This window comes from Reyranella sp., assembly GCF_044224635.1.
Lineage (GTDB): Bacteria > Pseudomonadota > Alphaproteobacteria > Reyranellales > Reyranellaceae > Reyranella.
The window spans coordinates 112,974-170,644 of the sequence record NZ_JBGAKA010000010.1 but is presented as its reverse complement, the minus strand read 5'-3'; the positions used below and the strand labels follow the sequence as shown (position 1 = coordinate 170,644).

Below are 57,671 nucleotides of genomic sequence, written 5' to 3'. Positions count from 1 at the left end.
CCCAGCGACGGCGCCGATTCGGGCTTCAGCTCGGCCTTGTCGGTGTCGAAATAGAGGCCGTAGAGCGCCACCTTGCCGGTCGCCGCGATGTCCTTGGCCATCGCCGAGGCGTCGACCGTCACCATCTTCGACTCCATGGGCTTGGTCTCGACGACGTCGAGCAGCACGGCGGCGCGATCCTTGGTCTGTGGAAAGGCATCGCCGCGCTCGACCGCGACGTAGAGCGAGACGAAGACGTCGCCCTCCGGTCGCGACAGGGTTGCGGCGAGGTAACGCGGCTCGGCCGGCACGTTGAAGGCGACCTTGGACAGCTCGTTGTTCTGCAGCGCGCCGGTCGGCGGATAGAGCACGCGATAGATCTCGGTGCCGAACGATTCGCACTCCTCCTCGCCCGAGCACTTGAACAGCACGGTGAAGCCCTTGGCGGCGAGGTCGGCCTCGTAGTTGCGGAACACTTCCAGCGAGCTGCGCTGCGGCGGCGCCAGGTACAGAAGCCTGGTGTGCTTGCCCTCGACCGCACGGCTGGCATCGACGGTTGCATACCCATTGTCACCGAGCTTCAGCTTGCCGAGCAGCAGCTTGAAGGAGTCGAACGCCCTGATGTCGGAGCCGATCAGGCGCGAGCCCTCGTAGCGTTTGATCAGCGGAAAATCCCGTGCGCCGGGCACCTCCGGCTGCGCCTGGGCGCCGATCGGCAACAGCACGCCCCAGAGGGCCGCCAAGACGGCAAGGAAGCGTCGGACAGCGGAGCGAAGACCAGGCACGTTCTCGACTGGGAACATCCACCCCTCCAGGACATTGGCGGCACGGCGATGGTGCTCGCAACGTTCGGCAAAGAAAAGCGTCATAAGGGCGATCATGGCCGTGCAGATTTGCAGAGCTCGATGGGGAACCCGTGACCAGGCTCATTCCATATCGATTATTTCGGTACGAGCCCGTAGTCTCCCGCGGCCCGGGACGTCGAAAGAACAGGCGGACATGGACTTCATTCTGCTCATCTTCGGCATCATCGTCCTGTTCGTCGCCCTGTCCTTCGTGGTGGTCTATTCGCATGACCGTTTCCTGAAGCGCTCGCGTGCCAAACCATCCTTCGCCTTGCCTGTGGCGCCATCGGACACGGTGCTCGACCGCACGGTGGGCAGCCTCATGGCCCGCGGCGCGCGCAGCAACGGCCTCGCCATGGTGGAGGACAATTTCGATGCCTTCGCCATCCGCGCGCTGACGGCGCGCGCCGCCCGGCGCAGCCTGGACCTGATGTACTACATCTGGCGACGCGACATGACCGGCCGCCTGCTGGCGCACGAGATCATCGCCGCCGCCGATCGCGGCGTGCGCGTGCGCATCCTGATCGACGACATCAACACGCGCGGCAGCGACCACGTCTTCCTGGCGCTCGATGCCCATCGCAACATCGAGCTCAGGCTGTTCAATCCCAGTCGTATGCGCGAGGGCGCCATCGTGCGCACCCTGGAGCTGATGCTGCGCGCCTTCCGCGCCACGCGGCGCATGCACAACAAGGCGTGGATCGCCGACGGCCGGCTGGCGATCGTGGGCGGCCGCAACATCGGCGACGAGTATTTCGACGCCGCCAAGGCTGCCAACTTCCAGGATCTCGATCTGGTGCTGTTGGGCGACGTGGTCCGCCAATCGGAGCGCATTTTCGATTCGTTCTGGAACAGCGCCGCGACCCTGCCGATCCGCGCGCTCGCCATGCGGCGGCGGCGCAGCCTGCGCCGCCTGCGTCGCCAGACTGCCCGTTTGACGCGCAGCCCGACCGCCGCGCCGTTCCTCGAGCGCGCGCGCGAGCGGCTGTCGTTCGAGGCGATGCTGGGCGACGGAGAATTCGTCCATTGGACCGACCAGGCAACGGTCGTGTCCGATCCGCCGGAGAAGGCACACGGCGGCGGCGGCGTCAGATGGCTCACGACGACGCTCTATCCGCTGATCCGCAATGCAAGGAAATCGGTGCAGATCATCTCGCCTTACTTCGTCCCGAGCGATGTTGGCAGCGCCGCCCTCGTCGAGCTCGCCGGGCGCGGCGTCGATGTCGCGATCCTGACCAACTCGCTCGCCGCCACCGACGTCGCGATCGTCCACGGCGGCTATGCGCCCTGCCGATTGCCGTTGCTGCTGGGCGGCGTCAAGCTGTTCGAGCTGCAGCCGCGCGCCAGGCGGCCCGACCTGTCGCCCCTTGGCTCGAGCGGCGCCAGCCTCCACACCAAGGCCTTCAGCGTCGACGGTCGCGTGGGCTTCGTCGGCTCCTTCAACTTCGATCCGCGCTCGGCCGAGCTGAACACCGAGATGGGCGTGGTGTTCGAGGATCCGGGCCTGGTGGCCGAGTTGATGGCGGTGTTCGAGCGCGATACCGGGCCGCAGGCGAGCTATCGCTTGTCTGCCGAGCAGGACAGCAGCCTGCGCTGGCGCGGCGTGGTGCGCGGCCGCGACGTCACTTTCGATCGCGAGCCCGAGGCCGGCTTCTACCGAGTGCTGCTCGCGCGACTGGTCGGCCTGCTACCCGTCCAGTCCCAGCTCTGACCGTCACCTCCTTCCGGGTTCGATGACGGCCGACGTCACCGGAAGGCGCCGTCCACCGGCAGGGCCACTCCGGAGACGAAACGCGCGCCATCCGACAACAGGAAGGCGACGACGGCGGCGACGTCGTCGCCCTGTCCCGGGCGCCCGCCGGGGTAGCCGGCCAGCATGCGGGCGCGCTCCTCGGCCGGCAGCGCATCGAAGCGGTCGCGGATGCGGGTCCCCTGCTCGCCCAGGATCAGGCCGGGCATGAGGGCGTTCACCGTGATGCCGAATTCGGCCACATCCTTGGCGAGCTGATTGGTGAAGCCCAGCAGTGCCGACTTCGCGGTCGCATAGGGCAGGCGGCCGGTCACCGTGTTCAACGGTCCCTTCTCGCCATCGGCGATGATCGAGGAGAACAGCACGATGCGGCCCTCGCGGCGGCGGCGCATCAGGGGCACCGCGGCGCGCGCGGCGAGAAAGGCGCTGGTCAGGTTGAGATCGATGACGTGCGACCATTCTGCGAGCGAGAAATCCTCGATGTCGCGCGCCCGCTTGGGGCCGGCGCCGCCGGCGACATGGACCAGCGCGTAGACATTGCCGAAGCGGCGATCGGCTTCGGCGACCGCCGCGACGACCTGCGGCTCGTCCGTTGCGTCGGCCCGACATCCGGCCAGCCGCCCCTGCCCCGCCGTCTCGAGCTCTTCCAGCAGGCTGTCGAGCGTGCCCTGGTTGGTATCGACGACATAGACCGACAAGCCTGCGTCGAGCAGCCGGCGCACCGTCGCCTTCCCGATCCCCCCGGCGCCACCGGTGACGATCGCGGTCCTGGCCTCACTCATACCTCGTCCCTTCTGTGCAACGCAGGCAATTCGCATATGGCGAAAAAGCTGTCATCCCGACCGGAGCCGGGTCAGGCACTTGCGAAGCAAGTGCCGTTAGCGAGGCGTAGTGGAGGGACCTTTCCTATCTCAGCATCGGCAAGAAAGGTCCCTCGACTGCGCTGCCAATGGCGCTGTAAACAACGCCAAAGCGGGCAGCTTCGCTCGGGATGACGGTACTTTTTGCGCTATGCGAATGCCCTCCCCTGCACCGCTTGGCGGCCATCCAACCTTTGGCAGCCGCCGTCGCTGCACTATGCTCGACGCACACCGGTTGCGCCAACGAGAGCCGCATACCAGCGAGAACCTCATGCCACGAGAACCCCATGATCGTCGAACGCATCGAGCCGATTGCCTTGAGACTTCCGTTCCAGCGACAGGGCGGCGCCGATGCGCTCCACCTTGTGCTGTGCCGGGTCACCACGCGCTCGGGCGCGGTGGGCTACGGCGAATGCCTGTGCCTGCGCCCGGCCTTGCAGCGCAGCCTGATGGCGACGATCCGCGATGCGATCACGCCGATCTATCTCGGCAAGCCGGTGGCGGATCGCGAGCGCCTGAATCGCGACGTGCGCCTGCGTCTCACGGCATTCGGGCGCTCGGGCACCATCCTGAACGCCCTGGCCGCGGTCGACACCGCGCTGTGGGACATCGCGGGCAAGGAAGCCAAACAGCCACTCTCTGCCCTGCTGGGCGGCGCCCGGCGCGATCGCGTCCCGGTGATGGCGAGCCTCGACCGCTATAACGACGCGCGCACGGTGACAGCCCGGATCGAGCGTGCGCTGGCAAGCAACGTCGCCGCGGTGAAGGTGCACGAGTTCGACCTCGACATCATCGAAGGCGTGCGCAAGCAGATCGGACCGGCGATGCCGTTCGTCGCCGACTGCAACCATGTCCACACGCCGGCCGAGGTCAGGGCAAGCCTCGCACGCTGGCAGGCGCTCGGCCTGCAGTTTCTCGAGGACCCCGCCTGGCCGCCGGAAACCTGGCTCGACTCGCCGGCCCTGCCGCAGGTGACGATCGGGCTCGGCGCCGATCTCGGATCGGCCGAGCAGATGGCAGTGTACGGCCGGGCGCCGGCGGTGGGCGTGCTGCAGCCCGATGTCTGCATGATCGGCGGCGTCACCGAGAAGCGCCGCGCGATCGCCCTGATCGAACCGCTCGGCGTGTCGATCTCGCCGCACTCGCCCTTCATCGGGCCGGCCGGCCTGGCGACGCTGCATTTCCTGGCCACGATGAAGCAGCCGACCTGTTATGCCGTGGTCGAGGCCGAGCCGCACATGGACATGTACGGCAACGGCCTGACGCGCTGGCAACCTGATCTCGCCGTGCCGACCGCGCCGGGCCTGGGCTTCGATCCCGACCCGGACTATCTCAAGCGCCACACTATCGAGCTCTGAATCGGCGTCACGGCGACGGGCCATGCTCTTCTGGACCGCGGGCGTCTCGCCCGCTCATATCTGCATGAGCGACCGAGAGGCCCGCGGCCCGGAAAGAGCATGACCCCTCCGTCGGCGAAGACGCCGACACCTCAGGCTTTGGCCGCTTGCGGTCAAAATGCCGCCCCCAGCGTCTTCGCTGGGAGCGGAGATTCGAACTACGTCCGCTTGAGGCCCTCGACTTCCCGGGCCGCCCAGTCGAGCGTCTTTTCCATCGTCTCGCCCTTGAAGTAGCGCACGATCATCTGATTCTGGATCGATTGCGCCCACATCTGGGCGGCGATCAACGGCGGCGCCGGAGAGCAGACGACCCCGGCGACCTGGTCGCCGCCGCGGATCGGATAATGATGGAGCGAGCCCTTGGGCGGGCCTTCCTCGTCCCAGGTCTTGAAGTCGTTGAACTTCGGATAGGGCGGGATGTCGTAGCCCTGGCTCGCGGCGACCTGCTTCTCGGCATTCTGGCGCAGGGTCAGGAACTCGAGCAGGCTCTTGGCCGCCGGCTTGTTCTTGGAGAAGTTCCATACACCGTAGAAGCGCGGCAGGATCGGATTGAAGCGCCCTTTCGGTCCCTTGGGGAAGCCGTGCGTCCAGCACTTCTCGGCGACCTGCGGCGCATCGCGCTTGCCGACCGCCCAGGCGCTCGGCGGATTGAAGATCAGCGCCCCCTTGCCGGACAGCAGCCACTTGTTGTTCGAGGCGTCGTCCCACGCCGGCGCGTCCTGCGGGCAAAACGCTGCCAGCCGCTTGCCGTACTCCAGCACCTGGCGGACCGCATCCGTCTTGACGGTGACGTTGCCCTTGGCGTCCATCAATTGCGCGCCGAAGGCCAGGAACAGCGCGCCCACCCACTGGTTGGTGTCGGTGGTCGAGCCCAGCGGCAGCCCGAAACCGAAGCCCGCCTTCTGGCATTTCTCGGCGGCGGCAAGGAAGGCGTCCCAGGTCCAGCTCGCATCGTTGGGCGGCCCGCCCGACGGATAGAGCGCCTGCACGTCGACGCCGGCATGCTCCTTCATCAGGTCGAAGCGCGTGCAGCAGCCGAGCAGCAGCGTGCCGCGCGTCATCGGCACGCCGAGCCACTTGCCTTCGAACTTGCCGAGATACTCGACCGCCGGATCAATCGGCCCGTTCCTGGCGACCACGTTCTTGATCACGTCGTCCACCGGCTCGAGCGCAGCGTTGTGCTGCGCCGACTCCCAGTTGGTGAACTCCATGATGTCATGGCCGGACTTGGCCTGCGCTTCCGCCGCCAGGGTGAGCAGCAGCTTGTTGCCCTGGCTGGTGATGTAGTCGACCTTGACGTCGACCTTCTCCTTGTCGGCCCATTCCTTGATGATCGCGCTCTGAGCATCGTTGGCGCCAGGGACCCAGTGATCCCACAGCCCGATGGTGATGCTTCCGGCGGCATTGGCGCCGCGCACGAACGGCGCGGCTACGAGGCCCGCGGCGACACTTCCCGCCACGACCTGACGACGAGACAGACTCTTGATTCGCATGGCATTCGCCTCCCTGAGGAACGCTTGTGCACGCAACCAGACGCCACTGATTTTCAGGTATCGGGTACTTCGCGGTGGAACGGGGCGGCCGACAAAATGGCCGCAGCGTCTCCATCCGTCTCGAGTGCGGGCACTCTAGCCAGCGTATGGGGAGCGCACCAGACGGAATTCCGTTTCACCTTCTGTGCGATGCGCGGTGGCCGACGATCCGCTCCGGGGGGATGGCCGATCCATGGCTGGGGGCAAATGCCCTGCGGCAGAACGAGGGACCCAAGTAGCCCCTCTGCTCGGCTGCCGCTCTACCGATTGGCGCGGGCGACGGCGGCGTTGAGGAGGAGGTTGGCACCCGGCACGGAACGGCTGAGCTCGATCGCCTCGTTGACGTTGTGGCTTATGCCCTCGTGGCAGGGCGTGAAGATCATCGCGGTCGGCGCCATCGTCGCCACGGCATAGGCGTCGTGGCCGGCCTGGCTGCGCATCTCGCGATAGGGCAGGCCGAGCTCCCGGGCGGTCGACTTCAGGAGCTCGATGCACTCGGGCGCGAACAGCTCGGTGCCCCAGCTCCAGCCCTCGGCGACGTCGATGTCGACATTGGCCTTGTTCGCCGCCGCGGCGATCGCGGCATCGACGTCGCGCCGCATCGCCTGGAAGCGCGCGGCGTCGATGTGGCGGAAGTCGATCGTGAGCTTGACCTGCTCGGCATAGGTGCCGGGCAGGTTGGGAAAGCTCTCGATGCGCGTCGTCGTGGTGCGGCCTTCGTCGACCGCATAGGCGAGGCCGATGTCGTTGACCGCAGCGATGACGTAACCGGCGCCGACCAGGGCGTTGCGCCGCATCGCCATCGGCGTGCCGCCGGCATGCCCGGTGTCGCCGCTGATGGTGAGGCGCAGCGCCTGGGTCTTGTAGCCGCCGACCACGATGCCGACGTCGCAACCCTCGCGGTCGAGCACCGGCGCCTGCTCGATGTGCAGCTCGAGATAGGCGTCGAAGGCGCGCGCGCCGAGCGGCGCCGGACCGGCATAGCCGATCGCATCGAGCGCCTGGCTCACGGTGACGCCGGAATCGTCCATGGTCGACAGCACGGTGTCGAGCGGCAGCACCTTGGCGAAGGCCATCGAGCCCATCATCGGCGGGCTGAAGCGCGCGCCCTCCTCGTTGGTCCAGCAGATGACCTCGATGCCGCGCTTGGTGGCGAGGCCGCGGTCGTTCAGCGTGCGCACGACTTCCAGGCCACACAGCACGCCCAGGATGCCGTCGTAGCGGCCGCCGCAGATCTGCGTGTCGAGATGGCTGCCGATCGCCACCGGCGGCAGCGACGGATCGCTGCCGGCGCGGCGCGCGAAGATGTTGCCCAGGCGGTCGATCTCGACCATGCAGCCGGCCTCGCGCACCCAGCCGACGAACAGGTCGCGCATCTGTTTGTCCTCGGACGAGAGCGCGAGACGGCGCAGGCCGACATCGCGAAAGCGGCCGATCTCGGCCGAGCGCTCGAGACTGTCCCACAGCCGCTCGGCATTGATCTCCAGCACATTGGTGGCCACGGACATGCTCCTTTTGCTTGCGGCTCTCGGGCCGGGTCGTGCCATTCTATCAAGAAGCATGCCTGCTGCGAGGAAGAGGACTCCCATCGTGACCGCGCCGACGCTCAAATACCGGTTCCTGCTGATCAACGCCTTCAGCCTGGCGCCCGGCAACGACTTCCAGATGCGCTCCTTCACCGGGCCCAAGGAGACGCAGCTCTACAATTACCAAGACGTGAAGCCGTTCCTCGAGGGCATCGAGTGGGATCTCCATCCGGGGGCGCCGACCACGCACGGCAACTTCCCGGTGACGACCAGGGAAGCGTTCATGTCGGTCGGCAACAACCGCCTGCCGCTGGTACGTGAGGCCTGCCAGAGCGGCAAATACAATGCCATCGTGCTGCTGGGCGGCGGCGATCCGGGCTACCTGGAAGCGCGCGAGATCGGCCATCAGCATCGCATCCCGGTCACTGCATGCGCGCATTCCCAGATGCACACCGCTGGATTGCTGGGCAACAAATTCAGCATCGTCGACATCGCCGAGACGCACAACATGCAGATGTACCATCTGGTCCTGCAGTACCGGATGACCGAGCGCTGCGCGTCGATCCGCAACGTCAACTTTCCGCTTCCCGGCCCTGGCCACGCCAACGAGCGGCCGATCCAGGTCGAGCGCGACCGCACCGTGCAGAGCGGCACGTCGGACATGCTCGATGCGGCGGTTCAGGAATCGATCGCCGCCATCGAGGAGGACGGCGCCGAGGTGATCGTGCTGGGCTGCTCGGCCGCCTACTGGCTGCAGCCCTTCCTGCAGAAGCGCCTTCGCGAGATCGGCTGGGACGTGCCGGTGCTGGAGGGCTTCCGCTGCGCCCTCTCGGTCGCCAAGACCCTGGTCGATCTCGGCGTCGACGCCAGCGGCCTCGCCTACCCGCCGGAACATCCGGCAAAGTGGCGGCGGAAGAAGGTGTTTTGAGGGAGTTCACCATGATCGGTAAGCGTCGGTTGCTCGCGTCGGCGGCGGGCCTGGGCACCCTGACGGCCACGGCCGGGCGGGCGCAGACGGCCAAGTATCCGTCGGAGCCCATCAAGATCATCGTGCCGCGCGCGCCGGGCGGCGGATCTGACAACCTGGCGCGACTGCTGTCGCCCGGACTGGAGAAGAAGCTCGGCGTGCCGACAATCGTCGACAATCGGCCCGACGCCACGGCGGTGCTGGGCGCCACCCTGGTGGCCAAGGCCAAGCCCGATGGCCACACGATCTACCTTGCCGACAATTCCTTCTACCAGAACCCGGCAATCCTCGACTCGCTGCCTTACGACACGATCAAGGACTTCAGCGCCGTCACCATGATGGCGCGCGGGCCGGTCATCCTGATCGTGCATCCGTCGGTCCAGGCGACCAACGTCGGCGAGCTGATCGCCCTCGCCAAGAAGGTCAACCTGACCTACGCCTCGGGCGGCGTCGGCTCCTCGACCCATCTCGTTGGCGTGATGTTCAACCTGCGCGCCGGCACCAGCATCGTCCACGTGCCATTCAAGAGCTCGGGCCAGGCACTGCTTTCCCTGCTCGGCGGGCACGTGTCGATGCAATATGGCGGCCTCAGCTCGGCGACGCCCTACGTCAAGGACGGCAAGGTGCGCGCGATCGCCATCACAGGCGATCAGCGCGACCCGTCGGCACCCGATGTCCCGACCCTGCAGGAAGGCGGCCTGCGCGGCGCCGATGTCGAAAGCGTCTGGGGCCTGCATGCGCCGCCGGGAACGCCCATCGAGGTGCGCCGCGTGCTGCGCGACGCCGTCGCCGAGGTGATGCGCGAACCGGAAACGAGGAAGAAGCTCGCCGAGCGCGGCTACGGGATCATCGCCAACGCACCGGAAGAGCACCAGGCGCAGACCGCGGCGCTGGTCAACCAGTGGGTCGAGATCGGCAAGACCGTCAATCTCAAGGAATAGGAAATGACCAATCGCTTGGCGGACAAGGTCGCCCTGGTCACCGGTGCCGGCTCGGTCGGGCCAGGCTGGGGCAACGGGCGCGCCGCCGCCGTCCTGTTCGCGCGCGAAGGCGCCCGTGTCGTGGTGGTCGATCGTGATCGCGCGGCGGCAACGGAGACCGCACGCCTGATCGACGAAGCAAAGGGCGAGTCGCTGATCATCGAAGCCGATGCCACCGATCTCGCCTCCGTGACCGCCATGGCCGACACGGCGCTCAAGCGGTTCGGCCGGATCGACGTGCTGCTGAACAACGTCGGCGGCTCGATCACCGGCGGGCCGGTCGAGATGTCGGTCGAGGATTTCCGCCGGCAGCTCGACCTCAACCTGACCAGTGTCTTCATCACCTGCAAGGTCGTGCTGCCGACCATGGTCGGGGAGGGCGGCGGCGCGATCGTCAATGTCGGCTCGATCGGCGGGCTGCGCCATCTCGGCCACGATCATGTCGGCTACTCGGCCGGCAAATCGGCGCTGGTCCAGTTCACCCGCCAGATCGCCGTGCGTTATGCGCCAGACAACATCCGCTGCAACACGGTGATCCCCGGCATGATCGACACGCCGCTGCTCGAGCATCGAGTATCGCGCCAGAAGGGCCGCGCCGATCTCGCCACCCTGCGCGCCGAGGCGAGGACCCGCGTGCCGCTCGGCCGGCGCGGCGATGCCTGGGATGTCGCCTACGCCGCCCTCTTCCTCGCCAGCGACGAGGCCAAGTACATCACCGGCACCGAGATCCTGGTCGATGGCGGCCTCATGGCGCGCAGCGCGTGACTCATCTCCGATCCTCCCCAGCTCCGCTGAGGAGGTGTCCGCGTAATCGCGGACGGAGGGGTCATGAGCAGCGGAACTGAGGCTCATGACCCCTCCGCCCCGTATGACGGGGCACCTCCCCAGCGAAGCTGGGGAGGAGGCGGAACTAGCCACGCCGCTCGACGATCAGCGGCGCGACCTCGGTGTCCTGGGCGCGGAACCACAGGCGGACCTGGCGACGGTCGGAACGGCGGCCGTCGTCGGTCGTCGCCTCGAGCTGGCCGATGTGGACAGCCAAGCCGGTGAAGCGGAAGTCGCCCTTGGCGTCGGTCGTGGTGCGCACTTTTTCCTGGTAGTAGATGAAGTTGCGCTCGAAGAAGATCACGGTGGCGCCGGCCACCGGCTTTCCGGCCCGATCGAGCACCTGGCCCTCGAGGATGCCGTGGTCGTTGAAGGCGATATAGACGTTCCACGCCGCCACCAGCGCAACCAGCGCCAGCGGCACGGCGACGAAGCGATGGCGGAGCAGGCGCCAGCTCATCCCTTGGTCGCTCCCGAGGTCAGGCCGCGGATGAACTCCTTCTGCGCCATCAGGAAGATCGCCAGCCCGGGAATCAGGACCAGCACGACGAAGGCGTAGAGCGCGCCGGTCGTGTCCTCCATCACCGAGAGGAAGCGCGCCAGGCCGAGCGGCAGGGTCTGCATCTCGGGCGTGCGGGTGACGATCAGCGGCCACAGGAAGGCGTTCCACGACCAGATGAAGGTCAGGATGACGTTGGTGGCGATGGCCGACTTCGACAGCGGCAGCAGGATTCGCACGACGATGCGCCATTCGCTCAAGCCATCGACCCGGGCGGCATCGATCAGCGAACGCGGCACCGCCTCGAAGCTCGCCTTGAAGATGAAGATGCAGATGATCGTGGAGAGCAGCGGCAGGGCGATGCCGAGCCAGGTGTCGAGCACGCCGAGCCACGATGTGATCAGGTAGGCCGGGATGATGGTCGCCTGGAACGGGATCAGCATGCACGACAGCAGCAGCAGCACGATCCAGCGCCGGGCGGGAAAATCCTTGGTCAGCGCGTAGCCGGCGGCAACGTTGAACAGCAGGCTGCCGGCGATCGCCATGGCCGAGACGATGACGCTGTTCAGCAGGTAGCGTGGGAACGGGATCAGGTACCAGACGTCGACATAATTGAAGAGATGTGGGTCGGCCGGGATGATGCGCGGCGGATAGGCGTAGATGTTCTCGCCGGTCAGCGAGGTCTTCAGCACCCAGTAGAACGGGATCAGCATCAGGATCGACACGACGATCATGATGACGTGGCGCGGCCAGGCGGACGGCGGCTTCATCGCCTAGCGTTCCAGGCTGCCGGCATTGCCGCCGGACAGGCGGTTGGCCAGGACCGTGAGCACGATCAGCAGCAGGAACTGCACCACGGTGAGCGCCGCGGCGTAGTCGAAGCGCGTCTGGCCGAAGCCCGCCTTGTAGATGTAGGTGATCAGCAGCTCGGTGGCATGCCCGGGCCCGCCGTTGGTCATGACGTAGATCAGGTCGAAGCTGGTGAAGGAGTTCAGGATCCCGACCACGATGCAGAGGAAGATCGAGGGCCGCAGCAGCGGCAAGGTGATGCGGAAGAAGCGGGCGTAGGCCGGCACGCCGTCGACCCGGGCGGCCTCGTAGAGATGCTGCGGGATGCTCTGCAGCCCGGTCAACAGGATGATCATGTAGAAGCCCAGGATCTGCCAGAAATCGGCGAGGATCACCGAGGGCAGCGCCCAGTCGAAGCTCTGCAGGAATTTCACCGGCTGGTCGACGATGCCGGCCGAGCGCAGCACGTAGTTGATGAAACCGCCGCGCTCGTCGTAAAGCCAGCGCCAGATGATGCCGACCGCTACGGTCATCAGCGGGTAGGACAGGAAGACGATGGTGCGGTAGATCGCGGCGCCCTTGAGGTCGCTGTTGACCAGCAGCGAGATGGCGAGCGCGGCGGCGATGGCGAGCGGCGCGCAGCCGATGAAGATCAGGGTGTTGGCGAGCGCGTCCCAGAACACCTCGTCGTCGAGCACCATCTCCTCGTAGTTCTCGAGCCCGACCCACTGGGCCGGCTTGAGCGGCGACCAGGCATGGAACGACAGCCAGACGTTCCAGCCCAGGGGCAGGATGCGATAGAGGAAGAAGATCAGGAGCGACGGCAGCAGGAAGCAGGCGACGAGCGCCAGCTCGCGCGTCCGCTTGCGCTCGAACCAGGTCATGGTTTGTCCCACCTCCCCAGCTCCGCTGGGGAGGTGCCCCCGTAATCGGGGGCGGAGGGGTCATGAGCAGCGCGACTGAGGCTCATGACCCCTCCGCCCCGTATGACGGGGCACCTCCCCAGCGAAGCTGGGGAGGAGACTGAAAAACAGTCACGCGCGGCGCAGCTCGCGGCTGACGCGGCGCTCGGCGTCGGCGAGCGCCGTCTTGGCATCCTTGCGGCCCAGCATGGCGCTCTGGAACTCGGGCCAAAAGCCATCCTTGACCCGGCTGTCGTTGCCGAGCCGCCAGTTGCCGCACATGCGGTCGGTGTGCTCGAGCTGGGTCGAGAGCACCTGGAAGGCGAGCGGGTCGTCCTTCTGGATGCGCGACAGCTGCGCCTTGTCGACCGCCTTGTTTCCGGTCAGCAGGCTCGCGACACGGGCAAAGTCGCTCGCCACCTCGGCGTCGGTCAGGTACTTCACGAAGTCCCAGGCAAGATCGGGGTTCTTCGAGCCCTTGGAGACGCCGAGCCCGTGGCTGTTGGGCGTCGCCCAGTTGCCCGGCATCTGCGCCGCGCCCAGCGTGTCGCCGTTGATCCATGGCCCCTTGCCCTTGATCCAGAAATAGGCCGGCGCGTGGGCATGAAGCATGCCGACATTGCCCGTCGCGAACGCTTCGTTGGGCTCGACCCAGCGCCCGGTCCACGAGATCGGGTTGATGGCGCCGCTCTTGGTCGCCTCGGCCATCCGGGTCATCACCTCGGCCGCCTTGGGCGTGTTGAAGGTCGCCTTCTTGAGATCGGGCGTCAGCAGCTCCACGTCGTTCATGCGCATGAACGGCCAGTACAGCCAGTCGAAGTTGAGGGTCATCAGGCCGGTCTTCTCAGCGCTCTTGATCTTGTCGGCAGCCGCCAGGATGGCGTCGAAGCTCGCCGGCGGCTTGTCGAGACCGGCTTCCTTGAAGCGCGTCTTGTTCCAGAACAGCAGAGTCTTGGAAACGTAGTACGGCACCATGTAGTTGGCGCCCTCGTACACCCAGTTGGAAAGATAGGCCGGCTCGTAGCGGTCCTTGATCGCCGCCTCGGCGGCGAGTCGCGAGGTGAGATCGAGCAGCGCGCCCTGAGCGGCATACTCGAGACCGAGCGCGCCCTGGATGTCGATGATGTCGGGTGGCGTGCCGGCGGCAAGCTGCGTCTGGTAGTAGGCCGGAAGCTCGGGCCCCTTCTTGTCGATCCATTCGATCTCGACGCCGGGCCGGGTCGCCGTAAAGCCCTTCATCCAGCCCTTGAGCTGGGCCTCCAGGTGAACGAGGTTCCAGGTCAGGAAGGTGATCTTGCGCGACCCTTGCGCGATTGCCGGCGCGCCAAGCAGCGAGGCGGCGGAAAGGGCTGTGGTCGATTTCAGTAGCTGCCTGCGTTGCATGGCGTCCTCCTCCTGGTTCCTCGCCCGTTCGGTTCACTGACCCGTTCATTTCATTGGTTGATTGCGGGCAAGCGGCGTCCCGTCGCCCGATCGAAAACGTGCAGGTTGGCCGGCTCGGCGGCAAGCCTCACCGTTTCGCCGGCCCGCTTGACCTGACGCGGCGCCAGGCGGGCGATCACCGGCGTGCCGGCGACCTCGAGCGAGACCAGCGTGTCGGAGCCCAGCGGCTCGACCACGGTGGCCTGGCCTTCCAGCAGGGGCCGGCTTTCGGCCGCATGCCACAGGAGATGCTCGGGCCGCACGCCGATCAGCAGGTCCTGTGCCGCGCGATCCGTCCCGGGCAGGCTTTTCGCCGGCAGCGCCTCGGCGGGCAGGAGATTCATCGGCGGCGCGCCGATGAAGCCAGCGACGAAGACGGATGCCGGCGTCTCGTAGACGTCCTCCGGCGCGCCGATCTGCTCGATTCTGCCGTGGTTCATGATGACGATGCGGTCGGCGAGCGTCATCGCCTCGACCTGGTCGTGCGTGACGTAGATCGTCGTGGTTGCCACCCGTTCGCGCAGGCGCTTGATCTCGGTGCGCATCTGCACGCGCAGCTTGGCGTCGAGGTTGCTGAGCGGCTCGTCGAACAGGAACACCTTGGGATCTCGCACGATGGCGCGGCCCATGGCGACCCGCTGGCGCTGGCCGCCCGAGAGCTGGCGCGGCATGCGCTGGGTGAGTGCCTCGATGTCGAGGATACGCGCCGCCTCGTCGACCCGGCGCCGGATCTCCTGCCGGCCGAAGCCGCGATAGCGCAGCGAGAACGCCATGTTCTCGAACACCGTCATGTGCGGGTAGAGGGCGTAATCCTGGAACACCATGGCGACGTCGCGATCCTTGGGATCGAGCTCGTTGACGACCCGGCCGTCGATGGCGATCTCGCCCGCGGTGATGTCCTCGAGGCCGGCGATCATGCGCAGCAACGTGCTCTTGCCGCAGCCCGAAGGACCGACGAAGACGACGAACTCGTGGTCGGCGATGTCGAGATCGACGCCGTGCACCACTTCGGTCTGGCCGAACGACTTGCAAACGCCGCGAAGGTTGAGCCCGGCCACGTCTCTCCCTTCGGACCAGTCACCCCAGTGGTTGACCATACCACGCAGGCCACGATTGCGCTCATATTCTCCTCCCCAGCTTCGCTGGGGAGGTGTCGCCGTCATACGGCGACGGAGGGGTCATGGGCCATGATCCGAGATTCCTGCTTCGTGACCCATGACCCCTCCGTCCGCGACTACGCGGACACCTCCCCAGCGGAGCTGGGGAGGCGTATGAGGAAGCGGGGGAGGAATCACCATGCAAATCGGTCTGGCCGGATACGGCGCGTGGGGGCACATGCATGCGGCAGCGATCGGGCGCATCGACGGGCTGACGCTCGCCGGCGTGCTGTGCCACGGCGACCAATCGGCCGCGCTCGCCAGGCAGGAGCTGCCCGGCGTCGCGGTCCACCGCGATCTCGCGACGCTGCTCGCCGATCCGACGATCGAGCTTGTCGATATCGTCGTGCCCAATCATCTGCATGCCGCCATGGCGGTGGCAGCGCTCGACGCCGGCAAGCATGTGCTGCTGGAAAAGCCGATGGCCACCACCCTGGCCGATGCTGAGCGCGTGGTCGCGGCCGTCGACCGGTCGGGCCGCTATCTCGGCGTCGGGCTCGAGCTGCACGTCTCGAGGCAATGGGCCAAGGTGCGCGAGCTGATCGCCGACGGCGCGATTGGCCGGACGCACTACGCCAACCTGACGCTGTTCCGCCGCCCTTTCCGCGGCGGCTCGGGGAACTGGCGGCGCACCAGCAGCACCGTCGGATCGTGGATTCTCGAGGAGCCGATCCACTATATCGACCTTCTGCTGTGGTACTTCCGCGAGCGCGGCCTGCCCGTCGAAGTCGCGGCCGACGGCATCGCCTCGCCCGTCGGCGCCGGCATGTACGACGCCTTCACCGCGACCCTGCGCTTCGCCGACGGCGCCTATGCGGTGTTCTCGCAATGCCTCGGCGGCTTCGAGCATTCACTCGTGCTCGAGATCGCCGGCGATCAGGGGGCGCTGCGCACCTGGTGGTCCGGCGTCATCGATCGCACCCATACGCCCGACTTCGAGCTCAAGCTCCGGCGCGCCGGCGCCGAGACGGCGGAGATCATCGAGGTCAAGAAATCGGGCGAGGTGTTCGAGCTCGAGGAGCAGCTGCGCCGCCTGGTCGTCGACGTACCGGCGCGCACGCCGCTGGTCTCTGCCCGCGACGCCCTGCCGAGCCTGAAAATCTGCCTCGAGATCGAGCGCGCGCTCGCCGAGCGCCGGCCGATCAAGCTCGCGTGGCTGTAGCGATCGGGCAACCCGTCCATTCGGTGCGCGATATTCGGCGCGCAGCCTTCGTTGACGGCCCGGCGGCATTGTGGGGATCCTCGCGCCATGAACCTGCCCTTCGCCTACGTCACCGGCGCCTTCGAGCATCCGACGCGCCATGCCCCCGACAAGTCGATCGCCCAGCTGCATGCCGAATGCGCCCTCGGCGCCGTGGCCGATGCCGGGCTGAGCCTGGGCGACATCGACGGCTACTTCTGTGCCGGCGACACGCCGGGCGCCAGCCCGCTCTACATGGCGGACTATCTCAATCTGAAGCTCAGATGGCTCGACGGCACCGAGTCGGGCGGCTGTTCCTATCTCATGCATGTCGCCCACGCCGCCGCCGCCATTGCCGCGGGCCAGTGCAACGTGGCGCTGATCACCCTGTCGGGCCGGCCGCGCAGCGAGGGCCAGGCGACCGGCACGGCGCCGCGCGCCGGCAGCAGCAGCCAGGCCGACGAGCCGTTCGAGACTCCCTATCGGCCGACGATCGCGGGCATGTACGGCATGTTCGCCAAGCGCCACATGCACGAGTTCGGCACGACGGCCGAGCAGCTCGCCTGGGTCAAGGTGTCCGCCTCGCGCCACGCCCAGCACAATCCCAACGCCCTGCTGCGCAAGGTCGTGACGGTCGAGGACGTGCTTGCCTCTCCGGTCGTCTGCGACGGCATCCGCCGCCTCGATTGCTGCGTCATCACCGACGGCGGCGGCGCCGCCATCCTGACCCGGCCGGAGATCGCCCGGTCGCTGAAACGGCCGCTGGTCAGGGTGGCCGGGACGGGCCACACCATGCACACTCAGAACGGCGGCTATATCGATGCCGTCCGCACCGGCGCCGAGGCTTCCGGCGCGGCAGCGTTCGCCGAGGCTGGCGTGACGGCGCAGGACATCAAGTACGCGTCGGTCTACGACAATTTCACCATCATGGTCGTCATGCAGCTTGAGGATCTCGGCTTCTGCCCCAAGGGGCAGGGTGGCCGCTTCGTCGCCGAAGGCAACCTGATCTCGGGCGTCGGCCGCCTGCCGTGGAACACCGACGGCGGCGGCCTGTGCAACAATCACCCGGCCAATCGCGGCGGCATGACCAAGCTGATCGAGGCGGTCCGCCAGCTGCGCGGCGAGGCGCATCCCGCGGTGCAGGTGAGGAATTGCGATGTCGCGCTGGCGGCCGGCCCCGGACGGGTGGTCGGCAGCGGCCACGGTCACGCGACTGCCGTGCTGATCCGGGAGTGATGCCCATGACGACGAGACCCATCGCCACCTCCCCGATCAGCGACGAGACCTTCCGCAATCTCACTGCGGCGGCACCGGAGATTCGGCCGTTCTGGGAGGCCGCCCGGCGCGGCAAGCTGCTGCTCGCCCATTGCACAGCCTGCGATCGCCCGCACTGGTTTCCGCGCGTCGTCTGCCCGATGTGCAGCAGCCGCGACGTCGACTGGCGCGAGGCGTCCGGCCGCGGCACGGTCTACAGCGTCAGCGTGGCGCGCCGCGCCTCACCACCGTACGCCCTGGCCTATGTGACGCTCGACGAGGGCCCCACGATGCTGACCAACATCGTCGACTGCGACATCGATGGCGTGGCCATCGGGCAGCAGGTGAAGGTCGTATTCAAGGGACGGCCCGACGCCCTTCCCGCGCCGATGTTCACGCCCCTCTGAGGGCGCGACCCTGAGGGCGCGAGGTCGTCAAGGAGCGCTGGACAGTTTCATCATCACGATGCCCGCCACGATGAGGCCGGCGGCAAGCAGACGCAGCGGCGTTGCCGCTTCACCCAGGACGACGACGCCGACCGCGAAAGCGCCCACCGCACCGATTCCGGTCCAGATAGTGTAGGCCGTGCCGAGCGGCAGTGTCTTCATGGCAATCGACAACAGGGCGAAGCTGGCCACCATCGTGACGAGGGTGATCGCGGTCGGTCCAGGCAGGGTGAACCCCGCCGACTTCTTCATGGAAAACGCCCAGACGACCTCCAGCACTCCCGCGCACACAAGAAACATCCAGGCCATGGCTCAAGCTCCTCGAGGAGCCGGGTCGTCCCGGACGTTGATGTTTGGAAAGAGAGGTCGTCCTCTCATGCTATATCTAAGTGCCTTGGTTCCCGATTCAAGCAGGGCATCCGCGCTTGAACGCGATCTTCTGATGGTTACAGGGAACCATTGGGGCTGCCGCGCCTTATTTCTCCATGAGTTCGCGAGGGCTGGCGACGGACGCGCCTGTAACGGGGGTGTGCGAGGGAGCGAAGCTTGGCTTCGCGCCGGCCATTTATTACCTGCTGCCTGCGCTCGCGGGGACAATCGGCGATTGGACGCCTTATCTGGAGCACGCGCACCGGCTTGGCTTCGATCATCTGGGGCTCCCTCCCCTGTTTGCGGCCGACCGCGGCCTCACGACCGACTTCGAGGCGGCAAACCCGGTTCTGGGGGCGGGTGACAGCGCCGATGGCGCCGCCACGCGCATTGCCGAGCTGTGCGACCGACACGCTTGCAAGGTTGCCGTTGACATCGTCCTCGACAGGATCGCCAACCGGGGACCGGCCAGCGCTGCGACGTCAGCCTTCGCGTCGCACGCATCAGCTGCGACGCTCGATCCGCGGGTTGAGCCCGCGATCCGCCGCAGCCTGTTCGCCAATCTCGACGATCCCGAAAGTCGACGCGCCTTCGAGCAGATGTGGATCGACAGGCTCTCGCGTCTGGCGCACAGTGGGGTTGCAGCCTTTCGCCTGATGGGGCTGCAGAACGTGCCGCCGGCCGTCATCGCCGCAATCATCGCGGGGGTGCGCGCGGCCGCGCCCTGCCGCTTCCTCGGCTGGACGCCGGGGTTGCCGTGGCCGGTCCTGTCCGGTCTCGCCGGCACCGGTCTCGACAGCGTCTTTGCCTCCCTCCCCTGGTGGGACGGACGCGCCAGCTGGTTCGTCGCGGAGCACGAAATCCTTTGCCGCATCGCGCCGGTGATCGGCATGGCAGCGGCGCCCTCCGAGGAGGGCGCGGTCAGCCACGCCACGGGCCAATCGCGTCACAATCTCGAGGTCGCCGCCGCGACCAGCGCGGGATTGCTCGTCTCCGCGGAGGCCGACGAACAATCGGACGACGACCTTGCGTCGGCATTCGACCTGTTCAGGCGCCTGTGCCGGGACGAACCCGACCAATGCCTGCAGAGCCTGACCGGGCCGGGCGAGCCCGTCACGGTCTTGCGCCGCGGCCAGCATCTGGTGCTGATCAACCCCGATCCGGCTCGCGAGCATGGCTACCGCGATCAGACGCTGGCGCCGGCCGAGGTTCGCGTGCTCCGCACCCCGCGGTGTGCGCCGATCGTCGGGACGTTCGCCCCGACGCTGCGATCGGCGATCGCCTCGAGCCGTATCGTCATCGACAAGGTCAGCCCGCAGATCGACGCCGGCCAGTTCGTTCCCCGCCGCCTGCTCGATCATCCGGTCATCGTCGAGGCCGACATCTTCATGGACGGCCATGACGTGCTGGCTGCCGAACTGCAGTGGCGGGCAGCCGACCAGACGGAGTGGCAGGCGGCCCCGATGAGCCATCTCGGCAACGACCGCTGGCGCGCGCGTTTCACATCGGACCGCATTGGCCGCTGGGAGTTCGCCATCGAGGCCTGGCTCGACGAGCTCGCAAGCGTGCACCATGCCCTCACGCTCAAACGCGCGGCGGGCGTCGACACGGCGGTCGAGGAGGCCGAGGAAGCCCAGCTCACCGCCCATCCTGCCCGACGCAGCTTCGCCTGCCGCTCGGCCGTCCTGCCAGTCGACATCGAGCGACCGCAGGCGGCCTTCGCCAGCTGGTACGAGATGTTTCCCCGCTCGGCGACGCGCGATGCGCGACATCCCGGCACCCTCGCCGACGTGATCACCGAGCTGCCGCGCATCCGCGACATGGGCTTCGACGTGCTCTACTTCCCGCCGATCCATCCGATCGGCACCAGCCATCGCAAGGGCCGCAACAACAGCCTGACCGCCGGCCCCGACGATGTCGGCAGCCCCTACGCGATCGGCAGCCCGGACGGCGGCCATGACGCCTTGCATCCCGCGCTGGGAACGTTCGAGGATTTCCGCAAGCTCGTCGCCGCGGCGCGCGCCCACGGCCTCGAGATCGCCCTCGATTTCGCCATCCAGTGCTCGCCCGACCATCCCTGGCTGCGCCAGCAGCCCAACTGGTTCCGCCGCCGTCCGGACGGCACCATCAAGTACGCCGAGAACCCGCCCAAGAAATACGAGGACATCGTCAACGTCGATTTCCATGGCAAGGGCGCCACGCCGTTGTGGCAGGCATTGCGCGACGTCGTGCTGTTCTGGACCGGCGAAGGCGTGCGGCTGTTCCGGGTCGACAATCCGCACACCAAGCCCCTGCCGTTCTGGCACTGGATGATCGCCGAGGTGCGCAGCCGGCATCCCGACGTGGTGTTCCTGGCGGAAGCCTTCACGCGGCCCAAGATGATGTACCGGCTGGCCAAGGTGGGCTTCTCGCAATCCTACACCTACTTCACCTGGCGCAACACAAAGTACGAGCTCACCGAGTACATGACGGAGCTGACGACGACCGACGCCGTCGACTATTTCCGGCCGCACTTCTTCGTCAACACGCCCGACATCAACCCGATCTTCCTGCAGACCTCCGGCCGCGCCGGGTTCCTGATCCGCGCCGCTCTCGCCACCACCCTGTCCGGCCTGTGGGGCATGTATTCCGGCTTCGAGATCTGCGAGGCGGCACCCCTGCCGGGCCGCGAGGAGTATATCGATTCGGAGAAGTACGAGATCCGCGTGCGCAATTTCGCTCAGCCGGGCAACATCGTCTCCGAGATCGCCAGCCTCAACCGCATCCGGCGAGCCCATCCCGCGTTGCACAGCCATCTCGGTCTCGCCTTCTACAACGCCGACAACGAGCAGGTGCTCGTCTACGGCAAGGCTCTGCCCTCGCACGAAGACATGATCTTCGCCGTCGTCAGCCTCGATCCTCACCATCCGCAGGAGGTCGGCTTTGAAATTCCGCTGTGGGAATGGCGCCTGCCCGACAATGGCGCACTCGAAGCGGAGGACCTCATGACCGGCCGGCGATTCAGGCTCGCCGGCAAGCACCAGCATCTGCGGCTCGATCCGTCAGGGCTGCCCTTCGTCCTGTGGCGGATCTGGCCGCAATGAATGCGCCCACGCCCGAATTCGCCCGCACGCTTGCGCAGGCGTCCGATCCGCTCTGGTACAAGGACGCGGTCATCTACCAGCTGCACGTCAAGTCGTACCTCGATTCGAACAACGACGGCGTCGGCGACTTTCCCGGACTGATCTCCAGGCTCGACTACATCGCCGATCTCGGTGTCAACACGCTGTGGCTGCTGCCGTTCTATCCCTCTCCGCGGCGCGACGACGGCTACGACATCGCCGACTACCGGGCGATCCATCCCGAGTACGGCAAGATGTCCGACTTCCGCAAGTTCGTCGCCGAGGCCCATCGGCGCGGCCTGCGCATCATCACCGAGCTGGTCATCAACCACACGTCGGACCAGCATCCCTGGTTCCAGCGCGCGCGTCGCGCCAAGCCCGGCTCGTCGGCCCGCAACTTCTACGTCTGGGCGGACAACGACCAGGGCTACCAGGGCACGCGCGTCATCTTCGTCGACAGCGAGCGCTCGAACTGGACCTGGGATCCGGTGGCCAATGCCTTCTACTGGCACCGCTTCTATTCCCATCAACCCGATCTCAACTTCGACAACGAGCGCGTCGTCGAGGCGGTGCTGCGCGTCATGCGATTCTGGCTCGACATGGGCGTCGACGGCCTCCGGCTCGACGCCGTGCCCTATCTGGTCGAGCGCGAAGGCACCATCAACGAGAACCTGCCGGAGACGCATGCCGTGCTGAAGCGCATCCGGGCCGAGATGGACAAGTCGCACCCCGACCGCATGCTGCTCGCCGAGGCCAACCAGTGGCCGGAGGACACCAAGGACTATTTCGGCGCCGGCGACGAATGCCACATGGCGTTCCATTTCCCGCTGATGCCGCGCATGTACATGGCGCTGGCGCGCGAGGATCGCTTCCCGATCACCGACATCATGCGCCAGACGCCGCAGATTCCCGACAACTGCCAGTGGGCGATCTTCCTGCGCAACCACGACGAGCTGACGCTCGAGATGGTGACTGATTCGGAGCGCGACTACCTGTGGCAGACCTACGCCACCGACCGGCGCGCGCGCATCAATCTCGGCATCCGCCGCCGGCTGGCGCCACTGCTGGAGCGCGACCGCCGCCGCATCGAGCTGATGAACTGCCTGCTGATCTCGATGCCCGGGACCCCGGTGATCTACTACGGCGACGAGATCGGCATGGGCGACAACATCCGGCTGGGCGACCGCGACGGCGTGCGCACGCCGATGCAATGGTCGCCCGACCGCAATGGCGGCTTCTCCCATGCCGATCCGGCGACCCTCGCCCTGCCCGCGATCATGGACTCGCTCTATGGCTACGAGGCGGTGAACGTCGAAGCGCAGCTGCGCGACCGCCATTCGCTGCTCCACTGGATGCGGCGCATGCTGTCGGTGCGTCGCACGCACAGCGCCTTCGGCCGCGGCGGCCTGCGCTTCCTTTACCCGAAGAACCGCAAGGTGCTCGCCTATCTGCGCGAGCTCGACAACGAGAAGATCCTGTGCGTGGCCAACGTCTCGAGCACGCCGCAGGCGGTCGAGGTCGACCTGTCGGAGCACGCCGGTCGCGTGCCGATCGAGCTCAATGGCGGCTCGCTGTTCCCGCCGATCGGGCAGCTCACCTACCTGCTGACCCTGCCACCCTATGGTTTCTACTGGTTCATCCTGGCCGAGACGAACGACGAGCCGCACTGGCACACGCCGGCGCCCGAGCCGCTGCCCGACTACGTCACCATCGTGATGCGCGACCGCCTGCTCGAGGCGGTCAACCAGCCCGTCGCCACACAGCTCCTGGAACGCGAAGCGCTGCCGCCCTATCTCGCCAAGCGGCGATGGTTCTCGGCCAAGGGACAGTCGTTGTCCTCGGTGCGGATCGCCTACACCACGCGCCTGCCGGGAGACGGCCGCGAGATCGTGCTCGCCGAGATCGAGACCGTGACCGACGGCACGACCAGCCGCTGGCAGTTGCCGATGTCGATCACCTGGGAGGAGGAGCAGCAGGCCGCCTTGCCGGGGCAGCTTGCCCTCTCGCGCGCACGGCGCGGCCGGCGCATCGGCCTGCTGACCGATGCCTTCACCCTGCCGGAGTTCGGCCGGCAAATGCTGTGCGCCCTGGCCGACGGACAGTCGATCGAGACGTCCGAGGGGCAGATCGTCTTCGAGCCGACGGCGGCAACGACCGACTCGCTGCGCTGCAAGCCCGACGCCGCCGTGCTCTGGCTCACCGCCGAGCAGTCCAACAGCTCGATGATCGTCGACGACTCGGTGATGCTGAAGATCTTCCGGCGCGTCGCCCCCGGCGCCCATCCCGAGGCGGAAATGAGCCGCTACCTGACCGCCCACGGCTTCTCCAACTCGCCGTTGATGCTGGGCGAGGTGCGGCGCATCGACAAGGACGGCAACAGCCAGTCGCTCGCCGTGGCGCAGAGCTTCGTGCGCAATCAGGGCGACGGCTGGTCGTGGACGCTCGACCAGTTCAAGCGTGCGCTGGTCGACTTCGCCACCCACGGCGAGGCGCCGGAGGCCCACCGTGAGGGCGTCGAGGACTACATCTCCTTCGCCGGCATGGTCGGCATGCGGCTCGCCCAGATGCATGCCCTGCTGGCGCAGCCCAGCGAGGACAAAGCCTTCGAGCCGGCCGAGGCGACGGCCGAGGACGTGGCCGAGTGGATCGCCCAGGCCGAGTCTCGTCTCGACGCTGCCTTCGACGTGATCGCCCATCGCAAGAGCGGCGAGAATCCGGCCGACGACGCTGTCGCGGACGCGCTCGTCGGCTCGCGCGACACGCTGCGCAGGGCCCTTGCCGAGAGCATGAGGAGCGGCGAGGGCAGCGTCGTCTGTCGCATCCATGGCGACTTCCATCTCGGCCAGATCCTGGTCGCCACCGGCGATGCCTACCTCATCGATTTCGAGGGCGAGCCCGGACGCCCGCTGGCGGAACGGCGCGCCAAAATGAGCCCGCTGCTCGACGTGGCAGGCTTTCTGCGCTCGCTCGACTACGCGGTCGCCACCACGCTCGATCCCAAGAAGCTCGCCGCGGCGCCGCTGCCGGAGTCCGAGCGCGCCCGCTTCGTGTCGCGTCTGCGCGATGGCGCCGAGAAGGCTTTCCTCGATGCTTATTACGCCGGCCTCAAGGACGAGCTGGGACTGGCCAACCGCGATCTGCTGACCTGTTTCATGATCGCCAAGGCCGCCTACGAGATTGCTTACGAAGCGGCCAATAGACCGACTTGGCTGTCCATCCCTCTGCAGGGCCTGGGCCGGCTGGTCGCGGGTCTGCTGCTGGCCGGGGAGAAGCGATGAGAGCCGCGCTCGCTCTGGCCGAGGTCCAGGCCATCGCGGAAGCCCGCCACGGCGATCCTTTCAAGGTGCTGGGCCCGCACGACGCGACCGATGGCCGAATCGTGCGCGCCTTCCTGCCCGGTGCCCGCGCTGTCGAGGTCGTGCGCCGCGCCGATGGCGCCACTTTGGGACGACTCGAGCAGATGACGAGGGAAGGCCTGTTCGAGGGCAGCGTCAGCGATCACGCCCCCTATCTGCTGCGCATCACCTGGCCCGGAGCGATCCAGGAGACGGAGGATCCCTACTCGTTCGGGCCGCTGTTGGGCGAGCTCGACCTGCATCTGTTCAACGAAGGGCGGCATTTCCGCCTGGCCGAGGCGCTCGGCGCCAACGCCATCACCCTCGAAGGCGTGGCGGGCATCGGCTTCGCCGTGTGGGCGCCCAACGCGCAGCGCGTCGCCGTGATCGGCGATTTCAACAGCTGGGACTCGCGTCGCCATCCGATGCGGCTGCGCTATCCGGCCGGGGTGTGGGAACTGTTCGTGCCGCGGGCTTCCGCGGGCGCGCGCTACAAGTTCGACATCATCGGCGCAGGGGGAATCCCGTTGCCGCAGAAGGCCGATCCGCTGGCGCAGCAAAGCGAAGCGCCGCCGCGCACCGCCTCGATCGTCCGTTCGCCAAAGGAGTGGACGTGGCAGGATGGTGCCTGGATGGCCGAACGCGGTCGACGCCAGGCGCCCGACCAGCCGATCTCGATCTACGAGGTCCATCTGCCGTCCTGGATGCATGCTGAAGGGTTGCCCGGATGGAATGCCGCGGCGGAACGGCTGATTCCCTACGTCCAGGACATGGGCTTCACGCACCTCGAGCTGCTGCCCATCACCGAGCATCCGTTCGGTGGCTCGTGGGGCTATCAGCCGCTCGGCCTGTTCTCGCCGAGCGGCCGCTTTGGAACGCCGTTGGAGTTTGCGGCCTTCGTCGATCGCCTGCATCGCGCCGGCATCGGGCTTATCCTCGATTGGGTGCCGGCCCACTTTCCGACCGATCCGCACGGCCTGGCACGCTTCGACGGCACGGCGCTCTACGAGAATCTCGATCCACGGGAAGGCTTCCATCGCGACTGGAACACCTACATCTACAATTTCGGCCGCCGCGAGGTGCAGGGGTTCCTGATCGCCAGCGCGCTGCACTGGCTCGAGCGATTCCATGTCGACGCGCTGCGCGTCGACGCCGTCGCCTCCATGCTTTATCGCGACTACAGCCGCAATCCCGGCGAATGGGTGCCCAACGTGTTCGGCGGACGCGAGAATCTCGAGGCTGTCGACTTCCTGCGTCACCTGAACAGCGTCATCGCCGAGCGTTGCGCCGGCGCCGTGGTGATCGCCGAGGAATCGACAGCATGGCCCGGTGTCACCAGCCCGGTCGCCGACGCGGGCCTGGGCTTCGGCTACAAATGGAACATGGGCTGGATGCACGACACGCTGCGCTACATGGCGCGCGATCCGATTCATCGCGCCTACCATCATGACGACATCACGTTCGGTCTGCTCTATGCGTTCTCCGAGCGCTTCATGCTGCCGCTGTCGCACGACGAGGTGGTGCACGGCAAAGGCTCGCTGATCGGCAAGATGCCGGGCGATCGCTGGCAGCGCTTCGCCAACCTGCGCGCCTATCTCGGCTTCATGTGGACGCATCCCGGCAAGAAGCTCCTGTTCATGGGCGGCGAGATCGCCCAGGAGCGGGAATGGAACCACGATCGGGAAATCGACTGGTTCCTGCTCGGCGACCCGGCGCATGCCGGCATCCAGCGCCTGGTGCGCGACCTCAATCATCTCTACCGGGGCGAGCCGGCCCTTCATCAGCGCGATTGCGAGGCGGCGGGCTTTCGCTGGCTGATCGGCGACGACCGCGCCAACTCGGTGTTCGCCTTCCTGCGCCAGGGCGCGGACGGGACCCAACCGGTACTCGTGGTCTGCAACATGACGCCGGCACCGCGGCACGGCTACCGCGTCGGCGTGCCGCGGGCTGGCAGCTGGCAGGAGATCGCCAACACCGACTCGCGCTTCTACGGCGGCAGCGACATGGGCAACGGCGGCGGCGTGAGCACCGCACCGATCGCGGCGCACGGCGAAAGCCAGTCGCTGGAGCTGGTTCTGCCGCCCTTGTCGACGATCGCGCTGCGCGCCGCGAGCTGACTCGCATGGCGGCTCGCCCTGACCGCCTGCTGCGCGGCTCGCCCTATCCGCTGGGCGCGACCTACGATGGCCTCGGCACCAACTTCGCCGTGTTCTCGGCCAATGCCAGCGGCATCGATCTCTGCCTGTTCGACCAGCAGGGCCGGCGCGAGATCGCCCGACTGCCGATGCCGGAGCACACCGACGAGGTGTGGCATGGCTACCTGCCGGACAGCCCCGCCGGGCTGGTCTATGGCTACCGCGCCCATGGACCATACGACCCGCAGGGCGGCCATCGCTTCAATGCGCACAAGCTGCTGCTCGACCCCTACGCAAGGCGGCTGGCGGGGTCGCTCAAGACGGTCGAAGCGCTCTACGGCTACCGGGTCGCCTCGGCCCGCAGCGATTTGTCGTTCGACCGCCGCGACAGTGCACCCGCCATGCTGAAAGGCGTCGTCACCTCGGAGCTGTTCGACTGGGCGGACGACCGGCCTCCCAACACCCCGCTGTCGGACACCGTCATTTACGAAGCCCACCTGCGCGGCCTCAGCATGCAGTTCCCCAACCTGCGGCCGCGCGAGCGCGGCACCTTTGCCACCCTGGGCGAGCCTGCCGTCATCGACCATCTGCGCCGTCTCAGCATCACGGCGGTCGAGCTGATGCCGGTGCATGCGTTCGTGCAGGACAGCCACCTGCTCGAGAAAGGTCTGCGCAATTACTGGGGCTACAACACGCTGGGCTTCTTCGCCATCGAGCCGCGTTACCTGGCGAGCGGCACGACCGACGAGATGCGCGTGGCGGTGCGTCGCCTTCACGCCGCCGGCATCGAGGTGATCTTGGATGTCGTCTACAATCACACCGCCGAGGGCAGCGAGCTCGGTCCGACCCTGTCGTTCCGCGGCCTCGACAACGCCAGCTACTACCGGCTGCTGCCCGATAATCCGCGTCATTGCATCAACGACACCGGCACCGGCAACACGCTGAACCTTTCGCACCCGCGCGTGTTGCAGATGGTCATGGACTCCTTGCGCTACTGGGTGAGCTCGTATCACGTAGACGGATTCCGCTTCGATCTCGGCGTGACGCTGGGCCGCGAAGGCAACGGCTTCGACCCGGGGGCGGGGTTCTTCGACGTCGTGCGACAGGACCCCGTGCTGTCGCGGGTCAAGCTGATCGCCGAGCCCTGGGATACCGGGCCGGGCGGCTATCAGCTCGGCCAGCTTCCTCCCGGCTTCTCCGAATGGAACGACAAGTTCCGCGACGGCGTCCGCCGATACTGGCGCGGCGACGATGGCCATCGCGCTGTTCTCGCGGACTGCGTCGCCGGTTCGAGCCAGATCTTCGAGAATCGCGGCCGCCGTCCCTATTCCTCGATCAACTATGTTGCCTCGCACGACGGCTTCACCCTGCTCGACACGGTGAGCTACGCCGAACGCCACAACGAAGCCAACGGCGAGGACAACACCGACGGTCACGCCGACAACTTCTCGGCCAATTGGGGCGTGGAAGGGCCGACCGACGACCTTTCCATCGTTGCGCTCCGCCGCCGCCTGCAGCACGCCATGCTCGCTACGGTCCTGTTGTCCCAAGGCACGCCGATGCTGATGGCCGGCGACGAGTTCGGCCGCACCCAGCGCGGCAACAACAACGCCTACTGCCAGGACAACGAAACGTCGTGGATCGACTGGACCCAGGCCACGTCACCGGAAGGACGTGCCCTCACGGGCTTCGTTGCCCGCCTGATTGCGCTCCGACACCGTCATTCGGTGCTGCGCTGCAATCATTACCTGCACGGCCGGGAAGAGATCCTCCCCGGCATCCGCGACATCGACTGGTTCGACGAGAACGCCGCCCCTTTGTCGCACGATGCCTGGAACAATCCGCTGGCACACCTGCTGACGTTGCGCCGCGCCGGCCGCGACAACGGCAGCGTGACCATCCTGACCTGCTTCTTCAATTCCGATGCGGAGGATCGCGAATTCCGCATTCCAAAGCCGCTGCCCGTCCGCCTCCTGATCGACAGCGCGGCGCCTCACGAGCCGGAGCACGATCTCGCCGGCGACCGCGTCACCGTGAAAGCGCGCAGCGTGTTGCTGGTCCGCAGCATCATTGGACACGACGACACATGACGGCGCTCTCGTTCGGGACGACGGTGCTCGACGCCGCCCGCACGCGATTTCGGCTGTGGGCGCCGGCGCTCCACGAGGTCGACCTCGAGGTCGACGGGCAGCCGGCCCTCGCCATGACGGCGTGCGGCGACGGCTGGTTCGAGACCGAAGCCGCCTGCGGGCCGGGCGCACGCTATCGCTACCGCCTTCCGAACGGCCTCGCCGTGCCCGATCCGGCCTCGCGCGCACAGGCCGACGATGTCCACGGACCGAGCCTGGTGGTCGACCCGAATCGATATGCCTGGCGCAGCACCGGCTGGCGCGGTCGCCCGTGGCGGGATTGCGTGCTTTACGAGCTGCACGCCGGCCTGTTCGGCGGCTTCGACGGCGTCAAGGCGGCGCTGCCGCGGCTGGCTGCGCTGGGAATCACTGCCGTCGAGCTCATGCCCGTCAGCGATTTCTCCGGCACGCGCAACTGGGGATACGACGGTGTCCTGCCGTTCGCGCCTGATCGCGCCTACGGATCGCCGGACCAGCTCAAGGCGCTGATCGATGCCGCGCACGAGCTGCAGATGATGATGTTCCTCGACGTCGTCTACAATCACTTCGGGCCGGACGGCAACTATCTGACGAGCTACGCGCCGCAATTCTTTCGCGACGATCTGCGGACGCCGTGGGGGCCGGCGATCGATTTCCGCCGGCCGCAGGTCCGCCGCTTCTTTGCCGAGAACGCGCTCCACTGGGTGCAGGAGTATCGCTTCGATGGCCTGCGGCTTGACGCCGTCCACGCCATCAGCGAGCCCGACTGGCTGGACGAGATGGCCGCCGAGGTGCGGTCGTCGGTCGAGCCGGGACGCCATGTCCATCTGGTGCTGGAACATGACGGCAACGAGGCGAGCCATCTGCGCCGCGACTTCACGGCGCAGTGGAACGACGATGCTCATCACGCCCTGCACGTCCTGCTGACCGGCGAGCGCGACGGCTATTACAGGGACTACATCGATGCCACGCGCCACCTCGCGCGCTGTCTGAAGGAAGGCTTCGCCTACCAGGGCGATCCGTCGGTCCATCGCGACCGCCAGCCGCGCGGCACGCCGAGCGCCGATTTGCCGCCGACGAAGTTCGTCGTGTTCCTGCAAAATCACGACCAGATCGGGAATCGTGCCTTTGGCGACAGGCTCGCCAGCCTCGTCGACCGCGAGGCTCTCGAGGCGGCGGTGGCGCTCCAATTGCTGGCGCCCAGCATCCCGTTGATCTTCATGGGCGAGGAAACGTTCGAAGAGCGGCCCTTTCTCTTCTTCACCGACTTTCACGGCGAGCTGGCGACCGCCGTGCGGGAAGGCAGGCGGGATGAGTTCCGCCACTTCGCGGGATTCGCGAGCGCAGAGCTCAGCGATCCCAACGCGCGCGAAACCTTCGATCGTTGCCGCTTGCCGGGGGTCGGAGACGACGGCTTTTACCGCACGCTGCTGACGCTGCGCCATCGCATGTTGGCGCCGAAGCTGGACGGTGCGCGCGCGCTCGACTCTCAGGCGATAGGCCCCGGCGCCGTATTCGCACGCTGGCGCCTGGGCGACGGTTCGGTGCTGACGATCGCCGCCAATCTTGCGACGGAGGCCTGCGACTTCACTGGCCCCGGAGCAGCACCGCTCTACGAATCACGAGCGGGTGCATTGTCGCAAAGCACCCTGCAGGCCCGCAGCACCGTGGCCTTTCTCACCCCGCCGTCATGAGCGACGCCCCGGTCCGCGATCTGGCCCGTCGCGCCGGCCTTGCCGTTTCCTGGACCGATGCCGGTTCGCACCGCCGCCATGTCGGCATCGGGACGCTGCGACACATCCTGGCGGCGCTCGGCCTGCCCTGCGCCTCCGCCGGCCAGCGCCGTGAAAGTTTCGAGCGGTTGACCCGACAGCGCGCAGCGGCGCGCCTGCTGACGGCCACCGCAGGCATGCGGCTTTCGTTGCCTCAGCCGTACCAGGACGCCTCGGCCGAGATCGTCTACGAGGACGGCTCGCGCGACAGCTTGCGTCTCGACGCCGGCCGCCTGCCTGCCCTCGACAGGACGGGCTATCATCGCCTGCTTATCGGCGGGCATGAACACCCGATCGCCGTCGCTCCCCGACGCTGCCTGACAGTCTCTGATCTCGTGCACGATCGCCGGCCGTGGGGCCTGTCGGTTCAGCTCTACAGCCTCAGCCGCGACGGCGATGGCGGCATCGGCGATACGACGGCGCTTGCCGACCTGGCGACATCCGCCGCCCGGCATAGCGCCGATGCCGTGGCGCTGAGCCCGACGCACAGCCTCTTTCCCGAGGATCCGACGCGCTTCAGTCCCTACTCGCCGTCGTCGCGGCTGTTCCTCAATCCTCTTCTCATCGATCCGGCGGCGGTCCTGGGCCGCGAGCGAGTAAGCAAGGCCGCCACGGACGCAGCCGCCGCACCGGCCGATCGTCTGATCGATTGGCCGATGGCCGGCAATGCCAAGTATTGCCTGCTGCGTCAGCTGTTCGACGACTTTGCCCAAGACGAGTTGCGTCAGGATTCACCCCTTGCCCGAGACTTCCAGCGCTTCGTCCAGGATCGCGGGGAACCCCTGCGCCGGCATGCCGAGTTCGAGACGGCGCGCGCGCTGCAACCGACATCGCCACAGTTTCCCCTGTTCCTGCAATGGCTCGCCACGGGGGCGTTCGCCGCCGCTCAGAGGACCTGTCGCGACGCCGGCATGCGGATCGGCCTGATCAGCGACCTGGCGGTCGGCCTCGATCCGGCCGGCAGCGACGTCGCGACGCGACCACAGGACTATCTCCTCGGCCTCAGGATTGGCGCACCGCCCGACCTGTTCAATCCGCGCGGCCAGGATTGGGGCCTGACGACTTTCTCGCCGGAGACGCTGCTCGCGGAGGGTTTCGCCCCCTTCGTGGCGACCCTGCGCGCTGCGTTGCGCCATGCGGGTGGCGTGCGCATCGATCACGCCATGGGTCTCATGCGCCTGTGGCTGGTGCCCGACGGTGCCTCCCCGACAGAGGGCGCCTACCTCAGCTACCCGCTCGACGATCTGCTGCGCCTTGCGGCGCTCGAATCGCATCGTCACGGCGCCATCGTCATCGGCGAAGATCTCGGCACTGTGCCGCCGGCGTTTCGCAGGCGCTGCCGCGCCGCCGGCATCGCCGGCATGGACGTCCTGTGGTTCCAGCGCGACGGCCGGCGCTTCCTGGCACCGCGTGAATGGCGTCCCGAAGCCGTTGCCATGACGACGACGCACGACCTGCCGACCGTTGCCGGCTGGTGGCGTGGTGCCGATCTTGAGCTGCGACGCGACCTGGCCGGCCTTGGCGAGGACGAGGCGAGCCAGCGCGAGGCGGACCGCACCAACCTGTGGCAGGCCTTCGAGGATGCGGGCGTCGCCGGCTCATCGCAGCCGCCGCTCGACGCCGAGCCCGTCGTCGATGCGGCCGTCGGGTTCGTTGCCGAAGCGGCCGATGCGCTGGCGCTGGTGCCGCTGGAGGATGTGCTGGGCCTGGTCGACCCACCCAATCTGCCCGGTACGATCGACGAGCATCCCAACTGGCGGCGGCGCTATGCCATGCCGGCCGCCGATCTCCTCAGCGGGCCCGCGGCCCGGCGCCGTCTCGCCCTCATCGCGAAACATCGCGCGTGATCCCGCGGGCAACCGTGCGGCTTCAGCTGCACAAGGCATTCACCTTCGCCGACGCCGCGGCGATCGTCCCCTACCTCGCCCGCCTGGGCATCAGCCACCTCTACACCTCGCCGATCGCGATGGCGCGGCCGGGCTCGATGCATGGCTATGACGGCATCGATCCGTCACGAATCAATCCAGAGCTCGGCGGCGACGCCGGCTTCGAGCAACTGGTCGGCACCGCGCAGCGCCACGGCCTCGGCGTGATCATCGACATCGTGCCCAATCATCTGGCCGCCAGCCTCGACAATCCATGGTGGCTCGATGTTCTGACCTACGGCCGCAACAGCCGCTACGCCAATGCCTTCGACATCGACTGGGAGGGCGACGATCCGCTGTTGCGCGACAAGGTGCTTCTCCCTTGGCTGACCCAGCCCCTGTCGGATGCGCTGTCGTCGGGCGAGCTGGACATCGTCACGCGCGCCGACGGCAGCCGCGGACTGCGCCACGGCGCGACGACCTTGCCGCTACAAGGGCATGGGACGCTGTCGACGACGCTTCTCGAGCAGCAACCGTACCGGCTCGCCTGGTGGCGGACCGCCGGCGATCGCATCAACTGGCGGCGCTTCTTCGATATCAACGAGCTGGTCTGCCTGCGCATGGAGGATCCTGAGACTTTCGAACGCGTGCATGCCCTGCCCGCGCTCCTCTATGCCCAGGGCATGATCGACGGCGTCAGGGTCGACCATGTGGACGGCCTCGCCGATCCGGCCGGCTACTGCCAGCGATTGCGCCAGCGTCTCGACGCCGCCGATCCGTCGCGCCCGTACATCGTGGTCGAGAAGATCCTGATGCAGGGCGAGCTCCTGCCGTCGTCGTGGGGTTGCGACGGCACGACCGGCTACGAGTTCATGGATCAGGTGAACGCGCTGCAGCACGACGCGGCCGGCGAGGCCGTTCTCAAGAATTCCTGGGCGGCGCTCAGCGGCCGTTCTCGCGATTTCGATGCCGAGGAGAAACTCGCCCGCCAGGAAATCATCGCCCGCAGCTTCGCCGCGCCGCTCGAGGCCTGCGCTGTCGCCTTCGAGCGCGCCGCCTGCATGACCGATCTCTCGCGGCCGTCGCTCCGCCGGACACTGAAGCTTCTGCTGGTCCACTTCCCGGTCTATCGCGGTTACGGAACGCCGGACGATGGCGCAGCGGTCGACGTGGCATTTGCCGGCGCCCGGCAGTCCGTCCTGCCGAACGATGCGTTCACGTTGGCGACCCTCGAGAGATGGTTCCGCGATCCCGGTCCGATGATCGCGCCGCTGCGGCGTTTCCAGCAGCTGAGCGCACCGATCGCGGCCAAGGCAGTCGAGGATACGGCGTTCTATCGCTACGGTCCGCTGCTCTCGCGCAACGACGTCGGCTTCGATATCCGCCAGTTCAGCCTCTCGCCGGACGCCTTCCATCGCCACATGATGCAGCGCCAGCCGACGGGCCTGTTGGCAACGGCGACGCACGATCACAAGCGCGGCGAGGACGTCCGGGCGCGCTTGGCGGTGCTGAGCGAGCGCGCGCCCGAATGGACGCGCTTGCTGGCCCGCTGGACCACGGCACTCGACCCTCTCCGACGCGATGGCATGCCGACCGCCGCCGACCTCGCGATGCTGCTGCAGATGGTCGTGGGAGCGTGGCCCCTGGACCTCGCCCTGACGGACGCGTCGGGACGCGCCGAGCTCGCGGGCCGGCTTGCCGCATGGCAGGAGAAGGCGCTGCGCGAGGCCAAGCTCGCCAGTGACTGGAGCGCCCCGAACGAGCGCTACGAAGCGGCCGCCCGGACCCTGACCATGAGGCTGGTCGGGGGTGCCGACCCAGGTCCGTTGCTCGAGGAGATCTTTGCCTTCGTGCAGTCGATCGCACCGGCCGGCGCTGTCAACAGCCTGGCCCAGGTGATGATCAAGCTCGCCGCGCCGGGCGTTCCCGACCTCTACCAGGGCACCGAATATTGGGATTTCAGCCTGGTCGATCCGGACAATCGCCGACCGGTCGATTATCCGACCCGCATGCAATCGATCGACCAGGCCAGACCATCGTCATGGCGCAACGGCGCCCTGAAGCAGGACCTGATCCTCCGCACCCTGTCGCTGCGCCGCGCATGGCCTGATCCCTTCATCCACGGAACCTACGAACCTGTTCGCATCGAAGGCTTTGGGGCGGATGCCGCCCTGGCTTTCTGCCGGCGTGCCGGCGCGGATTTTGTGCTGGTCCTCGTCCCGCGCCTGCCGACCGGCCTTCAGGTCGATGGAACTGGCCCCTGCCTTAAGCTCGAATGGCCTGACCTGCGCCTCGATCTGGCGTCGTCCGGGACGCTTTTCGACGTGCTGGAGAATTTTCAGCCTGTCAGCCTGCACGCCGGAATGACCCTGAAGGAGCTTTGCGGGCGTCGCGCCTTGGCCCTTTTTTCCACACGGAACAGTCTACATTGTTAGTGTAGAATCAAATTCTCGCGGCGGCGTGGAACGCAGACACGCAGCTCACGCACGGGAGCCGGGGCAGGGAGGACAATAAAATGGGCCCCTCGAAGCGGAAATCCGTCAGCTAGCGGCCATGACCTCACGGTGCGTAGGTAGCGAACCATGGCCAGCCGGAGTGGCGTCCGGCCCGCGAGTGCACATCAGTCGGCCAACTGCGCGACGCTACGTTTCGCCAGAGCCCGTCTCCGCAAGTCACTAATATCTCCTTCAATCTGGCGCAGTTGAGCGAGCTTGTGCATTTGTTGCTTCAAGGACGCTGCGCGGCGGCTGAGCGCCAGCTCCTTGAGCGCGGCCAATTCAGACGACAGCCTCTGCTTGGCCTGCAGTACGCGGGGTCCGGGGATTTTCATGCCCTACTAACGCCGCAAGGTGTGACTTGGTTGCAACATCCTGATGACCACAAAAAAGGGCCAGCAACCTTCCTACGGGCCGAGAGTTGTGCAGTTCCGGAATCTTGCGAGAAGGTTTCATTCAGCCATCGACCCTCCCTTGCCGCAACCTCGCCAACCTGGCCGGCGTTAGCGTTGCTCGAAGGGGATGGGCGTACCGATGACTCTTGAAGCAGAGCAAGCCGTCAGCACATTGCTGACGCTGATCACGACCTATGGGCTACGCGTCGTTGGCGCGATCGCGGTTCTGATCGCGGGTTGGATGGCGTCGCGGTTGCTGTACCGTTTGATCGAGCGCCTGTGCGGCAAGGTCCGCAATATGGACCAAACCCTGGTCCTGTTCTTCGCCAATGCCGCGCGCTATGCAACGCTCGCCTTTACGTTCGTTGCCGTGCTGACGACGTTCGGCATCGCGACCACCAGCTTCATTGCTGCCTTCGGGGCGATCGGGCTCGCGGTCGGGCTCGCCCTGCAAGGCACGCTCAGCCATTTCGCGGCCGGCATCATGCTGGTCGTCTTCCGCCCGTTCCACATCGGCGATGAAATTGCGACCGGCGGAGCGGAAGGAAGGATCGTCATCGTCAACGTCTTCTACAGCGAGCTCGAGGCGCCCGACGGCGTGCGCGTCGTCATCCCGAACGGCAAGCTGTGGGGCGAGATCGTCAAGGTGACGCGCCGAAGCAGCGACGCCGTTCGCCGACCGCCGCTCAAGACCGCTCGTCTCTAAATACAATGGTGCCTGGATACGTCTGCTTCGGCATGAACCTTGCGATTCGAAGGTCCGGCGATTTCAGAGAAGGTCCGGCGATTTCAGACAAGGGCGCAGAATTAGCAAAGCGCAGAATCGGCAAAGCTCTCGACGGCGGGTCATGATGCTCTCATCGCAACCGCTCGGTGTCCCGGCCATTGAATCGACAGGACTGGTTGCAGCAGCAGAAAGCGAGCGAACGATGCGCTACACGGTGCAAGCGGCGACGGCGGCGGACGTCGCTCATATCGCCAACAAGATGTCGGAGAATGGTGGCGCATCATCCGCCGTCAATCACCTGCTGCGGAGTTGCGCCTTCAGCCGGCAACTGTGGGCGGCAAGGGATCTGGCCGGAACGCCGGCCGCGCTGTGGGGCGTCGTGCCCGCCCCTGATCATCCCGAGACCGGGCGCCTTTGGATGATGCTGGTCGAATCCGATGAGCAGGACCGCCAGGATCTGGCCGATTCCTCCCGGCTGGTGGTCGACGAGATGCTGACCGAGTTCGGCGAGCTGGAGAACATCGTTGCGGCCGACAGCTCAGATGCGATCGAGGTGCTAAGCAGGATGGGCTTCCACTTGGGGCCGCCGTTGCCCACGCAAATGGACGCCCCGTTGCAGCGCCGCGCCTGGCTGGACGCCGGCGAGAGCGCGTTCGCCGACTTGCCGCGCGTGCTGAATTAGGGCGTGACTGCTTCACCCTCAACAGCGATCCGGAGGGTCGCCTGTCAATCGTGTTGAGCGAAGCGGCTTGTCAGCCATCCTGAGCGTAGCAAAGGATCTTTCATTTCTTGAACGTCACGTTGGCGGCTTGACGCGCAGGTTGTTTTGAACGGCTTTGACGCCGCTGATCTCTTCCACCAGCTCCTCGAATGCCATAGCCATAGTCGCGATCGTGCCCGGTTCCGTAGCCGCGCCCGCCGAATCCGCCATAGTCACGTCCAGGCGGGACAGCAGGGCGAGGCTCGCCCGCAAACTCGTCGGGATCCCCGCGGCGTCCGGTTCGACCCCATTCGTGGTCACGGAAGGCCTCGCGACGGCCTTGGCGCCAGCCTTGCAGTCGCTCCTCGTCGTTGTCGTCACCGCGCATCGACGCCCCCATCGCATTGTCGACGTCGCGCCGCTGCAGACGGGCGCGTGTGCGCGCGTTGCGGTCACGCCGGCGGTCGTCGTCGCGAGGATAGGCCATGGTGCACCTCCTGGAAATGCCGGGCACGGATTGTCCGATGCCCCTTCTGCCAAACGGTGCGAAAAATGACCGGTTGCGGTTCGTTCGGTGGGCCCGCAACGCCGGTCTAGCGATCGACGTTGCGATCCGTCTTCCACCTCCACCCTGTTTTTGGAGCAGCCATGTGCCGCGTTGGGTGGCAGCTACCAGCAGGAGGCCGACCTCGCGGCCTAGTTCAAGGACGGCGACGGCGACGGCAAAAAGTGGCGGAATTGTGGGAACGCCTTTTCCTTCGCTCCGTTGTCAGCAACAGAATGGATGGTCCTCACGATACAGACAAATGGTACGGCCAATGGTACGTCCCGGTGCTTGTCGTGGCTGTGGCGTTCGCCATTGTCATGGCCATTGCCCAGCGTGCCGGCGAGGCGGCACGCACGCAGCTATCGACATCCTCCGACAACCCGTTCCCCGTCGCGCGCGGAACCGGCTGCGAACCCGGGATCGGTTGTTGACGACGTCGGGTCCTGCCTCACCGCGTGACATCGGCTGGCCATGCTGATCCAGGTCGTTCATTGCCATCCCCTGACGGAGAGTTTCGATCACGCCCTCTACGGCGCCATCGTCGACGCGCTCCGGGACGGCGGGCACGAGGTCATCGCCACCGACCTCTATCGTGAGGGTTTCCAGCCGGCGATGACGGCAAGCGAGCGCCGCTCATACATGCGCAACGACTATGACGACCATGCGGTCGCGGCCTACGTCGACACGCTGCGGAAGATCGACGGCATCGTGTTCTGCTACCCGCACTGGTGTTTGCCATGCCCGCCGTCCTGAAAGGCTATATCGATCGCGTCTGGGCGCCGGGTACCGCCTTCGTATACGACGCCACGGACAAGCACCTCGAGCCGAACCTGCACAACATTCGGCTGTTCGGCGTGGTGACGACCTACGGTTCTCCCTGGTGGTTTGTTCGGGTGATCGCCGGCGATCCCGGTCGCAAGGCCATGATGCGCGGCGTGAAGCCGATGTGCGCCCGCGGCGTCAAGTCATTCTGGCTGGCGCAATACGACATGGACCATGCCGACGACGACGCTCGCCAGCAGTTTCTCGCCAAGGTCCGCCGCCGGCTCGCCGCCGTGTGACCGTTCCGTGGCCGGTCAGTGCACACGACGCTTCTTGTTCAGCTCTTCCTGGAGCAAGTCCCGATAAAGCACGACCGCACCGTACGATTCTTCGAGATAGGCAAGTCGCGACGCAGCCTTGTCCGCCTCGGTCGCGTCACCTAGCTCGCGCAGGACCTCGACCAGCAGCTTTTGCTCGCCGATCTGTACCTCGAGCTTGGACAGGCACATCACCACCGTTTGCAGATCGGGTTTCGGCTGCATGCCGACAGAACGACGTGGCCCTGAGACCAGTTGCGCCGGCTGGCCGTTTTCTCCTGTCCGGGATTTCGAACGGGAAGCCGCTATTCGGCTGGCGGTCGCCAGTCGATCACGTGAGCGGAAAGCTCCGGCCGCGGCAACAAGGGTGTCGGCGACGGAGCGGGCGTCCCGATCGTGAGGAAGCCGACGAGCCGTGACGGCGCCTCGAAACCAAGCAGCGTATTGACATTGGGATCATAGGCGTTGGCGCCCGTGACCCACATGGCACCGTAACCCAGCAGATGGGCTGCATTCAGCATGTTCATCGCAGCGGCACCGGCCGACAGCACCTGTTCGAACGCGGGGATCTTGCCATCCTTCACGATCGCGCCGACGGCGATCAGCAACGGCGTGCGTCGCACCCAGGCGCGTCCCCGCTCGCCCAGGGCCGCGGCCGCCTCAGGGTCGCGCTTTGCAGCGGCGGCGGCCAGGCATTCGCCAAAAGCGACGCGGGCGTCGCCGCGGATGGTGACGAAGCGCCACGGCCGCATGCGGCCGTGATCGGGCGCGCGCAGACCGGCCTGGAGGATCAGATCAAGATCGGCGCCCTGAGGGGCAGGGTCCTGCAACAGGCCCAGCGACCGCCGGGCCAGCAGGTGGTCGAGGGTGGCGTGGCGGAACTCTTGGGAGTGGAAACTGTCGGGCATGGTGGCACATTGCCGGATATGCGAACGATTGTCATTTGCAAAATTGGAGGCTCGCGCGCGACCGAACTGTCTCGACGAACCCCGCGCTTCAGAGGTTCCGCAAGGTAGGCTTGTCGATCGTGCCCGTATTGATAGAGCCGTCCGACCCGCTCGCGCACGAGGTTGGGCGTCAACGGAACGTCCTGCATCTGGCTCTGGATCACGACGCCTCCGGGGAACGGGCGGCCAGCTTGACATCGGTGTTCCGGCGCATCAACTTTTCTCGAAGAACATTCGACTTTTGGCCAAGGCATGGACTTCAACCTGTCTCCCGATCTCGTCCGCTGGCAGGAACGCGTACGGGCCTTCGTCCGCGACGAGCTGCAGCCGCACGATGCGGCGATCGAGGCGACCGGCATGGTGCCGGCCGAATCGTTGGACGGGCTTCGCCGCATGGGGTTGTTCGGCACCAACACGCCGGCTGCCTATGGCGGGCTCGGCCTGTCCATGCTGGGAAGCTGCCTCGCCGTCGAGGAGATCGCCAAGGCGCACACCGCCTTCTACTACCTGTGCGGCGTCAACGTGCATATCGGCTCCAAGCCGATCGAGTTCGCCGGCAGCGAGGCGCAGAAGCGCCGCTGGCTGCCCGAGCTGGCGTCGGGCCGCACGATCGGCGCCTTCGCCCTGACCGAGGAAGACGCCGGGTCCGATGCCGCCCGCCTCGCCACGACGGCGCGGCGCGACGGTGCGGGCCACTACGTGCTGAACGGCCGCAAGATCTACATCACCAACGCGCCCGAGGCGGGGCTCTTCACCGTGTTCGCCACGCTCGATCCGGCGCTCGGCAGCCGCGGCATCGCGGCCTTCGTGGTCGAAGCCGGCACGCCGGGGCTCACGGTCGGCCGCATCATCGAGATGGCGGCCGGTCGCGGCTCGCATCACGCCGAGCTGATCTTCGAGGACTGCCGCGTGCCCGAAGCGAACCGGCTGGGCGCCGAGGGGTGGGGCTTCGCGCTGGCCATGCGCTGCCTCGATGCCGGGCGCACCCATTGGGGCGCCTACTGCGTCGGCGCCGCCCAGCGCCTGCTCGAGCTGGCGATCACGCGCGCCTCGTCACGCCGGACGTTCGGACAGCAGCTGCGCGAGCACCAGGGCGTCGAATGGATGCTGGCCGATATGGCGGCCGCCCTGCACGGCGCGCGCCTCGTCGCCTACGAGGCGGCCTGGCGTTACGACCGCGACGATGCCGCGGCGCGCACGCGCGCCGCCGCGATGTCCAAGCTGATCGGCGCCGACATGGTGCAGCGTGTCGCCGACACGACGCTGCAGATCTTCGGCGGCGCCGGCTATTCGAAGGACGAGCCGATCGAGCGCATCTGGCGCGAGACCCGCGTGGTCCGCATCCTCGACGGCACCTCGGAGATGATGCGCCGCATCGTCGCCCGCGACCTGTTCCGCGAAGCCGACCGCCGCAACGCGCCGGTTTGATCATGGTCTTCCCGACCGCGAGCGCCTTCTCCTCCCCAGCACCGCTGGGGAGGAGAAAGACGCTCGCGGTCCGCAAGACGACGAGCTCGAAAACACAGGGGAGTGATGCAAATGAAATCCGTATTGTGTGATCCACGCGCCGATGCCGTGCTGGCGCGCCTCGACGAGGAGGCCCGCCGACAGAATGCCGACATGCGCCGCTACTACGACGCCAAGAAGCAGCAGGCGACGCGGCATACCGATCCCGCCTCGCGGGTCGACATGGACTTCGTGCGCGACAAGTTCGTGGCGCTGGATCCCGAGAAATGCGACCTCTGCTACATGCTGTGCCGCTCGCTGAAGGCACGCCGCGTGGTCGAGTTCGGCACCTCGTTCGGCGTGTCGACCATCTACCTGGCGGCGGCGGTGCGCGACACCGTCCGCGAGCATGGCGGCGACGGCGTCGTGATCGGCACCGAGATCGAGCCGACCAAGGCCAGTGTCGCCAAGGCCAACGTCGCCGACGCGGGCCTCGCCGACTTCGTCGACGTGCGGGTCGGCGATGCACGCGAGACCCTGAAGCAGGCCGGCGGCCCGGTCGATTTCCTGCTGCTCGACAGCTGGATCCCGCTGGTCAGGCCGGTCATCGACGTGGTGGGACCACAACTTCGTGTCGGCGCCATGGTGGTCTGCGACAATGTCCAGCTCTACGAGCGCGAGTACGCGGCGTACACGGCGTTGGTGCGCGACCCCAAGAACGGCTTCCGCTCGGTGATGCTGTCGCACGAAGGCGGCCTCGAAATCTCGATCAAGCTCGGCTGAGATGGCGGCGCCCAGGCTCAAGCTGAAGCAGCAGCGCAGCAAGGAGCGCCGCGAGCGGATCGTCGGCGCGGCAACCCGCCTGTTTGGCCGCAAGGGCGTCGCCCAGACCTCGCTTACCGACATCGCCCGGCTGGCGCGCGTGCCGCTCACCAGCCTCTACGACTACTTCAAGGACAAGCAGGATATCCTGGCAGCCGTCCCCGAGGAGAATTACCGCGCCCTCTATGAGCAACTGAGCGACGAGTCGGCGAGCTGCCCCGCCGATCCCAGGGCACAATTGCGCGCGATCTTCGCCGCCAACCTCGCCTATATCCGCGCCAATCCCGACTGGGGTCGGGTCTTCTTCCTGGAGATCTGGCCCAGCGCCGCGGTCAGGCAGGCGCGCATCCGCCGCGCCGTCGACCGCTACGCCCTGCGCTACGTCGACCTGGTCGGCCGGGCGATCGAGGCCGGCGCCTACGACAAGTCCCTCGACCCCTACCTCGCGATGTCGATGCTGATGGGCGGCATGTGCCAGCTGACCGCGGTCTGGCTGCTCTACGGCGAGCCCTATGACCTGGTGCAGCGCGGCAGCGAGCTGTTCGACCGGCTGGAGAAGTCTTTCCTCGCCTGAGCCAATCGCTGGAGCATGATTGGCCTACGTGGAACCAATCCGGCATCTGTTCTGTCATCCTGAGCGCAGCGAAGGATCTCATCGCCAGGGATGTCAAAGTGCTCCCGTGCAGACGGCGATGAGGTCCTTCGCTGCGCTCAGGACGACAAAGATTTGGACGTCGCCCTAAAGGGCGGCGATCTAATCCAAGAAGATCACGCTCTAGAGAGCTCCCTGGGCGCACTCGCCTCGGCAAACTCCTTCTTGACCGCTGCCAGCAACGTCGGATCGACGATCAGGTCGATCGCGGTCATTGCCATCGCCTTGGCCGAGTCGAGGATGCAGCGCTCGGCGGCCAGACCGACCGAGGCGGCGTGGAATTCGTGGCTGTGCGGCGGCACATCGCGGCCGGTCATCGCCATCTGCGGCTGGATGGTCGGCACGAACCAGCTGACGTTGCCGGTGTCGCCCGACCACGCGCCCGACAGCTCGTCGCGCGGCCGCGTTGCCCGGCCGAGCGCCTGCAGGTTGCGCTCGAAGCTTCCCGCCAGCGCAGCATTGCTGAGCAGCTCGCGGCCTGGCTTCTCCGGCCAGGTCCGCTCCAGCCGCGCGCCGGTCATCTCGGCCGCACCGACCAGGCAGGCGTCGATGCGCGGGATGACGCGTGCCAGGGTGGCGGCATCGTTGGCGCGCACGGTGATCACCGCCGTCGTGTGATCGGGGATGACCTGCGGCAGGGTCCCGCCCTTGGTGATGATGCCGTGCACCCGCACATCGGCGGGAAGCTGCTGGCGCAGCGCGTTGATGCCATTGAAAGCCGCCAGCAGGGCATCGAGGGCATTGATGCCGAGCTCCGGGCGCGCCGCCGCGTGGGCCGCCTTGCCGTGATAGGCGACCGGCACGCGGATCGCGCCGACGGTGCGCGAATGGGCGATGTTGTCCATGCCGGGATAGACCAGCATCATGGCGTCGAGGCCATCGAAGAAGCCTTCGCGGTGCAGGATGTTCTTGCCGCCGCCGCCCTCCTCGCCCGGCGTGCCGAGCGCCACTGCCTCGCCGCCGATCCGGTCGATCACGCCAGCGAGCCCGATCGCCGCGCCGACGCCCGCCGCCGCCACCACGTTGTGGCCGCAGCTCTGGCCGTAGACCGGCAGCCCATCATACTCGCAGAGGAAGGCGATGCGCGGGCCGGGCCGGCCGGCGCGCCGGCTTGCCCGGAAGGCGGTCTTGAGCGAGCCCAGCCCCTGCTCGACCGACAGGCCTGCAGCGACGAGCGCGGCGCATTGCCATGCCTGCGCCTTCTCCTCCTCGAAGGCCAGCTCGACCTCGGCATGCATGCGATTGCTGATGTCGAACAGGCCGGGTGCCGCAGCATCGATCGCCTGCTGCGCCATGACCTTCAGTGCGACGGTATCGCTCACCGGTGTCCTCAAGATTTTCTCTTTGCTGTCGTCTGAGCGGAGCGAAGGACCTCATCGCCGCATGCAAGAGTGTACTGTGGAACCTCTGGCGATGAGATCCTTCGCTCCGCTCAGGATGACAGAATAAGGGCTCGGGCACGCGATCAAATCGCAGGCGCACTCAGTAGGCGAAAAGATTGTCGCGGAAATGCCGGTGCGCATAGGCGGTCCGTACCAGGCCGCGGCGCTGCAGAATCGGCACCACGCCGTCGGTGATCTCGGCGAGATAGCGGCGCGTCAACGGCCCGGTGAACACGAAGCCGTCGCCGCCCACCTCCTGCATGACCTCGGCCATGGCGCCGGCCACGTGCTCGGGCGTGCCGACGAGATCCTCGTAGCCATAGCGGTAGTTGGCGGCAATCTCGCGCAAGGTGCGGCCCTGTGCCAGGAAGCGCTTCAGCGTGCCCTGCTGGCCGTTGGTGCTGAGCTCGCCGAGCGGGGTGTCGAGGTCGAAGGTGGAGAAATCGATATCGGTGAGGCTGCCCATCATCGCCAGGGTGACAGCGGGGAACTGCTCGCGCTGCGCCTGCCGGCGATCGCTGCGCGCCCGCGCTTCCTCGTTGGTCTCGCCCAGGGTCGGCGAGGCGACATAGAGGATCTTGCAGCTCTCGGGGTCGCGGCCTTGCGCGGCGAGCCGGCGGCGCATGTCGCCACGGAATTCCTTCATCTCGGCGATGCTGCTGACGGCCACGATCACCGAATCCATGTGCCTGGCGGCGAAGGCCCGCCCCTGCGGCGAGCCGCCGGCCTGGACCAGGACGGGCCGACCCTGCGCCGGCCGCGCCGTGTTGAGCGGTCCGCGCGACGCGAAGAAGCGGCCCTTGAAGTCGACCGTATGGACCTTGCGATGGTCGACGAAGACGCCCGCCTCGCGATCCTGAACGATGGCGTCGGCCTCCCACGATTCCCAGAGCCGGATCACGAGGTCGACGAATTCCTCGGCCATCTCGTAGCGCAGGTCGTGCTCGAGATGAGCCTCAAGGCCGAAATTCTGCGCGGCACGCTCGCCGGTCGAGGTGACGAAGTTGCAGCCGACGCGGCCCTTCGACATCAGGTCCAGGGTGGCGATCAGCCGGGCCAGCAGAAAGGGCGGATAGAAGCTCGTGGATATGGTCGGCACGATGCCGAGATGCGTCGTCGCCTGGGCGAGCAGAGGCACCAGCGGCAACGGATCGTTCTTCGGCGCGCGCAGGGCGCGGGCGAGATAGAACTCCATCGAGCCGCCGTAATTGTCGGGCACGAACAGCGAGTCCTCGAGCAGCAGATAGTCGAAGCAGGCGCGCTCGAGCGCCCGCGCCAGATCGATGTGGAGAGCGGGCTGGGTCCAGTCGTCGCCGTCCGCGCCGCCCCATTCCTGGTTCCATCCATGCACGCCGTAGCTGTTGCCCAGGAACCAACCGAGATGAAAGGGACTGGCCGCCACCGCACATTTCTCCATCACGAGCCCACGCGAGGGCAATGCAATCTGTAGACCAGTTGGCGGTGCCCTGCGAGGCGAAGCTGGGGAGGAGAATGAGTACGGTCAGCTGCGCGGCGACAGGACCACGAGCAGAGGCGTGAAACGCCTGATGCGGATCGGCAAGATGGCGGCGAGCATGTCGATCGCGGCGTCGGCCTGGCCCGCCTCGAAGGCGGCGCTGACCGGGATGTCGCCCAGCCGCGGCTCGGTCAGCACGATGCGGCCCATGCGGTAGCGTTGCAGGTCGGCGACAACGTCGCCGAGCGGAGTCTCGTGAAAGGCCAACCGGTCCTGCCGCCAGGCCTCGACCATCACCAGATCGGCCTCGCGCACGTCACCCGGCAGCCCGCGACCGGCCCGCACCAGCCGGCCGCTGCCGACGACGACCGGCGGACGTCCCTCGGCCGTCACCTCGACCGACTGCTCGGTGACCGCGATTGTCACGCTGCCGTCGCCCAGCTTGACGTCGAACGACGTTCCCAGGGCACGGATGCGCGTGCCGTCGGCCTCGACCACGAAGGGCCGATCGGCATCGCCGACGACCGTGAAGAAGGCCTCGCCCTCGCGCAGCACGACGCGGCGGACGCCGGCGGCGAAGTCGACGGAGATCGACGACGCCCCCGCCAGCTCGACGCTCGAGCCGTCGGCCAGCGTGACCGAGCGGCGCTCGCCGACGGCGGTGGCGTGGTCGGCGAGCAATCCCGGGCGCCACAGCAGCGCGCCTGCCGGCGCCGCGACGCAGACCGCAGCGACGGCTGCGATCAACAATCCGCGACGGCGCTTCGGCGGCGGATGGCGCAAGCCGACTGGCCTCGAAGCCGGGTCGGCGCGCAGCGGTGGCGGCCGCTTCGTCACGGTCGGGGCTGCCGGGATCACGACGGTCGCCTGCGGGCTGTTGGCGAAGGCCGGACCGATCTTGCCGACGCGCATCCAGACGCGCTGCGCCTGGCGCCATGCCGCCTCGTGCTCCGGCTTCTCCTTCAGCCAGTGCGAGAATGCCCGACGATCGTCATCGCTCGCCTTCGGGTCCTTCAGCACGCCGAACCAGCGCAGCGCCTCCTCGATCAGCGGGTCCTGATGTTGCTCCTGCATGACGCTCCGGGATGACGCGCGTCGCGGCGCGCCTTCAGTCATTAGCAGCTCGCCCCCAGGGACACCTGGGACAAAATCGTGGACACGTGGGACATAGAGGCGCGTCGAGCGTCGGCGAGAAGAAGCCATGCGCCAAGGCTCACGCCCGAGTCGCTCATGATGGGTGCCCAATGTCCTCGCCCGATGTCCCGTCCAGCGGAGCCGCTTTCCATGCGTAACGTCGACGTCCGCCTGCATCGCGATGTCGCGATCGGCACCACCCATCCCCGCCTGTTCGGCGCCTTCCTCGAGCATCTCGGCCGCTGCATCTACGGCGGCATCTTCGAGCCTGGACATCCCAGCGCCGACGCCCAGGGCTTCCGGCAGGATGTCATGGCGCTGGTGCGCGAGCTGGCGCCGACCATCATGCGCTATCCTGGCGGCAACTTCGTCTCGGGCTACAATTGGGAGGACGGCGTCGGGCCAGTCGCCGAGCGGCCGCGCCGCCTCGACCTCGCCTGGATGTCGACCGAGACTAACCAGTTCGGCACCAACGAGTTCATCGACTGGTGCCGCAGGACCGCCATCGAGCCGATGCTGGCGGTCAATCTCGGCACGCGCGCCGGCGATGCCGCCCGCAACATGGTCGAGTACTGCAACCACCCCTCGGGAACGACGCTTTCCGAGCTGCGCCGCAAGCACGGCTGGGCCGAGCCGCACGGCGTGAAATTCTGGTGCCTCGGCAACGAGATGGACGGGCCGTGGCAGATGGAGGCCAAGACCGCGACCGAGTACGGCCGTATCGCGGTCGAGGCGGCCAAGATGATGAAATGGATCGACCCGTCGCTTGAGCTCGCCGCCTGCGGCTCGTCGGGCCGGCGCATGGCGACCTACGGCGCCTGGGAGCAGACCGTGCTCGAGCATACGTTCGATCACGTCGAGTACATCTCGCTGCACACCTATCTCAACAACTACGACGGCAACACGTCGGCGTTCCTGGCGAGCCCCGACCTGATGGATGATTTCATCGACGAGGTGGTGGCGATCGCCGACGCCGTCGCCGCCCGCCGCCGCTCGCCCAAGCGCATCATGCTGAGCTTCGACGAATGGAATGTCTGGTATCGCACGCGGCGCAACCGGCGCGATCGCATCAAGGAAGGCTGGCCGGTCGCGCCGTCGATCCTGGAGGAGATCTATACCATGGAGGATGCACTGGCGTTCGGCGGCTGCTGCATTTCGCTGCTCAATCATGCCGACCGCGTCACGGCCGCCTGCCTGGCCCAGCTGGTCAACGTCATCGCGCCGATCATGACCGAGACCGGCGGCCCGGCGTGGCGCCAGACCATCTTCCATCCCTTCGCCCATTTCAGCCGGCTGGGCCGCGGCCGTGTGCTGCGCACGCAGATCGATTCGCCGACCTATGCGACGCGTTACAACGATCCCAACGGCCCGAACGATGAGTTCTTTGCGATGCCGGCCGTGCCCTACCTCAAGCTCGCCGCCGTGCACGACGATGTGGGCGGCACCCTCACCTTGTTCGCCCTGAACCGCAGCCTGACCGAGTCGCTGCCGCTTCGCGTGCAGGCCGCCGGCTTCGATGGGCTCGCGGTGAGCGAGGCGTTGCAGCTCTGCGATCCCGATCTCAAGGCGGTGAACACCAAACAGCAGCCCGACCGCATTGCGCCAACGCCGCTGGCCGGCCTTCGCATGGAGGGCGGCCGCATCGAGGCGTCACTCGCGCCCGCGTCATGGAACGTCATCCGGCTGGCGGCGCGGTAAGAGAAAGGTCCTCGCTGCGCTCGGGATGACAGTCATGCTCGCAGCGACATCAAAGCTGTCATCCCGAGCGCAGCGAGGGACCTTTCCTCATGGCAATCACCTCAACTGCGCCAGCAGCCCCGCGAAGATGCGGGCGCGCGGGGCCAGGGCAGAAATCACCAGGTGCTCGTCGAGCGTATGGGCGCCGCCGCCGACAACACCCAGGCCGTCGAGGGTCGGGATGCCCAGCGCGCCGGTGAAATTGCCGTCGCTGCCGCCGCCGAACTGGCCGTGCTCGAGCGCAATGCCCAGTTCGGCCGCCGCCAACCGGGCGATCTCGAACAGCTGCAGGGTGCCGGGCGAAGCCTGGAACAGCGGCCGTTCGGCGCCCTTGACGACCTCGAGCTCGACGCCGTCGATCGGCGATTTCAGGCTCGCCATGAAATCGTAGACATAGGCGAGATTGTCGGGTGACGAGGCGACGCACAGGACCTGCGCCGTGCACTCGGTCGGGATCACGTTGACGAACAGGCCGCCATTGACCACGCCGACGCTGAACGAGACCAGCCGGCTCATGTCGGTGGCGCTCTCGATGGTCTCGATCAGGCGCGCCATGGCGCGGATGGCGCTGCGGCCCACCGCGTTGTCGGCGCCGGCGTGGGCGGGCTTGCCGCGCGTGCGGACGGTGTAGCGCACGAAGGCGTGCCGGCCGCTCACCAGCTTGCCGAGACGCGCCGGCTCCGGCACCAGCACGTATTTGTGGCGCGCCGCCTCCTGCTCGATCAGGGCGCGTGTGTTCGGGCTGCCGAGCTCCTCGTCCGGGATCATCATGAAGGTGACCGGCAGCTCAGTCTGCCCGCTCTCGGCCTGCAGCCGCCGCAGCGCATAGAGCGCGAGGTAGAGGCCACCCTTCATGTCGAACACGCCGGGCCCGAACAGGCGATCGCCCTCGATGCGCAGTTTCAGCGGTCCCTCGATCGTGCCGACAGGATGGACCGTATCGAGATGCCCCAGCACCAGGATGCCTGGACCCTGCTGCTTGCCGTCGAATCGCGCCCGCATGATCGGGCCGCACTCGCCGCCGGCCGCTTCCTTGTCGATGGCGGCGCCGGCCTGCCGGAAGTCGCGCTCGGCAAGATCGAACATGCGGGCGACCGCTTCGGGCGCCACCGACGGGCTCTCGACCGCTGCCCAGCGCATGATGCCGTCGAGGATCTCCTGGGAGGAGAAGCTGTTGCCGGCCTGGTTGTCCACTACGCCTCGCGCGGCTGGTATTTCGACTCGAGCCAGCCGCCATCGACGACCAGGGTCTGCCCGACGATGAAGCCCGCATCCTCCGAGCACAGGAACGCCACCACGCCCGAGATGTCGGCCGGCTTGCCGACGCGGCCGAGCGGCGTCGCCTCGACCATGGCCTTGCGGTACCAGGCGTCACCCGCGATCCGCTTCTCGGTCATCGGCGTCTCGATGACGCCGGGGGCGATGGCGTTCACGGTGATGCCCTGCGGCGCCAGCTCGACCGCGATCTGCCGCGTGAGCTGCGCCACGCCGGCCTTGGCAACGGAGTAGGCGACCGAGCCGGGAAAGGCGGTGAAGCCGAACACCGAGGAGAGATTGACGATGCGCCCGCCCGGCCGCCGGAAATGCGGCAGCAGGACACGGCACAGGCGATAGACCGAGGTGAGGTTGATATCGAGAAAGCGCTGCCAGTCCGCCTCCTCGGTCTCGGCCAGGGGCCGCGCCCCGCCGATGCCGGCATTGTTGACCAGGAAGTCGAGTGGCCGGCCGCGCTCGCGCACCAGGCGCTCGACCGTTGCCGCCGTGACGGCAGTTCCGACATCGAGAAGATGCGCCTGCCAGCGTCCCGCCGGCGCCCCGGCGAAGGTCGCGTCGCAGCTTTCGCGGTCGATGGCGATGATCTCGGCGCCCTCGCCGAGCAGCCGCTGGGCGATGCTGGCGCCGATGCCGCGCGCCGCGCCGGTGACGAGGGCAAGCTTGCCATCGAAGCGCCCGGTCATTCGAAGCGTCCAGTCATTCGAAGCGTCCAGTCATTCGAAGCATCCCATCATCGGCTCACGCCGCCTGGCGCGTCAGGTCGCGCGACTGCGGGAAGCGGCGATCGCCGTCGGGATCGAGCACCGGCGTGCGGCGCAGGGTGCGCGCTTGGGCGCGGTCAAACGTCTCGCGCGCGTGCTGCAGGCAGACATTGTCCCAGAACACGAAGTCGCCCACCGTCCATTTGTGCCGATAGCAGAAGCGCGGATCGGCGATGTGCCGGCGCAGCAGCGCGATCAGCTCGTCCTCCTCCTGGCGGTCGGCGACGCCTTCGAGGCGCAGGGTCGTGTGCTCGCTGAGAAAGAGGACCGTTCGCCCGCTGGCCGGATTGGCCCAGAGCAACGGATGCCGGGCCATCTGCACGTCGGCCGGCATCGCCTCCAGGGTGGGGCGGGTGTTGTAGTCGCCGGCATAGTCGAAGGCCTGCACCGACGTCAGCTCGCGCAGACGCGCTTTCACCTCGTCGGTCAGCGACTCGTAGACTTCGCAGGCGTTGGAGAACAGCGTATCGCCGCCGATCGACGGGATCGTCATCGCATAGAGGCCGATCGCCTTCAGAGGATGCTGGAAGAAGGTGTTGTCGGAATGGAACAGCAGCTCGCCGTCGCCCAGCACGCCGTCGGGCGCCACGTTGGACACCAGGACCGTGTCCTTGGTCTTCATTGCCGGGCTGCGATGGGAGATCGGCCCGAACAGCCTGGCGAAGGCGACCTGCTGCGCCTCGCTGAAGGTCTGCCGCCGGAACAGCAGCAGATGATGCTCGTTGTAGAGTTCGACCAGCGTGCCCGCGATGTCGTCGGTCAGGGGCTGCGACAGGTCGTGGTCGACCTCGACGCCCCATGAGGGCATCAGCTTCCTGTAGGCAAGAGGGGCCATGGCATTTCCCGGCTGGTCTCGTCGCAATGGGCGACTGTTCCACGCCATCCAGCGCCAAACAAGGTCCCGCGGCGGTGTCCTCCCACAGGCGCCTAACTTTGGTCGAAGGCCCAACAAAATCCTCATCCTGAGGAGGCCGCGTAGCGGCCGTCTCGAAGGATGGGCCGCACAGAAGACTCTTGGGAAAGTGTGTTGCATCACCCGCTCTGTTGCCGACCCTTCGAGACGCGGCCTTCCGGACCGCTCCTCAGGGTGAGGTCCCTTTGCAAGTTAAGTTAGCGCCCAGGAGTGGCGCGCTCCCAGCGCATGACGTGCTCTTTGAGCAAAAGTTAGCACCTCTGGGCGCCCTCCCCCGTCAATCGTGGCTGGACCCGCGTCATCCGAGGTGGCTAGTATGCCTTTCGTTATATTGCATCGAATACGACGCCTGTGACAGGCGGCGTCGACCGGAGATCCGCATCATGGCGAACTATCCCGACCTGCAGCTCTACATCGCTGGCCAGTGGAAGGGCGGCGACGGCCAGCCGGTCTTCAATCCGGCTGACGATTCCGTCCTCGGCACGGTGCCGCACGCCACGCGCGCCGACCTCGACGCCGCCCTGGAAGCGGCCGGGCGCGGCTTCAAGGTGTGGTCGCGGACGTCGCCCGCGAAGCGAGCCGAAATCATCCTCAAGGCGGCCCAGCTCATGCGCGAGCGCATCGAGGAGCTGGCGACGGCGATGACCCTGGAGCAGGGCAAGCCGATCCAGCAGTCGCGGCTGGAGATCCTGCGCGCCTGCGAGATCATCGAATGGGATGCGCAGGAAGGTCGCCGCATCTATGGCCGGATCATCCCCAGCGAGCCGGGCATGCGCCATTCCGTGCTGCGCCAGCCGATCGGCGTCGTCGCCGCCTTCTCGCCCTGGAACTTCCCGACCAGCTCGCCTGCCCGCAAGGTCGGCGGCGCACTGTCGGCCGGCTGCTCGATCATCCTCAAGGCGTCGGAGGAGACTCCGGCCGGCGCGGTGCAGCTGGTGAAGGCCTTCGCCGATGCCGGCCTGCCGCCCGGCGTGCTCAACCTGGTGTTCGGCAAGCCGGCCGAGATCTCCGAATACCTGATCCCGCAGCCGTCGGTGCGGCTCGTGACTTTCACCGGCTCGGTCCCGGTCGGCAAGCACCTCACGGCCCTCGCCGGCATGCACATGAAGCCGGTCATCATGGAGCTGGGCGGCCATTCGCCGGTGATCGTCTGCGACGACGTCGACCCCGTGGCGAGCGCGGTGAGCTCGGCGATGGCCAAGTCACGCAACGCCGGACAGGTCTGCGTCTCGCCCACCCGCTTCTTCGTCGAGGACGCGATCTACGATCGCTTCACCGAGGCGATGACCGAGAAGGCCGCCTCGCTCAAGGTCGGCAACGGGCTCGACCCGGCCAACCAACTGGGGCCGCTCGCCAACGAGCGGCGACTCGCCGCGATGGAAACGCTCGTCGCCGATGCCAGGAGCAAGGGCGCCCGGGTGATGACCGGTGGCGCCCGCATCGGCAATCGCGGCAATTTCTACCCACTCACGGTGCTGGCCGATGTGCCCGATGACGCGCGCGCCATGCGCGAGGAGCCGTTCGGCCCGCTGGCCCTGCTCAATCGCGTGCGCTCCCTCGACGAGGCGATCGAGAAGGCGAACTCGGTGCCCTACGGTCTCGCCGGCTACGCCTTCACCAACTCGGCGCACAAGGCCGACCAGCTCGCCGAGAGCATCGAGGTCGGCAACCTCTCGATCAATCACTTCGTGGCCTCGAGCGCCGAGACGCCGTTCGGCGGCGTCAAGGACAGCGGCTTCGGGCGCGAAGGTGGCGTCGAGGGGCTGCTGTGTTATACGGTCGTAAAGAACGTCTCGCACATGACGGCGTGACGCCCACCGTCCCCTCGATCCGCGGCAAGACGACTTTCTGATCGGACGGACATGAAATACCGCAAGCTCGGCGCCAGCGACCTCAGCGTCTCGGAAATCTCCCTGGGCTCCTGGCTGACCTACGGCGTCGGGGTTGCGCGCGACCAGGCAGCGGCCTGTGTCGATCGTGCCTTCGACCTCGGCATCAACTTCATCGACACCGCCAATGTCTATGGCCGCGGCGCGGCGGAGAGCTTCCTCGGCGAGGTGCTGGCGCGACGACCTCGCCAGTCCTACGTCCTCGCCACCAAGGTATACTTCCCGATGAGCGCGACGGACCAGGGACTGTCGCACGCCCAGATCCTGAAGCAGATCGACGCGTCGCTGAAGCGTCTGCGCGTCGACCATGTCGATCTCTACCAGTGCCATCGCTACGATCTGTCGACGCCCCCGGAAGAGACCATGCAGGCGCTGACCGAGATCGTGCGGGCCGGCAAGGTGCGCTACATCGGCTTCAGCGAATGGTCGGCCCAGCAGATCACGAGATCGTTCGAAGTACCGGGCAGCGAGCGGTTCGTGTCGAGCCAGCCGCAATATTCCCTGCTGTGGCGCCAGCCCGAGGACCAGGTCATCCCGCTCTGCGCCACCAAGGGCATCTCGCAGATCGTCTGGTCGCCGCTCGCCCAGGGCGTGCTGTCCGGCAAGTACCAGCCCGGCGCACCGCGGCCGGCCGGATCGCGGGCAACCAGCAGTTCGATGGGCGGCATGATGGGCTCGTGGTTGACGCCCGCGGTCCTCGAGGCCGTCCAGAAGCTGAAGCCGGTTGCCCAGGAGGCCGGCTGCACGCTGGCGCAGTTCGCCCTGGCCTGGGTGCTGCGCCAGCCCAATGTCGCCTCCGCCATCGTCGGCGCGAGCCGGCCGCAGCAGCTCGACGAGAATGCCGCGGCGTCGGATCTCGCCATCGATCCCGCCCTGTTCGCCAGAGCGGAAACAATCGTGGCGCCGGTGCGGCGTGGTTCCTGACCTTCGTCACTCCAACGTAATATCCTATCGAATACAACGTTGACGCCTGTCCGGCCGGCGCGCACTGTCGCCGGCAAGGCAGCCCCGAGGGCGCCCGACAGGAGGAAACCATGTATCAGCAGGCCCTGGACAAGATCTCCCAGCACGTGCTCGTGCGCGATCGCTACGACAATTTCATCGGCGGCAAGTGGGTGGCGCCGCGCGACGGCCGCTATTTCGAGAACCCTAGCCCGATCACCGGAAGGAAGCTCTGCGAGGTGCCGCGGTCGTCGGCCGCCGACATCGAGCTGGCGCTCGATGCCGCCCACAAGGCCAAGGACGCGTGGGGCAAGACGCCGGTCCAGGAGCGCTCACGCATCCTGAACAGGATCGCCGACAAGCTGGAGGCCAATCTCGAGCTGCTTGCCCTGGTCGAGACCCTCGATAACGGCAAGCCGATCCGCGAGACCACGCACGCCGACATGCCGCTGGTCGTCGACCACTGGCGCTACTTCGCCAGCGTGGTCCGCGCCCAAGAAGGCGGCATCTCCGAGATCGACGAGGACACCGTGGCCTATCACTACCACGAGCCGCTCGGCGTGGTCGGCCAGATCATCCCGTGGAATTTCCCGATCCTGATGGCGACCTGGAAGCTCGCGCCGGCGCTGGCGGCGGGCAATTGCGTGGTGCTGAAGCCGGCCGAGCAGACGCCGCTCGGCATCCTGGTGGTGATGGAGCTGATCGCCGACCTGCTGCCGCCGGGCGTCGTCAATGTCGTCAATGGTTTCGGCATCGAGGCCGGCAAGCCGCTGGCGCAGAGCCGGCGCATCGCCAAGATCGCCTTCACCGGCGAGACGACGACCGGGCGCCTGATCATGCAATATGCCTCGGACAACCTCATCCCGGTGACGCTCGAGCTGGGCGGAAAGTCGCCCAACATCTTCTTCGCCGATGTCGCCGACGCCGATGACGATTTCTTCGACAAGGCGCTCGAAGGCTTCACCATGTTCGCGCTCAACCAGGGCGAGGTCTGCACCTGCCCGAGCCGCGTGCTGGTGCAGGAATCGATCTACGACCGGTTCATGGAACGGGCGGTCGCCCGAACGAAGAAGATCGCCCAGGGCCATCCGCTCAACCCGGCGACCATGATCGGCGCGCAGGCGTCGAACGACCAGCTCGAGAAGATCCTGTCCTATCTCGATATCGGCAAGCAGGAAGGCGCCAAGGTGCTGACCGGCGGCAACCGCGCCAAGCTCGAGGGCGAGCTGGCCGACGGCTACTACGTCGAGCCGACGATCTTCGAGGGCCACAACAGGATGCGGGTGTTCCAGGAGGAGATCTTCGGGCCGGTCGTGTCGGTGACGCGCTTCAAGGACGAGGACGATGCGCTCGCCATCGCTAACGATACGCTCTACGGCCTGGGCGCCGGCGTATGGACGCGCAACGGCAATCGCGCCTATCGCTTCGGCCGCGCCATCCAGGCCGGTCGCGTGTGGACGAACTGCTACCACGCCTATCCGGCGCATGCCGCCTTCGGCGGCTACAAGCAGTCCGGCATCGGCCGCGAGACCCACAAGATGATGCTCGACCATTACCAGCAGACGAAGAACGTGCTGGTCAGCTACTCGACCAAGGCGTTGGGATTCTTCTAGGCCACTCATCGCCTCCCCGGCGGAGCTGGGGAGGATTCTCCCGAAGGAATCACACCATGGTCAATCGCGTCGAGGTGACGGACAACGCGGCGGCGATGATCGAGCGCCTGAAGGGGCAGCATGGCGGCCTGATGTTCCATCAGTCCGGCGGCTGCTGTGATGGCTCGTCGCCGATGTGCTACCCGGTCGGCGATTTCCGGGTTGGACCACAGGACGTGCTGCTGGGCGAGATCGCCGGCTGCAAATTCTATATCGGCGCCGCACAGTTCGATTACTGGCGCCACACGCAGCTCATCATCGACGTCGTACCCGGCCGTGGCTCGGGCTTCTCGGCCGAAGCGCCCGAAGGCGTGCGCTTCCTGACCCGCAGTCGCGTGTTCACCGATGAAGAGGTGGCCGAGCTCGAGGCTGCCGGCCCGCCAGCGCGCGCCGCCTGATCTGGCGGTCCGCCTTGGCGACTTCCTTCTCCTCCCCAGCTTCGCTGGGGAGGTGTCCGCGTCTTCGCGGACGGAGGGGTCATGAGTCATGGAGAGGGCTGCGCCTGAGGCCCATGACCCCTCCGTCGCCGTGTGACGGCGACACCTCCCCAACGAAGTTGGGGAGGAGATTCAAGGCGCTGGCACGGCCCGCTTGGGCATCGGTCAGGCGGTCTTGATCCAGACCGCCTTGACGTTGAGGTATTCCTCGAGGTGCTGCTTGCCGCTCTCGCGGCCGTAGCCACTCATCTTGTAGCCGCCGAACGGCACGGCGGGGTCCATCGCCTGGTAGCAGTTGATCCACACCGAGCCGGCGCGGATCGCCTTGGCCAGGCGATGCGCCTTGCTGACGTCGCGCGTCCACACGCCGCTGCCGAGACCGAAGGTCGTGGCGTTGCCGCGCTGGATCACCTCGTCGATGTCGGTGAAGGGAATGGCGGAGATCACTGGTCCGAAGATCTCCTCCTGGGCGATGCGCATGTCGTCGCGCACGTCGGCGAACACCGTCGGCGGCACGAAGTAGCCCTTGGCGTACTCGCCGTCAGTCAGGCGGGCACCGCCGCTCAGCCGCTTGGCCCCCTCCTGGCGGCCGATGCTGAGATAGTCGGTCACGCGGTCGAGCTGCTCGGAGGAAACCAGCGGGCCGACCTGGGTGGCGGGATCGGCACCGTTGCCGACGCGCAGCGTCTTCGAGAACTCGGCGACCTTGCCGGTGAACTCCTCGTAGACCTTCTTCTCGACGAACAGGCGCGTGCCGGCGCTGCAGATCTGGCCGGAATTGGCGAACACCGCCATGCCGGCGCCGGGCACCGCAGCATCCAGATCGGCGTCGGCGAAGACGATGTCGGGCGACTTGCCGCCGAGCTCGAGCGACACGCGCTTCAGGTTGCCGGCCGATGCCTTGATGATCTTCTGCCCGGTCAGGTGCGAGCCGGTGAAGGCCACCTTGTCGACGTCGGGATGCGACGACAGGGCGGCGCCGGCGGTCTCGCCGTATCCCGGCACGACGTTGACCACGCCGGGCGGCACGCCGGCTTCGAGGCAGAGCTCGCCCAGCCGCAGCGAGGTGAGCGGCGCCTCCTCGGCGGGCTTCAGCACCACCGTGCAGCCTGTGGCCAGCGCTGGACCGATCTTCCAGATGGTCGCGGTGAGCGGGCCGTTCCACGGGATGATGGCGCCGACCACGCCGACCGGCTCCTTCAGCGTGTAGGAGAAGATCTCGCCGGCCAGCGAGTTCTCGATGGTCTCGCCGTGCAGCGAGGTCGCCATGCCGGCGTAGTAGCGCAGC

45 protein-coding genes and 1 pseudogene (2 of these 46 cut by a window edge) are annotated in these 57,671 nt (G+C 67.1%); 26 read left to right on the top strand and 20 right to left on the bottom strand.

The window, feature by feature from the left end; genetic code table 11:
• Positions 1–782, bottom strand: partial view of an OmpA family protein gene (locus ACILR9_RS12295; RefSeq protein WP_395710217.1) — the 5' portion only. 262 nt of this gene lie to the left of the window's left edge; only the first 782 of its 1,044 coding nucleotides appear in the window; its start codon is at positions 780–782; its stop codon lies beyond the left edge, outside the window.
• A 196-nt stretch (positions 783–978) separates the two neighbouring features.
• On the opposite strand from ACILR9_RS12295, the gene ACILR9_RS12290 reads away from it, so the two are divergent.
• Entirely contained in the window at positions 979–2,535 is a 1,557-nt protein-coding gene (locus ACILR9_RS12290; protein WP_395710216.1) for a phospholipase D family protein, read from the top strand.
• A gap of 35 nt (positions 2,536–2,570) precedes the next feature.
• Here ACILR9_RS12290 and ACILR9_RS12285 read toward each other — a convergent pair whose 3' ends face one another.
• Positions 2,571–3,356, bottom strand: coding sequence for an SDR family NAD(P)-dependent oxidoreductase (locus tag ACILR9_RS12285; protein WP_395710215.1), 786 nt, complete (start codon positions 3,354–3,356; stop codon positions 2,571–2,573).
• A gap of 365 nt (positions 3,357–3,721) precedes the next feature.
• Here ACILR9_RS12285 and ACILR9_RS12280 point away from each other — a divergent pair, with 365 nt between their 5' ends.
• Entirely contained in the window at positions 3,722–4,792 is a 1,071-nt protein-coding gene (locus ACILR9_RS12280; RefSeq protein ID WP_395710214.1) for a mandelate racemase/muconate lactonizing enzyme family protein, read from the top strand.
• Between the two features lie 197 nt (positions 4,793–4,989).
• Here the strand turns inward: ACILR9_RS12280 and ACILR9_RS12275 are convergent, their stop codons facing one another.
• Positions 4,990–6,324, bottom strand: a complete 1,335-nt coding sequence (locus ACILR9_RS12275; RefSeq protein ID WP_395710213.1) for an ABC transporter substrate-binding protein — start codon at positions 6,322–6,324, stop codon at positions 4,990–4,992.
• Between the two features lie 299 nt (positions 6,325–6,623).
• Positions 6,624–7,871, bottom strand: a complete 1,248-nt coding sequence (locus tag ACILR9_RS12270) for a Zn-dependent hydrolase (RefSeq protein WP_395710212.1) — start codon at positions 7,869–7,871, stop codon at positions 6,624–6,626.
• Positions 7,872–7,953: 82 nt separating this feature from the next.
• Between ACILR9_RS12270 and ACILR9_RS12265 the strand changes: the two genes are divergently transcribed.
• From ACILR9_RS12265 to ACILR9_RS12255, 3 genes are read left to right on the top strand one after another with little or no spacing between them, the layout of a single operon-like run.
• A complete protein-coding gene (locus tag ACILR9_RS12265; protein WP_395710211.1) occupies positions 7,954–8,817 on the top strand; it encodes an aspartate/glutamate racemase family protein in 864 nt (287 codons plus the stop codon).
• Between the two features lie 11 nt (positions 8,818–8,828).
• Positions 8,829–9,797, top strand: coding sequence for a Bug family tripartite tricarboxylate transporter substrate binding protein (locus ACILR9_RS12260; RefSeq protein ID WP_395710210.1), 969 nt, complete (start codon positions 8,829–8,831; stop codon positions 9,795–9,797).
• Between the two features lie 3 nt (positions 9,798–9,800).
• The gene (locus tag ACILR9_RS12255; protein WP_395710209.1) at positions 9,801–10,601 is read left to right on the top strand and encodes an SDR family NAD(P)-dependent oxidoreductase; all 801 of its coding nucleotides are present in this window, start codon (positions 9,801–9,803) and stop codon (positions 10,599–10,601) included.
• A 145-nt stretch (positions 10,602–10,746) separates the two neighbouring features.
• On the opposite strand, the gene ACILR9_RS12250 is transcribed toward ACILR9_RS12255, so the two are convergent.
• The 5 genes from ACILR9_RS12250 to ACILR9_RS12230 all read right to left on the bottom strand — a co-directional run bounded on the left by ACILR9_RS12250 (position 10,747) and on the right by ACILR9_RS12230 (position 15,331).
• Complete coding sequence (locus ACILR9_RS12250; protein WP_395710208.1) at positions 10,747–11,121, bottom strand: carboxypeptidase-like regulatory domain-containing protein; 375 nt, start codon at positions 11,119–11,121, stop codon at positions 10,747–10,749.
• Complete coding sequence (locus ACILR9_RS12245) at positions 11,118–11,930, bottom strand: carbohydrate ABC transporter permease (RefSeq protein ID WP_395710207.1); 813 nt, start codon at positions 11,928–11,930, stop codon at positions 11,118–11,120. Before ACILR9_RS12245 ends, ACILR9_RS12250 begins: the two co-directional genes overlap by 4 nt.
• A 3-nt stretch (positions 11,931–11,933) precedes the next feature.
• Positions 11,934–12,833, bottom strand: coding sequence for a carbohydrate ABC transporter permease (locus tag ACILR9_RS12240; protein ID WP_395710206.1), 900 nt, complete (start codon positions 12,831–12,833; stop codon positions 11,934–11,936).
• 150 nt (positions 12,834–12,983) lie between these two features.
• A complete protein-coding gene (locus ACILR9_RS12235) occupies positions 12,984–14,234 on the bottom strand; it encodes an ABC transporter substrate-binding protein (RefSeq protein ID WP_395710205.1) in 1,251 nt (416 codons plus the stop codon).
• 50 nt (positions 14,235–14,284) lie between these two features.
• Positions 14,285–15,331 carry an ABC transporter ATP-binding protein gene (locus ACILR9_RS12230; protein WP_395710204.1) on the bottom strand — a complete coding sequence of 349 codons (1,047 nt, stop codon included), beginning with the start codon at positions 15,329–15,331 and terminating at the stop codon, positions 14,285–14,287.
• A 238-nt stretch (positions 15,332–15,569) separates the two neighbouring features.
• On the opposite strand from ACILR9_RS12230, the gene ACILR9_RS12225 reads away from it, so the two are divergent.
• The 3 genes from ACILR9_RS12225 to ACILR9_RS12215 all read left to right on the top strand — a co-directional run bounded on the left by ACILR9_RS12225 (position 15,570) and on the right by ACILR9_RS12215 (position 18,271).
• The gene (locus ACILR9_RS12225) at positions 15,570–16,592 is read left to right on the top strand and encodes a Gfo/Idh/MocA family protein (protein ID WP_395710203.1); all 1,023 of its coding nucleotides are present in this window, start codon (positions 15,570–15,572) and stop codon (positions 16,590–16,592) included.
• A gap of 87 nt (positions 16,593–16,679) precedes the next feature.
• On the top strand, positions 16,680–17,846 hold the full coding sequence (locus ACILR9_RS12220; protein ID WP_395710202.1) for a thiolase domain-containing protein: 1,167 nt from the start codon (positions 16,680–16,682) through the stop codon (positions 17,844–17,846).
• A gap of 5 nt (positions 17,847–17,851) precedes the next feature.
• Positions 17,852–18,271, top strand: a complete 420-nt coding sequence (locus tag ACILR9_RS12215; protein WP_395710201.1) for a Zn-ribbon domain-containing OB-fold protein — start codon at positions 17,852–17,854, stop codon at positions 18,269–18,271.
• 27 nt (positions 18,272–18,298) lie between these two features.
• Here ACILR9_RS12215 and ACILR9_RS12210 read toward each other — a convergent pair whose 3' ends face one another.
• Positions 18,299–18,619: a DMT family transporter gene (locus tag ACILR9_RS12210; protein WP_395710200.1), complete on the bottom strand. Its 321-nt coding sequence runs from the start codon at positions 18,617–18,619 to the stop codon at positions 18,299–18,301.
• A 218-nt stretch (positions 18,620–18,837) separates the two neighbouring features.
• Between ACILR9_RS12210 and ACILR9_RS12205 the strand changes: the two genes are divergently transcribed.
• The 9 genes from ACILR9_RS12205 (at position 18,838) to ACILR9_RS12165 (ending at position 37,294) form a co-directional block, all read left to right on the top strand.
• Positions 18,838–21,762, top strand: coding sequence for an alpha-1,4-glucan--maltose-1-phosphate maltosyltransferase (locus ACILR9_RS12205; RefSeq protein ID WP_395710199.1), 2,925 nt, complete (start codon positions 18,838–18,840; stop codon positions 21,760–21,762).
• Entirely contained in the window at positions 21,759–25,058 is a 3,300-nt protein-coding gene (gene treS, locus ACILR9_RS12200; protein WP_395710198.1) for a maltose alpha-D-glucosyltransferase, read from the top strand. The genes ACILR9_RS12205 and treS overlap by 4 nt, the downstream gene beginning before the upstream one ends.
• Positions 25,055–27,232, top strand: a complete 2,178-nt coding sequence (glgB, locus tag ACILR9_RS12195; protein ID WP_395710197.1) for a 1,4-alpha-glucan branching protein GlgB — start codon at positions 25,055–25,057, stop codon at positions 27,230–27,232. The genes treS and glgB overlap by 4 nt, the downstream gene beginning before the upstream one ends.
• Before the next feature lie 5 nt (positions 27,233–27,237).
• On the top strand, positions 27,238–29,340 hold the full coding sequence (glgX, locus tag ACILR9_RS12190) for a glycogen debranching protein GlgX (RefSeq protein ID WP_395710196.1): 2,103 nt from the start codon (positions 27,238–27,240) through the stop codon (positions 29,338–29,340).
• Positions 29,337–31,052 (top strand): malto-oligosyltrehalose trehalohydrolase, encoded by a 1,716-nt coding sequence (treZ, locus tag ACILR9_RS12185; protein ID WP_395710195.1) that lies wholly within the window; start codon positions 29,337–29,339, stop codon positions 31,050–31,052. Before glgX ends, treZ begins: the two co-directional genes overlap by 4 nt.
• On the top strand, positions 31,049–32,977 hold the full coding sequence (gene malQ / locus ACILR9_RS12180; RefSeq protein WP_395710194.1) for a 4-alpha-glucanotransferase: 1,929 nt from the start codon (positions 31,049–31,051) through the stop codon (positions 32,975–32,977). The genes treZ and malQ overlap by 4 nt, the downstream gene beginning before the upstream one ends.
• Positions 32,974–35,430: a malto-oligosyltrehalose synthase gene (gene treY, locus ACILR9_RS12175; protein ID WP_395710193.1), complete on the top strand. Its 2,457-nt coding sequence runs from the start codon at positions 32,974–32,976 to the stop codon at positions 35,428–35,430. Before malQ ends, treY begins: the two co-directional genes overlap by 4 nt.
• Positions 35,431–36,024: 594 nt before the next feature.
• Positions 36,025–36,591: a mechanosensitive ion channel family protein gene (locus ACILR9_RS12170; protein ID WP_395710192.1), complete on the top strand. Its 567-nt coding sequence runs from the start codon at positions 36,025–36,027 to the stop codon at positions 36,589–36,591.
• A gap of 223 nt (positions 36,592–36,814) precedes the next feature.
• The gene (locus ACILR9_RS12165; RefSeq protein ID WP_395710191.1) at positions 36,815–37,294 is read left to right on the top strand and encodes a hypothetical protein; all 480 of its coding nucleotides are present in this window, start codon (positions 36,815–36,817) and stop codon (positions 37,292–37,294) included.
• Positions 37,295–37,394: 100 nt separating this feature from the next.
• Here the strand turns inward: ACILR9_RS12165 and ACILR9_RS12160 are convergent, their stop codons facing one another.
• On the bottom strand, positions 37,395–37,799 hold the full coding sequence (locus tag ACILR9_RS12160) for a hypothetical protein (RefSeq protein WP_395710190.1): 405 nt from the start codon (positions 37,797–37,799) through the stop codon (positions 37,395–37,397).
• 531 nt (positions 37,800–38,330) lie between these two features.
• Between ACILR9_RS12160 and ACILR9_RS12155 the strand changes: the two are divergent.
• Positions 38,331–38,920, top strand: a pseudogene (locus ACILR9_RS12155) (NAD(P)H-dependent oxidoreductase).
• A gap of 15 nt (positions 38,921–38,935) precedes the next feature.
• On the opposite strand, the gene ACILR9_RS12150 reads toward ACILR9_RS12155, so the two are convergent.
• Both ACILR9_RS12150 and ACILR9_RS12145 read right to left on the bottom strand, forming a co-directional pair.
• Positions 38,936–39,163 (bottom strand): hypothetical protein, encoded by a 228-nt coding sequence (locus tag ACILR9_RS12150; RefSeq protein WP_395710189.1) that lies wholly within the window; start codon positions 39,161–39,163, stop codon positions 38,936–38,938.
• An 80-nt stretch (positions 39,164–39,243) separates the two neighbouring features.
• Positions 39,244–39,846: a nitroreductase gene (locus tag ACILR9_RS12145; protein WP_395710188.1), complete on the bottom strand. Its 603-nt coding sequence runs from the start codon at positions 39,844–39,846 to the stop codon at positions 39,244–39,246.
• A 291-nt stretch (positions 39,847–40,137) separates the two neighbouring features.
• On the opposite strand from ACILR9_RS12145, the gene ACILR9_RS12140 reads away from it, so the two are divergent.
• From ACILR9_RS12140 to ACILR9_RS12130, 3 genes are all read left to right on the top strand, one after another.
• Complete coding sequence (locus ACILR9_RS12140; protein WP_395710187.1) at positions 40,138–41,313, top strand: acyl-CoA dehydrogenase family protein; 1,176 nt, start codon at positions 40,138–40,140, stop codon at positions 41,311–41,313.
• Positions 41,314–41,424: 111 nt separating this feature from the next.
• A complete protein-coding gene (locus ACILR9_RS12135; RefSeq protein ID WP_395710186.1) occupies positions 41,425–42,114 on the top strand; it encodes an O-methyltransferase in 690 nt (229 codons plus the stop codon).
• A 1-nt stretch (position 42,115) separates the two neighbouring features.
• Positions 42,116–42,727: a TetR/AcrR family transcriptional regulator gene (locus ACILR9_RS12130; RefSeq protein ID WP_395710185.1), complete on the top strand. Its 612-nt coding sequence runs from the start codon at positions 42,116–42,118 to the stop codon at positions 42,725–42,727.
• 194 nt (positions 42,728–42,921) lie between these two features.
• Here ACILR9_RS12130 and ACILR9_RS12125 read toward each other — a convergent pair whose 3' ends face one another.
• From ACILR9_RS12125 to ACILR9_RS12115, 3 genes are all read right to left on the bottom strand, one after another.
• Entirely contained in the window at positions 42,922–44,127 is a 1,206-nt protein-coding gene (locus ACILR9_RS12125; RefSeq protein ID WP_395710184.1) for an amidohydrolase, read from the bottom strand.
• A gap of 160 nt (positions 44,128–44,287) precedes the next feature.
• Positions 44,288–45,589: an NtaA/DmoA family FMN-dependent monooxygenase gene (locus ACILR9_RS12120; protein ID WP_395710183.1), complete on the bottom strand. Its 1,302-nt coding sequence runs from the start codon at positions 45,587–45,589 to the stop codon at positions 44,288–44,290.
• A gap of 99 nt (positions 45,590–45,688) precedes the next feature.
• Entirely contained in the window at positions 45,689–46,717 is a 1,029-nt protein-coding gene (locus tag ACILR9_RS12115; protein ID WP_395710182.1) for a FecR family protein, read from the bottom strand.
• Between the two features lie 210 nt (positions 46,718–46,927).
• On the opposite strand from ACILR9_RS12115, the gene ACILR9_RS12110 reads away from it, so the two are divergent.
• Complete coding sequence (locus ACILR9_RS12110; protein ID WP_395710181.1) at positions 46,928–48,475, top strand: alpha-N-arabinofuranosidase; 1,548 nt, start codon at positions 46,928–46,930, stop codon at positions 48,473–48,475.
• Positions 48,476–48,571: 96 nt separating this feature from the next.
• Here the strand turns inward: ACILR9_RS12110 and ACILR9_RS12105 are convergent, their stop codons facing one another.
• The 3 genes from ACILR9_RS12105 to ACILR9_RS12095 are packed head-to-tail and all read right to left on the bottom strand — an operon-like array spanning position 48,572 to position 51,385.
• Positions 48,572–49,708: a M20/M25/M40 family metallo-hydrolase gene (locus ACILR9_RS12105; RefSeq protein ID WP_395710180.1), complete on the bottom strand. Its 1,137-nt coding sequence runs from the start codon at positions 49,706–49,708 to the stop codon at positions 48,572–48,574.
• Positions 49,708–50,472, bottom strand: a complete 765-nt coding sequence (locus ACILR9_RS12100) for an SDR family NAD(P)-dependent oxidoreductase (protein WP_395710179.1) — start codon at positions 50,470–50,472, stop codon at positions 49,708–49,710. The genes ACILR9_RS12105 and ACILR9_RS12100 overlap by 1 nt, the downstream gene beginning before the upstream one ends.
• Positions 50,473–50,527: 55 nt before the next feature.
• A complete protein-coding gene (locus ACILR9_RS12095) occupies positions 50,528–51,385 on the bottom strand; it encodes a TauD/TfdA dioxygenase family protein (protein WP_395710178.1) in 858 nt (285 codons plus the stop codon).
• Positions 51,386–51,846: 461 nt separating this feature from the next.
• Between ACILR9_RS12095 and ACILR9_RS12090 the strand changes: the two genes are divergently transcribed.
• From ACILR9_RS12090 to ACILR9_RS12075, 4 genes are all read left to right on the top strand, one after another.
• Positions 51,847–53,274, top strand: coding sequence for an NAD-dependent succinate-semialdehyde dehydrogenase (locus ACILR9_RS12090; RefSeq protein WP_395710177.1), 1,428 nt, complete (start codon positions 51,847–51,849; stop codon positions 53,272–53,274).
• 51 nt (positions 53,275–53,325) lie between these two features.
• Complete coding sequence (locus tag ACILR9_RS12085) at positions 53,326–54,276, top strand: aldo/keto reductase family protein (protein ID WP_395710176.1); 951 nt, start codon at positions 53,326–53,328, stop codon at positions 54,274–54,276.
• A 110-nt stretch (positions 54,277–54,386) separates the two neighbouring features.
• Positions 54,387–55,907 (top strand): aldehyde dehydrogenase, encoded by a 1,521-nt coding sequence (adh, locus tag ACILR9_RS12080; RefSeq protein ID WP_395710175.1) that lies wholly within the window; start codon positions 54,387–54,389, stop codon positions 55,905–55,907.
• Positions 55,908–55,963: 56 nt separating this feature from the next.
• Positions 55,964–56,344, top strand: coding sequence for a DUF779 domain-containing protein (locus tag ACILR9_RS12075; RefSeq protein WP_395710174.1), 381 nt, complete (start codon positions 55,964–55,966; stop codon positions 56,342–56,344).
• A 204-nt stretch (positions 56,345–56,548) separates the two neighbouring features.
• Here the strand turns inward: ACILR9_RS12075 and ACILR9_RS12070 are convergent, their stop codons facing one another.
• Positions 56,549–57,671, bottom strand: the 3' portion of a protein-coding gene (locus ACILR9_RS12070) for an aldehyde dehydrogenase family protein (protein WP_395710173.1). It continues 374 nt past the right edge of the window; only the last 1,123 of its 1,497 coding nucleotides appear in the window; its start codon lies beyond the right edge, outside the window — the gene reads right to left on this strand; the stop codon is at positions 56,549–56,551.

Coding starts and splice junctions, on each gene's coding strand:
- ACILR9_RS12290 (WP_395710216.1), top strand. CDS start 979: ATGGACTTCATTCTGCTCATCTTCGGCATCATCGTCCTGTTCGTCGCC.
- ACILR9_RS12285 (WP_395710215.1), bottom strand. CDS start 3,356: ATGAGTGAGGCCAGGACCGCGATCGTCACCGGTGGCGCCGGGGGGATC.
- ACILR9_RS12280 (WP_395710214.1), top strand. CDS start 3,722: ATGATCGTCGAACGCATCGAGCCGATTGCCTTGAGACTTCCGTTCCAG.
- ACILR9_RS12275 (WP_395710213.1), bottom strand. CDS start 6,324: ATGCGAATCAAGAGTCTGTCTCGTCGTCAGGTCGTGGCGGGAAGTGTC.
- ACILR9_RS12270 (WP_395710212.1), bottom strand. CDS start 7,871: ATGTCCGTGGCCACCAATGTGCTGGAGATCAATGCCGAGCGGCTGTGG.
- ACILR9_RS12260 (WP_395710210.1), top strand. CDS start 8,829: ATGATCGGTAAGCGTCGGTTGCTCGCGTCGGCGGCGGGCCTGGGCACC.
- ACILR9_RS12255 (WP_395710209.1), top strand. CDS start 9,801: ATGACCAATCGCTTGGCGGACAAGGTCGCCCTGGTCACCGGTGCCGGC.
- ACILR9_RS12250 (WP_395710208.1), bottom strand. CDS start 11,121: ATGAGCTGGCGCCTGCTCCGCCATCGCTTCGTCGCCGTGCCGCTGGCG.
- ACILR9_RS12245 (WP_395710207.1), bottom strand. CDS start 11,930: ATGAAGCCGCCGTCCGCCTGGCCGCGCCACGTCATCATGATCGTCGTG.
- ACILR9_RS12240 (WP_395710206.1), bottom strand. CDS start 12,833: ATGACCTGGTTCGAGCGCAAGCGGACGCGCGAGCTGGCGCTCGTCGCC.
- ACILR9_RS12235 (WP_395710205.1), bottom strand. CDS start 14,234: ATGCAACGCAGGCAGCTACTGAAATCGACCACAGCCCTTTCCGCCGCC.
- ACILR9_RS12225 (WP_395710203.1), top strand. CDS start 15,570: ATGCAAATCGGTCTGGCCGGATACGGCGCGTGGGGGCACATGCATGCG.
- ACILR9_RS12220 (WP_395710202.1), top strand. CDS start 16,680: ATGAACCTGCCCTTCGCCTACGTCACCGGCGCCTTCGAGCATCCGACG.
- ACILR9_RS12215 (WP_395710201.1), top strand. CDS start 17,852: ATGACGACGAGACCCATCGCCACCTCCCCGATCAGCGACGAGACCTTC.
- ACILR9_RS12210 (WP_395710200.1), bottom strand. CDS start 18,619: ATGGCCTGGATGTTTCTTGTGTGCGCGGGAGTGCTGGAGGTCGTCTGG.
- treS (WP_395710198.1), top strand. CDS start 21,759: ATGAATGCGCCCACGCCCGAATTCGCCCGCACGCTTGCGCAGGCGTCC.
- glgB (WP_395710197.1), top strand. CDS start 25,055: ATGAGAGCCGCGCTCGCTCTGGCCGAGGTCCAGGCCATCGCGGAAGCC.
- glgX (WP_395710196.1), top strand. CDS start 27,238: ATGGCGGCTCGCCCTGACCGCCTGCTGCGCGGCTCGCCCTATCCGCTG.
- treZ (WP_395710195.1), top strand. CDS start 29,337: ATGACGGCGCTCTCGTTCGGGACGACGGTGCTCGACGCCGCCCGCACG.
- malQ (WP_395710194.1), top strand. CDS start 31,049: ATGAGCGACGCCCCGGTCCGCGATCTGGCCCGTCGCGCCGGCCTTGCC.
- ACILR9_RS12170 (WP_395710192.1), top strand. CDS start 36,025: ATGACTCTTGAAGCAGAGCAAGCCGTCAGCACATTGCTGACGCTGATC.
- ACILR9_RS12165 (WP_395710191.1), top strand. CDS start 36,815: ATGCGCTACACGGTGCAAGCGGCGACGGCGGCGGACGTCGCTCATATC.
- ACILR9_RS12160 (WP_395710190.1), bottom strand. CDS start 37,799: ATGGCCTATCCTCGCGACGACGACCGCCGGCGTGACCGCAACGCGCGC.
- ACILR9_RS12150 (WP_395710189.1), bottom strand. CDS start 39,163: ATGCAGCCGAAACCCGATCTGCAAACGGTGGTGATGTGCCTGTCCAAG.
- ACILR9_RS12145 (WP_395710188.1), bottom strand. CDS start 39,846: ATGCCCGACAGTTTCCACTCCCAAGAGTTCCGCCACGCCACCCTCGAC.
- ACILR9_RS12140 (WP_395710187.1), top strand. CDS start 40,138: ATGGACTTCAACCTGTCTCCCGATCTCGTCCGCTGGCAGGAACGCGTA.
- ACILR9_RS12135 (WP_395710186.1), top strand. CDS start 41,425: ATGAAATCCGTATTGTGTGATCCACGCGCCGATGCCGTGCTGGCGCGC.
- ACILR9_RS12130 (WP_395710185.1), top strand. CDS start 42,116: ATGGCGGCGCCCAGGCTCAAGCTGAAGCAGCAGCGCAGCAAGGAGCGC.
- ACILR9_RS12115 (WP_395710182.1), bottom strand. CDS start 46,717: ATGCAGGAGCAACATCAGGACCCGCTGATCGAGGAGGCGCTGCGCTGG.
- ACILR9_RS12110 (WP_395710181.1), top strand. CDS start 46,928: ATGCGTAACGTCGACGTCCGCCTGCATCGCGATGTCGCGATCGGCACC.
- ACILR9_RS12100 (WP_395710179.1), bottom strand. CDS start 50,472: ATGACCGGGCGCTTCGATGGCAAGCTTGCCCTCGTCACCGGCGCGGCG.
- ACILR9_RS12095 (WP_395710178.1), bottom strand. CDS start 51,385: ATGGCCCCTCTTGCCTACAGGAAGCTGATGCCCTCATGGGGCGTCGAG.
- ACILR9_RS12090 (WP_395710177.1), top strand. CDS start 51,847: ATGGCGAACTATCCCGACCTGCAGCTCTACATCGCTGGCCAGTGGAAG.
- ACILR9_RS12085 (WP_395710176.1), top strand. CDS start 53,326: ATGAAATACCGCAAGCTCGGCGCCAGCGACCTCAGCGTCTCGGAAATC.
- adh (WP_395710175.1), top strand. CDS start 54,387: ATGTATCAGCAGGCCCTGGACAAGATCTCCCAGCACGTGCTCGTGCGC.
- ACILR9_RS12075 (WP_395710174.1), top strand. CDS start 55,964: ATGGTCAATCGCGTCGAGGTGACGGACAACGCGGCGGCGATGATCGAG.